Origin of the sequence: Streptomyces sp. NPDC059567 (genome assembly GCF_042735655.1) — a bacterium.
Lineage (GTDB): Bacteria > Actinomycetota > Actinomycetes > Streptomycetales > Streptomycetaceae > Streptomyces.
The window spans coordinates 1-57415 of record NZ_JBHWBS010000033.1 but is presented as its reverse complement, the minus strand read 5'-3'; the positions used below and the strand labels follow the sequence as shown (position 1 = coordinate 57415).

The window sequence follows — 57415 nt, the reverse complement described above, 5'->3', positions numbered from 1 at the left end:
GAGATCTGGCTGGACGGAGACGAGCTGATCCGCGCCGACGCCGACGAGGTACGGCGTCTGCGCGGCCGCAAGATGGCGATGGTCTTCCAGGACCCGCTGTCCGCGATGCACCCGTACTACACGGTCGGCAAGCAGATCGTGGAGGCGTACCGCACCCACAACGCCGTCGACAAGAAGACCGCCCGCAAGCGCGCGGTCGAGATGCTCGACCGGGTCGGCATCCCGGAGCCCGACAAGCGCTTCGACGCCTATCCGCACGAGTTCTCCGGCGGTATGCGTCAGCGCGCGATGATCGCGATGTCGCTGGTCAACAACCCCGAACTGCTCATCGCGGACGAGCCGACCACCGCGCTCGACGTGACCGTGCAGGCGCAGATCCTGGACCTGATCCGGGACCTGCAGAAGGAGTTCGGCTCCGCCGTCATCATGATCACGCACGACCTCGGCGTCGTCGCCGAGCTCGCCGACGACATCCTCGTGATGTACGGCGGCCGGTGCATCGAGCGCGGTCCGGCCGAATCGGTCTTCTACGAGCCGCAGCACCCCTACACCTGGGGCCTGCTCGGCTCGATGCCGCGGATCGACCGGGAGCAGACCGACCGGCTCATCCCGGTCAAGGGCTCGCCGCCCAGCCTCATCAACATCCCGAGCGGCTGCGCGTTCCACCCCCGTTGCCCGTACGCGGACGTGCCCAAGGGCGGCGTCACGCGCACGGAACGCCCCGAGCTGCGGCTCGCGCCGAGCGGTGAGGGCCCCGGCCGTCACTACTCCGCCTGCCACATGTCACCGGAGGAGCGGACCCGGATCTGGACCGAAGAGATTGCGCCGAAGCTGTGAGCGACAACAAGAGCACTGAGCCCCTGCTCAAGGTCAACGGCCTGGTGAAGCACTTCCCGATCAAGAAGGGGCTGCTGCAGCGCCAGGTCGGGGCGGTCAAGGCGGTCGACGGCATCGACTTCGAGGTGCTGCCCGGCGAGACCCTCGGCGTCGTCGGCGAGTCCGGCTGCGGCAAGTCGACGATGGGCCGGCTCATCACCCGGCTCCTCGAACCGACGGGCGGTACGGTCGAGTTCGAGGGCGTGGACGTCTCGCACCTCGGTGTGGCCAAGATGCGTCCGCTGCGCCGCGACATCCAGATGATCTTCCAGGACCCGTACGGCTCGCTCAACCCGAGGCACACGGTCGGCTCGATCGTCTCGGCGCCCTTCAAGCTGCAGGGCGTGGAGCCGGAGGGCGGGGTCAAGAAGGAGGTCCAGCGCCTCCTTGGCCTGGTCGGCCTGAACCCGGAGCACTACAACCGCTACCCGCACGAGTTCTCCGGCGGTCAGCGCCAGCGCATCGGCATCGCCCGGGCGCTCGCCCTGAAGCCGAAGCTGGTCGTGGCCGACGAGCCGGTCTCCGCGCTGGACGTGTCGATCCAGGCGCAGGTGGTGAACCTGCTGGACGACCTCCAGGAGGAGCTCGGCCTCACGTACGTGATCATCGCCCACGACCTGTCGGTCATCCGGCACGTCTCGGACCGCATCGCGGTGATGTACCTCGGCAAGATCGTGGAGCTCGCGGACCGCAAGTCCCTGTACGAGTCGCCGATGCACCCGTACACGAAGGCCCTGATGTCGGCGGTCCCGGTCCCGGACCCGAGGCGCCGGGGCGCGAAGAGCGAGCGCATCCTCCTCCAGGGCGACGTCCCGTCCCCGATCGCCCCACCGCCGGGCTGCCGCTTCCACACCCGCTGCTGGAAGGCGACGGACGTCTGCAAGACGGTGGAACCCCCGATGCTGGAACTCCGCCCGGGCCAGCGGGTGGCATGCCACCACCCGGAGAACGCGGAGGGCCTGACGGTGCCGTCGGCGAGGGAATCGGTGGAGGTGTCGGGGTCGGTGTCGGCTCCGGGGGAGACCCCGGCGAAGGACGCCCTCGCGAAGGCGGAGGCTCCGGCCGAGCCGGAGACCGCCGCAGCGCCGGCGAGCTCGGCGAAGGGCGAGGAGCCCGAGGCTGCCGAGGACGCGGACGCGTCGGACGCCGAAGGCGACGCGCCGCCGAAGGCGTAGCCGCACGAGCAAAGCCACGAGGCCCCGGACGCCCACCGTCCGGGGCCTCGCGACGTACGGCGGCACGGAGCTGTCGCGTGCGGGGGTTCGGGGGCGGAGCCTCCGGGCCCGGCCTCCGGCGCCCCGGCCCCCTGGCCCCCGGCGCCGGTTCGGCGCGTAACGGCTTGGAACGGCCGGCGACGTGGGTTCGAGGCGAAGCCCCGGCCTCCCTCGCGGTGTACCGCGGCGCGGAGCTGCCGCGCCCCAGCGCCCCGGCCCCCGGCGCCCCGCCCGCGGAGCCCGCCCCCGCACCACCTGGCCGCCGCCCCCGCGAGGACCCGGCACAATTGCTCGGTGCTCCACGACCTCTTCAGCCCCTCCGTACAACACTCCCTCGACCTCGTCGGCATCTTCGTCTTCGCCATCTCCGGCGCCCTCCTCGCCGTCCGCAAGAACTTCGACGTCTTCGGCATCGCCGTCCTCGCCGAGGTCACGGCCCTCGGCGGCGGCCTCCTGCGCGACCTGATCATCGGCGCCGTACCCCCCGCCGCCTTCGCCGACCTCGGCTACTTCCTCATGCCGCTCGTCGCCACGGTCCTCGTCTTCTTCCTCCACCCCGAGGTCGAGCGCACCCAGAACGCCGTCAACGTCTTCGACGCCGCCGGCCTCGGACTCTTCTGCGTCACCGGCACCACCAAGGCGTACGAGTACGGCCTCGGTCTCACCGCCTCCGCCGCGCTCGGACTCGCGACCGCAGTCGGCGGCGGTGTCCTGCGCGACGTCCTCGCCAACGAGGTCCCCTCGCTTCTCCGCTGGGACCGGGACCTCTACGCCGTGCCCGCCATCGTCGGCGCCACGATGGTCGTCCTCTGCATCCGCTTCGACGTCCTCAACGCGTACACCAGCGGCGTAGCCGTCGCCACCGCCTTCGTCCTCCGCCTCCTCGCGATGCGCTACCACTGGCGCGCCCCCCGCGCCTGGAACCGCCGCTCCTCCGCCCGCGAGGAGCCCGAAAAAGCTACCGCTCAGTAGTTTCCTGCTGTACCGTCGAAAGCATGAGCACGAGTATCGAGACGACCGCGGGGACCAGCGAGTTCGACCGCGACACCGCCGTCACCCTCCGCGCCCCCGGTGTCTACGACGCCGAACTCTCCGCCGGGTGGACCATCATCAGCGCCGTCAACGGCGGCTACCTCCTCGCTCTGCTCGGCCGCGCCCTCGGCGACCACCTCCCGCACCCGGACCCGTTCACGATCTCGGCGCACTACCTCACGCCGTCCGTGCCCGGCCCCGCGGTGATCCGCACCGAGACCGTCCGCACCGGTCGCACCCTCTCCACCGGCCAGGCGTCCCTCTTCCAGTACGCCGAGGACGGCACCGAGGTCGAGCGCATCCGGGTCCTCGCCTCGTACGGCGACCTCGACGCCCTCCCCGACGACGTCCGCACCGCCGCCACGCCCCCCGCGATCGCGCCCATCGAGCACTGCTTCGGCGCCTCCGACGGCCCCACGCCCCAGATCCCCGGCTCCAGCGCCATCACCGAGCGGCTCGACCTCAAGCTCGACCCGGCGACCGTCGGCTGGGCGATCGGCGCGCCCTCGGGCAAGGGCGAGATGCGCGGCTGGTTCGGCCTCTCCGACGGTCGCGAGCCCGACGCGCTCTCCCTGCTCCTCACCGTCGACGCGCTGCCGCCGACCTCCTTCGAGCTGGGCCTCAAGGGCTGGACCCCGACGGTCGAGCTCACCACGCACATCCGCTGCCGCCCGGCCCCGGGCCCGCTGCGCGTCTCCATCACCACGCGCAACCTCGCCGGCGGCTTCCTGGAGGAGGACGCGGAGGTCTGGGACAGCGCGGACCGGCTCGTCGCCCAGTCCCGCCAGCTGGCCCGAGCCCCGCGCGGCTGACGCCGCGGCCAGGCGTCGGGGCGGTGCGCCCACGCCGGGCGCCCGACGGCATGTCGGGCTCCGGGGCGGCCACCCTCCCTCCGCCGCCCCAGGGTTGGCCTCGGCCGGTGAAGTCCGACCGACTCCTCGCCCACTTACCGCTCCTCCAGACCCGGGGCCTGGTCCCGGCCTCGGAGCTCGCCGAGCGCCTCGAAGTCTCCGTGCGCACCACTACCGGGACGTCGGGGCGCTCTCGGCGTCCGGCGTGCCCGTCCACTCCGAACGAGGCCGGCATGGTGGCATCGCCCTCCTGCCCGGCTTCCGTACGGATGTCACGGGGCTGACGGCCGACGAGTCCCGTGCCCTGTTCGTGCTCGCCGCCCAGGGCGCCCTGGTTCGGGCCCGCGTCCGACACGACCGCCTGGACCGCTTCCTCCGCCTCCACGGCGACCGGCTGACGTCTCCACCGAGGGAACCCGAAGGAGAGTGGACGGAGGTCGAACTGGCCTTCCCTGAACCGGGCGACGTCCGCCCCCTCCTGGCCCTGGGCGGCGGCATCGAGGTCCTGGCCCCACCGGAGATCCGAACCCTCCTGGGGGGGGCAGCGGAGATTCTCGCCGTGCACGGCGATGCCGGGTGAGGGACTTTGGCTCGCGCGCCGAGGTGCCTCTTCGGGCGAGCCCGACGGAATCCCGCGTCCCGCCTTTTCGTCACGCCTGCGGAACGGTGTCCACTCGCGCCGCGCCCTCCACGGCGCCCAGGGCGCAAAGCCGGCGGTGTCGCCCCGTTGTCGCGCGCGGGACGCGGTGGACCACCCCGCCCGCCCCATGGGCACGTCGCGCCGCAGGGCCCGGCCACAAGCCCGCCGCTGTGCCCCGGCCGCTCCTCGCCAAGCCCCCGGCCGCTCCTCGCCAAGCCCCCGGCCGCTCCCCGCCGCACCCCCACCGCCCCCAAGGCCACCCCGCCCGCCCCGGGCCCCCGGCCAGCAGGCCTGCCGCGCCCTCGTAGAATCTAGGCACCATGGCTTACCTCGACCACGCCGCGACCACGCCCATGCTTCCCGAGGCGATCGAGGCGATGAACGCCCAGCTCGCCGTCACGGGCAACGCCTCCTCGCTCCACGCGGCCGGGCGGCGCGCCCGGCGGGTCGTCGAGGAGGCGCGCGAGACCCTCGCCGCCGCCCTGGGCGCCCGGCCCAGCGAGGTGGTCTTCACCTCCGGCGGCACCGAGGCCGACAACCTTGCCGTCAAGGGCCTGTACTGGGCCCGCCGCGACGCCGACCCCGCCCGCACCCGCGTCCTCGCGAGCCCCGTCGAGCACCACGCCGTGCTCGACGCCGTGGACTGGCTCGCCACCCACGAGGGCGCCACCGTCGAGTACCTCCCCGTCGACCGGTACGGCCGCGTCCACCCCGACGACCTGCGCGAGGCGATCGCGCGCGAGCCCGAATCCGTCGCCCTCGCCACCGTCATGTGGGCGAACAACGAGATCGGCACGATCATGCCGATCCGCGAACTCGCCGACGTGGCCCGCGAGTTCGACGTTCCGCTGCACGCCGACGCCGTCCAGGCCTTCGGCCAGATCCCCGTCGACTTCGCCGCCTCCGGCCTCGCCGCCCTGACCGTCTCGGGCCACAAGATCGGCGGACCGTACGGCATCGGCGCACTGCTCCTGGGCCGCGAGTACAGCCCCGTGCCCGTCCTGCACGGCGGTGGCCAGGAGCGCCATGTCCGCTCCGGCACCCTCGACGCACCCGCCATCGCCGCCTTCGCCGTCGCCGGACAGCTCGCCGCCGAACGGCGCGAGGAGTTCGCCCGCGAGATCGGCGCCCTGCGCGACGAACTCGTCGCCGCCGTCCTCGCCGCCGTCCCCGACGCGATCCTCGGCGGCGACCCGGACGACCGGCTCCCCGCCAACGCCCACTTCACCTTCCCTGGCTGCGAGGGCGACTCCCTGCTCCTGCTCCTCGACGCCCAGGGCATCGAATGCTCCACCGGCTCCGCCTGCACCGCCGGCGTCGCCCAGCCCAGCCACGTCCTGCTCGCCACCGGCACCGACCCGGACCTCGCCCGCGGCACCCTGCGCTTCACCCTCGGCCACACCTCCACCAAGGAGGACGTGGCGGCGGTCGCCGGCGCGATCGGGCCGGCCGTCGAGCGGGCCCGTAGCGCCGGCCTGGTCTGACGAGTCGGACGTCCCCTCAGGTGACCTTCTTCGAGGCCTCCCGTACGAGCTTCATGTAGCGGTCCCAGTCCCAGTGCGGACCGGGGTCCGTGTGATCGGTCCCGGGCACCTCGACGTGCCCGATGATGTGCTCCCGGTCGACGGGGATGCCGTACCGGGCGCATATCCCGGCCGTCAGCCGCGCCGAGGACGCGTACATCGCCGCCGTGAAGTCCTGCGGCCGGTCGACGAAGCCCTCGTGCTCGATCCCGACGCTCCGCTCGTTCATGTCCCGGTTCCCGGCGTGGAAGGCCACGTCGAGCTCGCGGATCATCTGCGCCACATGCCCGTCCTTACGGACGACGTAGTGCGTGGCGGCGCCGTGCCCCGGGTTCTTGAAGACCTTCAGCGCGCTCGCGTAGCTGCCCTGGACGACATGGATCACCACCCGGTCGATCGTGTAGTCGGCGGGCCGGTCGGCCCGCCGCCAGTTCGCCCGGGACGCGGCGGACCAGTCCGCCCCCTTGTGGTCGAGCTCGCCCTCCACCCGGTCCTTCTCCCTGCCCGGCAGCCGCCACCAGGCACGCGCCAGCTCGTCGCGGGCCAGCGCCGCCGTACCCAGCACGGCCGCGCCGCCGCCGAGCAGGACGGCTCGCCGCCCCACCCCCCGCTTCTTCTCGCTCCCCATGTGCAGGACAACGCTTACTCACGCGACCGTGGTTCCCGGAGCCCCGTACCCTGGTAGGGCTATGACTCAGACTCCGCCGCAGCGCCCCCTCCGTGTCCTCGCCGCCATGTCCGGCGGAGTGGACTCCGCCGTCGCCGCCGCCCGCGCGGCCGAAGCCGGGCACGACGTCACCGGCGTCCACCTGGCGCTCTCCGCGAACCCGCAGTCGTTCCGTACCGGCGCCCGCGGCTGCTGCACCATCGAGGACTCCCGCGACGCCCGCCGTGCGGCCGACGTCATCGGCATCCCCTTCTACGTCTGGGACCTCGCCGAGCGGTTCCGCGAGGACGTCGTCGACGACTTCGTCGCGGAGTACGAGGCGGGCCGCACCCCCAACCCGTGCCTGCGCTGCAACGAGAAGATCAAGTTCGCGGCGCTGCTCGACAAGGCGCTCGCGCTGGGCTTCGACGCGGTCTGCACCGGTCACTACGCCACGGTCGTGCTCAACGAGGACGGCTCGCGCGAGCTGCACCGGGCCTCCGACATGGCCAAGGACCAGTCGTACGTCCTCGGTGTCCTGGACGAGAAGCAGCTCGCCCACGCGATGTTCCCGCTGGGCGACACCCTCACCACGAAGGACGAGATCCGGGCGGAGGCGGAGCGGCGCGGGCTCGCGGTGGCGAAGAAGCCCGACAGCCACGACATCTGCTTCATCGCCGACGGCGACACCCAGGGCTTCCTGGCCTCCCGGCTGGGCCGGGCGGAGGGTGACATCGTCGACGAGTCGGGTACGAAGGTGGGCACCCACGAGGGTGCGTACGGCTTCACCATCGGCCAGCGCAAGGGCCTGCGGATCGGCCACCCGGCGGCGGACGGCAAGCCGCGCTACGTCCTGGACATCTCGCCGGTGAACAACACGGTCACGGTCGGCCCGGTCGAGGCGCTCGACGTCACCGGCCTCACGGCGATCAAGCCCCGCTGGTGCGGCACGGCCCCGGAGGGCTCCGGCCGCTACACAGCCCAGCTGCGCGCCCACGGCGGCGAGACGGCGGTGACGGCGGCCCTGGAGGACGGCGAGCTGACGGTCACCTTCGACGAGCCGGTCCGGGGCGTGGCCCCCGGCCAGGCGATCGTGCTGTACGACGACACGCGCGTGGTGGGCTCGGCGACGATCGCGACGACGGTACGAAGCACGGCGGCGGCGACGGTCTGACGCCGAGCGGCGATCGGACCCGAGGCGGCGGCTTCACGCCGAAGTGGCGCTCGGCGGTCGTGCGTCGTGTGGCGGCCTGCGCCCGAAGCGGCGGCTTCACCCCCTAGTCGCGCGGTCCATCGGTTCGACCCCGAAGGCCCGTTCCCTCAGTCCTCCTCGAAGAACTCCTCCAGGGCCGGCGCCAGGACGTGTGGTGCCACCTGGTGGGTCTGGCCCGTCAGGGTGCGGTGGCGGGCGCGGGGGAGGGCCGTCGAGACGAGGTGGGCCGCCCGGCGCATCCAGGCGGGGCTGGCGCCGCCGTCGACCACCAGCACGCGCGCGTGGACCCGGCGCAGGCGCTTGACCGGCACCGCACCGTCGCCCAGCACCGCGTGGTCGTACGCCAGGGTGTGCGCCACGGCCTCCAGCCGGGGCCACTCCGCCCCGCCGCGTATCCCGGCCGGCGCCCCCGTCGGCATCGCGTCGGCGAGGAACAGCTCGAGGGCCGCCGCCCGCTGCCCCCGGTCGAGGAGACCCGTCAGCCGGCGCCGGTGCGCGGCGTACGTCCGGCGCGCCCCGGCCTCGGCGGAGAACGGCGGCTCGTAGACCGACAAGCGGTCGATCGGCAGCCCCGCACCCGCCGCGGCCAACGCCAGCGCCCCGCCCGAGGACGTGCCGTGCACGATCACCCGGCCACCCACCTCGTCGATCAGCGCCGCCAGATCGTCGATCTCCCGCTCGACGGCATACGGGCCGGTGTCGCCGCTCCCGCCCCGCCCCCGCCGGTCGTAGGTCACGACCGAGAAGCGCGGCGCGAGGAGGTCGGCCAAGGGCGCCTCGGTCCCGGCGGTGCAGAGCGCACCGCCCACCAGGATCACCGGCTGCCCCTCCCCGAGCCGCTCGTACGCGATCCGCGTGCCGTCCCTCGACGTGATCCGTCCCCGGGACCTGCTCAGCGTGCTGTTCACCTCGTCCATGCCGGATAGGACCGGAGCCGCTCCCCGAACTCATCGCGACGCGGCGGGATTTCCCGGAAATTCTTGGAACGCGCAGGTCGGCGCCTACGGTGGAGACCATGAACATCTGCGTCTTCCTCTCAGCCGCCGACCTCGACGAGCGCTACACCGCCCCCGCCCGCGACTTCGCGGAACGCCTCGGAAAGGCCGGCCACACGCTGGTGTGGGGCGGCTCCGACGTCGGTCTGATGAAGGTCGTCGCGGACGGCGTGGAGAAGGCGGGCGGCCGGCTCGTCGGCGTCTCGGTGGACTTCCTCGCCGTCAAGGCCCGGCCGGGCGCCGACGAGATGATCATCGCCAAGGACCTCGCCGAGCGGAAGGCGCTGCTTCTGGCCAAGTCCGACGCGATCGTGGTCATGGTCGGCGGCACCGGCACTCTGGACGAGGCCACCGAGGTCCTGGAGCTGAGGAAGCACGGCAAGCACACCAAGCCGGTGGTGCTGCTGAACACGGCCGGCTTCTACGACGGCCTGAAGACCCAGTTCCACCGCATGGAGGACGAGGGCTTCCTGCCCCTCCCGCTGACGGACCTGGTCTTCTTCGCGGAGGACGGCGTGTCCGCTCTTGCCTACCTTGAAGAGTCCATCGCCGCACGGTGATGGGACGATGGCCCCATGGCTACACATGTGATCACCGGGGCAGGTTCCGGCATCGGCGCGGCCGTCGCCCGTCGGCTGCACGCGCGCGGGGACGAACTCGTGCTCCACGCGCGTGATGCCGGCCGGGCCAAGGAGCTCGCCGCCGAGTTCCCCGGCGCCAGGACCCTCGTCGGAGACCTCGCCGACCCCGACCGGCTCTCGTGGGCGTTCTCGCACCAGAGCCTGCCCGAGCGGGTCGACACCCTTCTGCACATCGCCGGCGTCGTCGACCTCGGGCCGGTCGGCGACCTCACCCCGAAGACCTGGCGCCATCAGCTCAACGTCAACCTCGTCGCCCCCGCCGAGCTGACCCGGCACTTCCTGCCCCAGCTGCGGGTCTCCCAGGGACACGTGGTGTTCGTCAACTCCGGCGCCGGGCTCACCGCCCACGCCGAGTGGAGCGCCTACGCCGCCTCCAAGCACGGCCTGAAGGCGCTCGCCGACTCCCTGCGCCACGAGGAGCACGGCAACGGCGTGCGCGTCACCTCGGTCTACCCGGGACGGACCGCCAGCCCGATGCAGGCCAAGGTGCACGCCCAGGAGGGCAAGGAGTACGACCCCTCGAAGTGGATCGACCCGGAGTCCGTCGCGACCACGATCATCACGGCCGTCGATCTGCCGCGCGACGCCGAGATCAACGACCTGACAGTCCGTCCGGGACGGTAGGAACAGTGAGCGAGAGCAGCGAGCAGGCAGCGTTCACCTGGGGGCCCGCCACCGGCGTCGGCTCCATGCCCGGCGGCGACGCCCGGGAGGCGGCCAAGACCGTCGCGGGCTCCTTCGAGGACTTCCCCTTCCTGGCCGAGCTTCCGGCCCGCGGGCCCGGCGCCGACATGATCGGGCGGACCATCGGGCTGCTCGTCGAGATGTACGCGCACGTGGAGCCGAGCGGGTGGCGGGTCAGCGACCGGCCGGGCCGGGACACCCGGCGCGCCCGCTCCTGGCTCGGCGAGGACCTCGACGCCCTGGAGGAGTTCACCCAGGGTTACGAAGGTCCGCTCAAGGTCCAGGCCGTGGGCCCCTGGACGCTCGCCACCGCCCTGGAGCGGCGCGGCGGCGAGGCGGCGCTCGGCGACCCCGGTGCCTGCCGGGACCTCGTGGGCTCCCTCGCCGAAGGGCTGCGCGACCACCTCGCTGAGCTCCACAAGCGGGTCCCCGGCGCCCGGCTCGTCCTCCAGCTCGACGAGCCGTCCCTGACGTCCGTCCTGCGTGGACAGGTCCGTACCGCCAGCGGCTACCGCACCTACCGCGCCGTCGACCGGCAGGTCGTCGAGAGCGCCCTGCGCGAGGTCGTCGCGGTCCACGACGGCCCGGTCGTCGTGCACTCCTGCGCACCCGACGTCCCGTTCGGACTGCTGCGCCGCGTCGGCGTCGCCGGGGTCTCGTTCGACTTCGGGCTGCTCACCGAACGTGACGAGGAGCCGATCGGCGAGGCCGTGGAGTCCGGCACGAAGCTCTTCGCGGGCGTGGTGTCCTCCACCGACGCCCCATTGTCGGACCCGGGCGGTAGCGTCATGGGTGTCAGGACGCTGTGGCGCAGGCTGGGGCTGAATCCGGGGACTCTCGCCGAGTCCGTCGTGATCACTCCGACGTGCGGGCTCGCGGGTGCTTCGCCGGCATATGCCCGGGCGGCGCTCGCCCACTGCGCCCGGGCGGCGAGATCGCTCGCGGACAACCCTGAGTGACGGGGTCCGAGTCAACGGGAGGACGAGTAACGGTGGCAGTCGAACAGGGGGCCCTGCCCGCCGAGGCACGGGAGAAGCACGCCGAGCTGGCCGAGCAGGTCGAGGAGCACCGCTTCCGGTACTACGTGAAGGACCAGCCCGTCATCAGCGACGGCGAGTTCGACAGGCTCCTGCGCTCCCTCGAGGCGCTGGAGGAGGAGTATCCCGAGCTGCGCACGCCTGACTCGCCGACGCAGAAGGTCTCGGGGGACTACGAAACGGGCCTGGCCAAGGTCGACCACCGCGAGCGCATGTACTCGCTGGACAACGCCTTCGACGACGCCGAGCTGTCCGCCTGGGCGGAGCGGGTGGCCAAGGACGTCGGCACGTCCGCGTACCACTTCCTGTGCGAGCTCAAGGTCGACGGCCTCGCGATCAACCTGACGTACGAGAAGGGGCGGCTCACCCGGGCCGCCACCCGGGGCACCGGTGTCACCGGCGAGGACATCACGCCCAACGCCCGGACCATCCACGGCATCCCGGACCGGCTGTCCGGCGACCGGATCCCGGATCTGGTGGAGATCCGGGGAGAGGTCTACTTCCCGATGGAGGCCTTCGCCGACCTCAACGCCCGCCGGGTGGCGGCCGGCGAGCAGCCGTACGCGAACCCGCGCAACTCCGCCTCCGGTTCGCTGCGGCAGAAGGACCCGAAGGTCACGGCCACGCTCCCGCTGCGCATGGTGGTCCACGGCATCGGCGCCCGCGAGGGCTTCGGCATCGACCGCCTCAGCCAGGCCTACGACCTGCTGCGCGAATGGGGCCTGCCGACGGCCCAGCACAACCGGGTCGTCGGTTCGCTCGACGCGGTACGGGAGTTCATCGCGTACTTCGGGGAGAACCGGCACTCCGTCGAGCACGAGATCGACGGGGTCGTCGTCAAGCTGGACGAGATCCCGCTCCAGGGCCGGCTCGGCTCCACCGCGCGCGCCCCGCGCTGGGCCATCGCCTGGAAGTACGCGCCGGAGGAGGTCAACACCAAGCTCGTCGACATCAAGGTCGGCGTCGGCCGGACGGGCCGGGTCACTCCGTACGCCCAGGTCGAGCCGGTCAAGGTCGCGGGCTCGGAGGTCGAGTTCGCCACCCTCCACAACCAGGAGGTGGTGAAGGCCAAGGGCGTGCTGATCGGCGACACGGTCGTGCTGCGCAAGGCCGGTGACGTCATTCCGGAGATCCTCGGCCCGGTCGCCGACCTGCGGGACGGCACCGAGCGGGAGTTCGTGATGCCGGCCGAGTGCCCCGCATGCGGGACTCCGCTGCGGGCCATGAAGGAGGGCGACATCGATCTGCGCTGCCCCAACGCGCAGAGCTGCCCGGCCCAGTTGCGTGAACGTCTCTTCTATCTGGCCGGGCGTGAGTGCCTGGACATCGAGAACTTCGGCGGGGTCGCCGCGGCCGCGCTGACCCGCCCGCTGGAGCCGGCCGAGCCCCCGCTCGTCGACGAGGGCGACCTCTTCGACCTCACCATCGAGCAGCTCCTCCCCATCAAGGCGCACGTCCTCGACCCGGACAGCGGGCTGCCCAAGCGGGACCCGAAGACCGGCGAGGAGAAGGTCGTCACGGTCTTCGCCAACCAGAAGGGCGAGCCGAAGAAGAACGCGCTCGCGATGCTGGCGAACATCGAGGCGGCCAAGGCGCGTCCGCTGGCCCGGTTCATCAACGGCCTGTCGATCCGTCATGTGGGGCCGGTCGCGGCCCAGGCGCTGGCCCGCGAGTTCCGCTCCCTGGAGCGGATCGAGCAGGCGACCGAGGAGGAGCTGGCGGCCGTCGACGGGGTCGGCGGGATCATCGCGGCCGCGGTGAAGGACTGGTTCTCCGAGGAGTGGCACCGGGAGATCGTGCGCAAGTGGCGGGCCGCCGGGGTCACGTTCGAGGACGAGGGCGCCGGCGAGGAGCAGGGACCGCGTCCGCTGGAGGGACTGACCGTCGTCGTGACCGGCACCCTGCAGAACTTCACCAGGGATGGCGCAAAAGAGTCGCTCCAGAAGCTCGGGGCGAAGGTGACCGGTTCCGTTTCGAAGAAGACCGACTTCGTGGTCGTCGGTGACAACCCTGGTTCGAAGTACGACAAGGCGATGCAGCTCAAGGTTCCGGTTCTGGACGAGGACGGCTTCGCGGTGCTGCTCGCAGAGGGTCCCGAGGCCGCTCGGGAGGCGGCGGTCCCGGTAGAGGGTTAGACGGGAGAGAGGCAAGGGGCAGCCGGGAACGTCACCCGTTCGGCGCATACCAGATCGTTACGGGTGGCCGGGTCGCATTCGGGCAAGACATGGAGAGCGCTGCCCGTCGGAGCCCTCCGCGGCCTAGTGTTGAGACCGTGCGTCTGCCGTGCACGGCCGTGTGAGGGCTCTGCCGGTCGTGGAGGCATGACAACGGCCCATCGCGTTGCGACGGCACCGCCGGCTGTGAGAGGGACGGAATGAAACCGACCGAGAGTGCCGCCCCGGTCTCACGGCCGCGTGGCCGTGAGACCTTCATGGGTATCACCTCCGGGCTGCCCGGAGCCGTCGTGGGCATCGCCGCCGTCGTGCTCGCCACCGGGTTCTACCGGGCCCTGAGCACCGGCCACGGACTCTTCCCCGGCGGCGCCGCGGGCTGGTCCCTCGCCATCCTCACCGGGCTCATCGTCGGACACCTGGTCGCCCTCGGCCGCGACCGCTGGTGGGGCGGCACCGGCTCGGGCGCCGCCCTCACCCTCGCGGTCCTGCTGCTCTACGGCTGGGTGCCCGCCGGCCTCGTCTCCATGGCCGTCGTCGTCCTCGTCGGCGCGGCCCGCCGCCACCGCTGGCGCCAGGGACTCCTGCACGGCGCCGTGGACGTCCTCGGCATCGGCGCCGCCGCCCTGGTCCTCGCCGCGTTCGGGGACGTACCGACCGTGGAGAGGCCCTGGCAGCCCCTCGACTGGGGGATCGCCGACGTACCGGAAGTCACGCTCGCAGCCGCCGCCTACCTCGCGGTGACCCGGCTGCTCCTGTGGTACGCCCTCTCGCCCCAGGGCGGAGGCCTCCCGACCGTCGCCCGCACGGCCCTGCTCCGGCAGGGACTCGTCGCGGTCGCGCTGCTCGGCATCGCCCCGCTGATCTGCGTCGTCGCGGTCTCCCAGCCGGTACTGCTGCCGCTCTTCGCCGTCCCGCTCATCGCCCTCGACTCCACCCTCTGGATAGCCCGCGCCCGCGCCGAGGAGCAGCTGCGCGACCCGCTCACCGGACTGCCGAACCGCCAGTGGCTCCTGGAGCGGGCCTGGTCCGCCCTCGAAGAGGCCGAAGGGGAGGGCGCGCGCTCCGCCCTCGTCCTGATCGACCTCGACCGTTTCCGATCGGTCAACGACACCCTGGGCCATCTCGCCGGAGACCGGCTGCTGCTCCAGATCGCCGAGCGGCTCAAGCTCGCCCTGCCGCGCGGAGCGGAGGCCGCGCGGCTCGGCGGCGACGAGTTCGCCGTCCTGCTCCCCACGGCCGACTCCACCACCAGCGCCCAGCGCGTCGCCCGCCACCTCGTCGCCGAACTCTCCTCGCCGCTCGACCTGGACGGGCTCACCCTCGTCCTGGAGGCCAGCGCCGGCGTCGCCGTCTTCCCCGACCACGCCCTCGACGCCGAGGGGCTGCTGCGCCGGGCCGACGTGGCGATGTACCAGGCCAAGCGGGACCGTACGGGCGTGGAGGTGTACGAGTCGAAGCGCGACTCCAACACCCCCGACCGGCTCGGACTCCTCGGCGACCTGCGCCGCGCCCTGGACGCCGGCGAGGTCGAGCTCCACTACCAGCCCAAGGTCCGCTTCGACGGACAGGTCGCCGGCCTGGAGGCCCTGGTGCGCTGGGTGCACCCCGAGCGCGGCCGGGTCCCCCCGGACGAGTTCATCGCGATCGCCGAGTCCTCGGGCCTGATGCCCCACCTCACCGAGTACGTCCTCGAGACCGCGCTCGCGCAGGTCGCCCGGTGGCGAGCCCAGGGGTTGAACGTTCCTGTCGCCGTCAACGTGTCCCCCCGCGACGTCCACACCCCCGGCTTCGCCGGCGCCGTCGCCGCCCGCCTGGCCCGCCACGGGGTCCCGGCCGGCGCGCTGCAGCTGGAGATAACGGAGCACGTGCTCCTGGAGGACCCGCAGCGGGCCGCGGACACCATGGCCGGTCTGACCGGCCACGGCGTGAAGATGTCCCTCGACGACTTCGGCACCGGCTACTCCTCCCTCGTCCACCTGCGGCGGCTCCCGGTGAGCGAGCTGAAGATCGACCGTTCCTTCGTCGCCCGGCTCGCGGTCGACGCCGAGGACGCCGAGATCGTCCGCTGCACCCTCGACCTCGCCCACTCGCTCGGCCTCCTCGTCGTCGCCGAGGGCGTCGAGGACGACGAGACCTGGGAGCGCCTGCGGGACCTGGGCTGCGACGCCGTCCAGGGCTGGCTGGTCGCCGCCGCGATGCCGCCCGGCGAGACCACGGCCTGGCTCCGGGCCCGCGGCGAGCACGGCTGGCGCCGCCCCTCGGAAGAGGCCGCACTCCCGGCCGTCGACCAGCCTTCCGGACACGTGGTGCAGTAGCGGTCCGACCGCCCGGGGGCGCGCCCCCGGGGCAGCCGGGGCAAACCGTTTCACGGGTAGAGGTGCGGGCCCCATAGGATTGGGCCCAACACCATCAAACTCACCCCGTGAGGATCGCATGCCTGGCATCACGCGCGAGGAGGTCGCCCACCTCGCACGGCTGGCGCGTCTGGAGCTGAAGGGCGAAGAGCTCGATCACTTCGCCGGTCAGCTCGACGACATCATCGGCGCGGTCGCCCGCGTCTCCGAGGTCGCCGACCAAGACGTTCCGCCGACCTCCCACCCGCTGCCGCTGACGAACGTCATGCGCGCGGACGAGGTCCGTCCGTCGCTCACCCCCGAGCAGGCGCTCTCCGGCGCCCCGGCCCAGGAGCAGCAGCGTTTCAAGGTGCCGCAGATCCTGGGGGAGGACTAATCACATGACGGACAGCACCATCATCAAGCTCACGGCCGCCGAGATCGCCGGGAAGATCGCCGCGGGCGAGCTCACCGCGGTCGAGGTGACCGAGGCCCACCTCGCCCGCATCGAGGCCGTCGACGAGAAGGTCCACGCCTTCCTGCACGTCGACCGCGAGGGCGCCCTCGCCCAGGCCCGCGCCGTGGACGAGAAGCGCGCCAAGGGCGAGAAGCTCGGCCCGCTGGCCGGCGTCCCGCTGGCGCTCAAGGACATCTTCACCACGTCCGGCATGCCGACGACCGTCGGTTCGAAGATCCTCGAAGGCTGGATCCCGCCGTACGACGCGACCCTGGTGAAGAACCTCAAGGCCGCCGACGTCGTCATCCTCGGCAAGACCAACATGGACGAGTTCGCCATGGGGTCCTCCACCGAGAACAGCGCCTACGGCCCCACCGGCAACCCCTGGGACCTGACCCGGATCCCCGGCGGCTCCGGCGGTGGCTCCTCCGCCGCCCTCGCCGCGTACGAGGCCCCGCTGGCCATCGGCACGGACACCGGCGGCTCGATCCGCCAGCCCGCCGCCGTCACCGGCACCGTCGGCGTCAAGCCGACCTACGGCGGCGTCTCCCGCTTCGGCATGGTGGCCTTCTCCTCCTCCCTCGACCAGGGCGGCCCCTGCGCCCGTACGGTCCTGGACGCGGCGCTGCTGCACGAGGCCATCGCCGGGCACGACCCGCTGGACTCGACCTCCATCGACGCCCCGGTCCCGCCGGTCGTCGAGGCCGCCCGCAACGGCTCCGTCGCCGGAATGCGCGTCGGTGTCGTCAAGCAGTTCCGCGGCGAGGGCTACCAGGCCGGTGTCGTCCAGCGCTTCGACGAGTCGGTCGAGCTGCTGAAGTCGCTGGGCGCCGAGATCGTCGAGCTGGACTGCCCGACCTTCGACCTCGCCCTTTCGGCGTACTACCTGATCGCGCCGTCGGAGTGCTCCTCCAACCTGGCCCGATTCGACGCCATGCGCTACGGCCTGCGGGTCGGCGACGACGGCACCCGGTCGGCCGAGGACGTCACCGCCCTCACCCGTGAGGCCGGCTTCGGCGACGAGGTCAAGCGCCGCATCATCCTCGGTACGTACGCGCTGAGCTCCGGCTACTACGACGCGTACTACGGCTCGGCGCAGAAGGTCCGCACCCTCATCACCCGCGAGTTCGAGCAGGCCTTCGAGCAGGTGGACGTGATCGTCTCCCCGACGACCCCCACCACCGCCTTCCCGATCGGCGAGCGCGCCGACGACCCGATGGCGATGTACCTCGCGGACCTGTGCACGATCCCGACCAACCTGGCCGGCAACGCCGCCATGTCGCTGCCCTGCGGCCTCGCGCCGGAGGACGGTCTGCCGGTCGGGCTGCAGATCATCGCCCCCGCCATGAAGGACGACCGGCTGTACAAGGTCGGCGCCGCCGTCGAGGCCGCCTTCGTGGAAAAGTGGGGTCACCCGCTGCTCGAGGAGGCTCCGTCGCTGTGAGTGCCATGGCAAAGAAGGCCAAGAACTTCAAGAAGTCGAAGACCGGCGTCTACGTCTCGCTGGCGACCACCGCGTTCGGTGCCATCAGCGTCGCGAAGCAGGCCAAGATGGCCCGCAACGACAACGACATGCTGCGGCTGATCGACTCCGCCGTGTCCGCCGCCGCCATCGTTACCGGCCTGGCGATCCTCTACCGGGAGCTGAAGCGCCTGGGCGACGACGACGTCCTGCTGGGCTGAGAGGGAAAGTCTCACTGTGACCGTCACTGAACTGCTGTCGTACGACGCGGCACTCGCTGCGTACGACCCCGTCATGGGCCTGGAGGTCCATGTCGAACTCGGTACGAAGACCAAGATGTTCTGCGGCTGCTCGACCGAGCTGGGCGCCGAGCCCAACTCGCAGACCTGCCCCACGTGTCTCGGTCTGCCCGGCTCGCTCCCGGTCGTCAACGCGATCGGCGTCGAGTCGGCCGTCAAGATCGGTCTCGCGCTGAACTGCGAGATCGCCGAGTGGTGCCGCTTCGCCCGGAAGAACTACTTCTATCCGGACATGCCGAAGAACTTCCAGACCTCGCAGTACGACGAGCCGATCGCCTTCAACGGCTATCTGGACGTCCAGCTGGAGGACGGGGAGATCTTCCGCGTGGAGATCGAGCGCGCCCACATGGAGGAGGACACCGGCAAGTCGCTGCACGTCGGCGGCGCCACCGGCCGAATCCACGGCGCTTCCCACTCCCTGCTCGACTACAACCGGGCCGGCATCCCGCTCATCGAGATCGTCACCAAGCCGATCGAGGGCGCGGGCGAGCGTGCTCCCGAGGTCGCCAAGGCGTACGTCGCCGAGCTGCGCGAGCTGATCCGCGCGCTGGACGTCTCCGAGGCGCGGATGGACAAGGGCCAGATGCGCTGCGACGTGAACCTGTCGCTGCGCCCGCACGGCACCAAGGTCTTCGGCACCCGCTCGGAGACGAAGAACGTCAACTCGCTCCGTTCGGTGGAGCGGGCGGCGCGCTTCGAGATCCAGCGCCACGCGGCCGTCCTCCAGTCGGGCGGCACGATCGTGCAGGAGACCCGTCACTTCCACGAGGACGACGGCTCCACCACGTCCGGCCGGATCAAGGACAACGCCGAGGACTACCGGTACTTCCCGGAGCCCGACCTCGTCCCCGTCGCCCCGGCCCGTGAGTGGGTCGAGGAGCTGCGCGCCGGGCTGCCCGAGCTGCCGCGCGTGCGCCGCAACCGGCTCCGTGAGGAGTGGGGCGTGTCGGAGCACGACATGCAGTCGATCCTCAACGCGGGCGCGGTCGACCTCATCGTCGCGACCACGGACGCCGGTGCGCCGGCGGACCAGGCCCGCAAGTGGTGGATGGGCGAACTGGCCCGCTCCGCCAACGAGTCGGGCACGGCCCTGGACGAGCTGCCGATCACTCCGGCGCAGGTCGCCCGGGTGACCGAGCTGGTGGCCTCCGGCGACCTCACCGACAAGCTGGCCCGCCAGGTCATCGAGGGCGTGCTGGCGGGCGAGGGCGGCCCGGACGAGGTCGTCGAGAAGCGCGGCCTGAAGGTCGTCTCCGACGAGGGCGCGCTCGGCACGGCGGTCGACGAGGCCATCGCGTCCAACGCGGCCATCGCCGACAAGATCCGCGGCGGCAAGGTCGCGGCGGTCGGCGCGCTGGTGGGCGCGGTCATGAAGGCCACCCGCGGTCAGGCGGACGCGGCGCGCGTGAAGGACCTGATCCTGGAGAAGCTGGGCGTCAGCGAGGGCTGATCGACCTGGCTCGCAGGTAGGCGTACGAGGGCGGCCCGCACCGGAGGATTCCGGGGCGGGCCGTTCTTGTCGTGCGGGGCTCGCGGTTGATAGGCAAGTGGTTACTTGCCTATGGTGGGGGGCATGACGGAGGATGTCTTCAAGGCACTGGCCGATCCCACCCGTCGGCGCATCCTCGATGAGCTGGTGGAACGGGACGGTCAGACCCTGTTCGAGATATGCGCGCGGCTGGTCACCAAGCATGGTCTGGGGCTGTCCCGCCAGGCGATCAGCCAGCATCTCGCCGTACTGGAATCCGCGGGTCTGGTCGTCTCACGACGGCAGGGCCGCTACAAGTTCCACGATCTGAACACCGAACCCCTTGAGCGCATCGCGAGCCGGTGGCTCAGGCCGGAAAGACCGGAGAGCACCCCATGAGGATCCACATCACCAGCGTCTTCGTCGACGACCAGGAGAAGGCCGAGCGCTTCTACACGGACGTGCTGGGCTTCGTGAAGAAGTACGACGTCCCGTTGGGCACGGACCGGTGGCTGACCATGGTGTCGCCGGAAGACCCCGAGGGGACGGAGCTGCTGCTCGAGCCCTCCCGTCATCCCGTGGTGCAGGCGTACAAGACGGGGCTGGCGAAGGACGGCATCCCGGCGGTCTCCTTCGCCGTGGACGACGTACAGGCGGAGTTCGACCGGCTGCGCGGGCTCGGGGTCCAGTTCACCCAGGACCCGCTGGAGATGGGTCCGTCCACCACGGCGGTCCTGGACGACACCTGCGGCAATCTGATCCAGATCGTGCACGTCAAGTAGGGACGGCGCCGCGCGCTCACCCCTCCATGGCCGAAACTCGCTTGGACTTCCTTGACGGCCTGATGGACGTTCACCACCCCGCCGTCGCCGGGTCTTCTCACCGTCATTCGGTCTCACTAGCGTCCCCCGCGTACCACCCAATGGCTCGAAGGCGAACCATTGGCCGTCGTCTGGAGGTCGTTCGTGTCACCCGAGATGTCTCGCAGAAGGCTCCTCGCCCTGGGCGGCGGCGCCCTCGGTGTCGCCGCAGCTGGGTCGTTGCTTCCGCCGTCGCTGCAGGAGGCCATCGCCGCGGGGCCCCCGGCCGGCGGGATGTCGGCGGTGAAGCACGTCGTGATCCTCATGCAGGAGAATCGATCCTTCGATCACTACTTCGGCACCCTCCGCGGCGTCCGCGGGTTCGGTGACCGCAACGCCGTCGAACTCCCCTCCGGCAAGCCGGTCTTCGAGCAGCCCGCCGCCCTCGGCCGGACCGTGCTGCCGTTCCCGATCCGCAGCGCTGCGGAGACCCAGAAGAAGGATCTCCAGTACATCGGCGACCTCGACCACTCCTGGAGCGGCGGCGCCAAGGCCTGGCACGACGGCTGGATGGACGGCTGGGTCTCCGCCAAGACCGCGGCGACCATGGCGTACTACGACCGCCAGGACATCCCGCTGCACTACGAGCTCGCCGACACCTTCACCATCTGCGACGCCTACCACTCCTCCATCCACACCTCGACGAGCCCCAACCGGAACCACCTGTGGTCCGGCTGGACCGGCTTCGAGGCCGACGGCAGCCGTGCCGTCACCAACGCCGCGTACGCCGAGGGCTCCCACCCCGGCTACTCCTGGCCCACCTACGCCGAGCGCCTCGAAGCGGCCGGGCGGAGCTGGAAGACGTACACGGAGTGGGAGAACTTCACTGACAACAACATCGAGTTCTTCACCAGCTTCAAGAAGATCGCCCGCAAGGCGCTCGCCACCACCGGCGGGCACACCTTCATGGAGTCCTTCTACGCCGCCGTCCGCGACACCGACGACACCGCCGAGCGGACCCGTCTCCTCGCCGCCCTCGAGGACGGCGTCGCCACGCTCACCGCCGCCGAGCGCTCGCTCTTCGAGCGCGGACTGCGCCGCGTCGAGACCGGCAAGCTGGCCGACGCCTTCCGCGCCGACGTGGCCGCCGGGACGCTGCCGGAGGTCTCGTACCTCGTCCCCTCCGCGATCGACTCCGAGCACCCCGGCTCCTCCTCGCCGATCGCCTCCGCCTCGCTCGTCTACAAGGTGCTCGACGCCCTCGGCTCGCACCCCGACGTGTGGGGCCACACCGTCGTGCTGATCAATTACGACGAGAACGACGGCTTCTTCGACCACGTGCCGCCGCCCGTCCCGCCGGCGGACAACACCGACGAGCGGTACAAGGGTCTGCCCACCGGTCTCGGCATCCGCGTCCCGCTGCTCGTCGTCTCCCCCTGGTCGGTCGGCGGCTACGTCTGCTCCGAGACCTTCGACCACACCTCCGTGGTCCGCTTCCTGGAGAAGCTCACCGGCATCCAGGAACCCAACATCACCCCGTGGCGCCGCGCCGTCACCGGCGACCTGACCTCCGCCTTCGACTTCCGCCGCGGTCACCGGCAGCCCGAGGTCGAGCAGCCCGGCCCGATCCCGCCGTTCTCCGGCCGCTGGCGGCCGCAGCCCCCGGCGGTCCAGCGGATGCCGGTCCAGGAGCCGGGCACCCGCCCCGCCCGCCCGCTGCCGTACCAGCCGGACGCCGCCGCGAAGGTGGGGGAGAAGGAGATCTCCGTCGCCCTGCGGAACAGCGGGAAGGCGAGCGTCCACTTCGCGCTCTATCCGTACGCCGGCGAGTTCACCGTCCCCCAGCACCAGGACGTAAGGGGCACGGCGCAATGGGCGGTACCCCTTACGCGTGATCATTACCGGTTCACGATCACCGGTCCGAACGGCTTCCGCCGCGAGTTCGAGGGCCCGGCGGCGGGCGGTGCCGAGGTCGCCTCGTACATCGACCATCATGACCGTGACCTGCATCTCACCGTACGGAACACGGGCTCGGCCCCGGTCTCCTTCACCGTCCGCCCGCTCGGTTACGTCGACCGGGACGACCTCCGTGACTGGACCCGTACCGTCACCGTCAAGCCCGGCAGGAGCCGTACCCTCGTGCACTCCGCGGCCGACGCGCACGGCTGGTACGACCTCGAGGTGACCGCACCCGGCGGCTTCCGCCGACGGCTCATGGGTCACATCGAGAACGGGCGGCCGAGCGTCTCCGGTTGAGAACCACCTCAATGCTCTGTTCGCGCGGAAGCTTGGGACCAAAGGCCTGAGCTTCCGCGTAGCGCTGTGAGTAACGACACGAAAGGGACAAAGGATCTCTTAAGGCTGCAACAGTGGCCTGACGTAGGTCATGCGTTCTTTGCGGGCTGTTCCCCGGTAAAGATCCACGAACCACCCACCAGGGAGCACGTCCTTTGGCAGCCATCGCACGGTGGTGCATCAAGCACCGCCTCGTCGTCGTACTGCTCTGGCTCATCGCCCTCGGCGGGGCGGTCGCCGGCGCAGCGGTAGCGGGCAACGCGTACTCCAACGACTACGAGGTGCCGGGCACCGAGTCCGGCCGTGCCACCACGCTCCTCGACGAGGGCTTCCCCGGGGCGGGCGGCGACAGCGACACCATCGTCTGGCACACCGACACGAGCAGTGTCCGCGCCACCGGCATCGAGCAGCGCATGACCGAGATGCTCGACGAGGTGGCCGAACTGCCCGGCATCGCGTCGGTGACCTCCCCGTACGGAGACACCCCGGCCGCCGAGGCGCAGATCAGCGAGGACGGGCACACCGCCTACGCCGCCGTCGTCTTCCACGAGCAGGCCGACGACATCCCGAAGGCCCAGGCCCAGGCGCTCGTCGACACGGCCCGCGCGGCCGCCGGCGACGGCGTCCAGGTCGAACTCGGCGGCAGCGCCATCGCCCTCACCGAGGCCCCCGGCGGGCATACCGCCGAGGCCGTCGGAGTGGTCGTCGCGGCCGTCGTCCTCTTCCTCGCCTTCGGCTCGCTCGCCGCCTCCGCGCTCCCCATCGCCACCGCCCTCGTCAGCGTCGGCATCGCGTACTCCGGGATCGCGCTGCTCGGCCACGTCATGACGGTCGCCGACTTCGCGCCCATGCTGGGCCTGCTCATCGGCCTCGGCGTCGGCATCGACTACGCCCTGTTCATCGTCACCCGGCACCGAAAGGGCCTCAAACGGGGGCTCTCGGTCGCCGAATCCGCGCAGATCGCCGTCGCGACCACCGGCCGCGCCGTCGTCTTCGCGGGCGCGACCGTCTGCATCGCACTGCTCGGCATGCTGATCCTCAGGCTCAGCTTCCTCAACGGCGTCGCCATCGCCGCCTCGCTGACCGTGGTCCTCACCGTCGCCGCCTCCGTCACCCTGCTGCCCGCGCTGCTCTCCCTCATCGGGATGCGCGCGCTCAGCCGCCGCGAACGGCGGCAGCTCGCCGAGCACGGCCCGCAGCCCGAGCTGCCGACCGGCTTCGCCGCCCGCTGGTCCGCCTTCGTCGAGCGCCACCCCAAGCTGCTCGGCGCGGTCGCCGCCGTCGTCATGCTGGTCCTCGCCCTGCCGACCCTCTCGCTCCACCTCGGCACCTCCGACCAGGGCAACGGTCCGGCCACGGCGACGACGCGGCAGGCATACGACCTGCTGGCCGACGGTTTCGGGCCCGGAGTCAACGGGCCGCTCACCCTCGTCGCCCAGCTCGACGGCGCCGACGACCGGGTCGCGCTCGGGGAACTGCCGGGCGAGCTGGCGAACACCCGAGGCGTCGAGTCCGTCTCGCCCATCACGTACAACAGCGCGGGGGACACGGCCGTCCTGACCGTCGTACCGGACTCCTCGCCGCAGTCGAAGGCGACGAGCGAACTCGTCGACCGGCTGCGCACGGACGTGCTGCCCTCGGCCGAGCAGGGCACCTCGCTGGACGTGCACGTCGGCGGCGTCACCGCCTCGTACGACGACTTCGCCGAGATCATCGTCGGCAAGCTGCCGCTCTTCGTGGGCGTCGTCATCGCGCTCGGCTGTCTGCTGCTCCTGCTCGCCTTCCGGTCGATCGGCATCCCGCTCAAGGCCGCGGCCATGAACGTGGCCGCCGTCGCCTCCTCCTTCGGGATCGTCGTCGCGATCTTCCAGTGGGGGTGGGGGAGTGAGCTGCTCGGTCTCGGCAGCGCCGGCCCGATCGAACCCTTCCTGCCGGTGATCATGGTCTCGGTGCTCTTCGGGCTCTCCATGGACTACCAGGTCTTCCTGGTCAGCCGGATGTACGAGGAGTGGCTGGAGACCGGCGACAACCGGCGGGCGGTCCGGGTCGGGCTCGCCGAGACCAGCCGGGTGATCAACTCCGCGGCGGTCATCATGATCTCCGTCTTCCTCGCCTTCGTCCTGAGCGGCGACAGGGTCATCGCGATGTTCGGCATCGCGCTCGCCGCCGCCGTCGCCCTCGACGCCTTCGTCCTGCGGACGCTGCTCGTCCCGGCGCTCATGCACATGCTCGGCGGCGCGAACTGGTGGCTGCCGCGCTGGCTCGACCGCCGACTGCCCCGGATCAGCATCGAACCCGCCGAGTCCCGCGCCGCCGCCGACGCCCGGGACGCCGAACGGGACGACACCCGTGCGAAGATCCCCATGCAGCGTGTGACGGTTTCGAACGCGGAGGACAACGAGGATGTTCGCGATATCGCTGGGTGACGACGGTGCCGAGCTGAGGACGCTGGAGCCCTCGCACGCCGAGGAGTTCCTCACCCACATGAACCGCGGGCGGGAGTACGTCGGGCAGCACATCGCGCTCCCCGACTTCGTGGCGGACCTCGACTCGGCCCGCTCCTTCCTCAAGGCGTACGCCGAGAAGGCCGCGAACGACGCCGGCCGGATCTACGGCATCTGGACCGGGGGCACCCTCGTGGGCGGCGTGCTCTTCCGCACCATGGACGTGACCCTCGGAACGGCCGAGGCCGGCTGCTGGCTGGAGCCGTCGGCGGTCGGCAAGGGCCTGGTCACCCGGGCCGCGCGCACCATCATCGACTGGGCGATCGTGGAGCGCTCCATCCACCGCGTCGAGTGGCTGGTCTCCTCGAAGAACGAGGCCAGCATCGCGGTGGCCCGACGGCTCGGCATGACGAAGGACGGCGTGCTCCGGGAGAGCTACCCCTACCGGGGGCAGCGCCTCGACATGGAGGTCTGGTCGGTGCTCGCGCCGGAGTGGAAGTCGCTCGGGGCCGGACGGGCTTCTTAAGGCCCTTCTCATACGCGGCACCTAGCGTGCGGTGCATGACTGCCAAGACTGACGAGAACACGGAAGCCGAGAAGACCGCGGAGGCCGTGAAGACCACGGAGGCCGTCGACACCGGCGATGCCCTCGCCGCCGTCGACGAGCCGGACGAGCAGCGAGACCTCGACGAGCTCGACGACCTCGACGAGCCGGAGACGGCCGACGAGGAACCCGCGGTCTCCTCCGGCGTCGGCGCGGGCGCCGCGGCCGTCGTCTCCGCCGCCCTCGGGCTCGCCGCGCTGAGCGGCACCTGGGTCGGGAAGGTCGGCAGCGAGCGCGAGACGCTCATCGGCCAGATCAAGGCCCAGGGCGGCACGGCCGCCCAGCAGATCTCCGAGATCTACGGCGACGCCTGGCACACCACCGCACTCGTCAACGGCCTCTTCTCGCTCCTCGCCCTGATCACCGCCGTGGTCGTCCTCACCCGCCCGCAGCGCCCCGTCTGGGTCCGGGCCGTCGCCGTCGCCGGCGCCGTACTGGGCGGAATCGGACTGTTCCTGTCCGCGGGCATGTACTTCGACCTGTTCCTGAGTCTCCCGGCGGCGCCCTAAGTACCCCCTGGGCCCCCTCCTAAGGCCCCCCGTACGCCGAACATGCGGCACTCGCCCGATGTGGCGACACCCCCTGGGAAACGAGAGTAGAGGCATCGCAAGGAGCGATACCGACACCAGGGAGCATCGAATGTTCGCGTACGAACTGCACCGCATGGACCACGACGAGCGCGTTCGTGAGGCCGCCGCAGAGCGCCTGGCCCGCCAGGCCGTCAAGGCGCGGCGGGCCGCGAAGGCGGCCGCCCGGTCCGGGGACCATGACTCCGAAGGGCGGGTGGGAGCCGAGCGAGGCCGCTTCGTCCGGGCCGCGTGACCCCCGTATGAGCACGACCCCGGACGTCTGTGCGATGCTCGGCGCCGTGGAGACCAGGTCAGTCAGCCCCGTGTTCGTCGGCCGGGCCGGCGAACTCACCGCCCTCACCGACGCGCTCGTCCGCGCCGATGAGGGAGAGCCCCAGGCCCTGCTCATCGGCGGCGAGGCCGGCGTGGGCAAGACGCGGCTCATCGAGGAGTTCGTCGACGCGGCCTGCGACCCCGGCGCCGTACTCGCCGTGCGGGGCGGTGTTGTACTCGGCCCCGGCCCGGCGCCGGGCGCGCCCGCGCGCGCCGGGTGGCGCGGGTGGCGCCGCCCCCCGGGCGCGGGCGGGGCGGGGGGGGGGGGGGGGGGGGGCGGCGGGGGGGGGGGGGCGCGCCCCCCCCCCCCCCCCTTCTCCACCGCCCTGCGCGCGCTGAGCCGCCGGCTCCCCGACGAACTGGCGGCCGCGGCCGCCGGGCAGGAGGGCGAACTCGCCCGCCTCCTCCCCGAACTCGGCGACGTCGGCAGCCACGAGCCCTCCAACGAGGACTCCACCGCCCGCCTCTTCGAACTGACCGTACGACTCCTGGAACGGCTGGCCGCCGACCGTACGATCGTGCTCGTCCTGGAGGACCTGCACTGGGCCGACGCGTCGACCCGGCACCTCCTCGCCTACCTCTTCCGCACCCTGCGCCGCGGCCGGATCGTGGTCGTCGCCACCTACCGCGCCGACGACATCCACCGCCGCCACCCGCTGCGCCCCCTCCTGGCCGAACTCGACCGGCTGCGGACCATCCGGCGCATCGAACTCGCCCGGTTCACCCGCGCCGAGGTGCGCCGCCAGCTCACCGGCATCCTCGCCGCCGAACCCGACGCCGCCCTCGTCGACGAGGTCTTCGACCGCTCCGACGGCAACGCCTTCTTCGTCGAGGAACTCGTCGTCTCCCACGAGTCCGGCTGCGCCCCCGGCGCCCTCACCGACTCCCTGCGCGATCTGCTGCTCGTGCGGGTCGAGACGCTCCCCGAGGACGCCCAGCGGGTCGCCAGGATCGTCGCCGAAGGCGGCTCCACCGTCGAATACGCGCTGCTCGCCGCCGTCGCCCGGCTCTCCGAGGACGACCTCATCGAGGCGCTGCGCGCCGCCGTCGGCGCCAACATCCTGCAGCCCGTCCCGGACGGCGACGGCTACCGGTTCCGCCACTCCCTGGTCCGCGAGGCCGTCAGCGACGACCTGCTGCCCGGCGAACGCTCCCGGCTCAACCGGCGCTACGCCGAGGCCCTGGAGACCGACCCCTCCCTCGTCCGCGCCGACGAACGCGCCACCAGGTCCGCCAGCTACTGGTACCACGCCCACGACCCCTCCCGGGCGCTGCCGGCCGTGCTCCGCGCCTCCGTCGAGGCCCGCAAGCGCTACGCGTACGCCGAACAACTGCGGCTCCTCGAACGGGCCATGGAACTCTGGGACGAGGTCCCCGCCGAGGTGCGCGGCTCCCTGCGCCCGATGGACTACGCCGAGGCGTACCCTCCGTGCGGCTGCGACCCCGAGACCACGCCGCTGCGCTATCTCGACCTGCTCGCCGAGGCCGCGTACGCCGCCCGGCTGTGCGGAGAGCGCGAACGCGCCCTGAAGATCGGCAAGATGGCCCTGCGGCTCCTCGAAGGGGAGGAGGACGAGGACCGCGACCCCCTGCGCTCCGCCTGGTTCTGGACCGAACGCTCCCGCATCGTCTCCGGACTCGGCCGCTCCGACGGCTGGGACGAGATCGCCACCGCCCAGGAACTCGTCAAGGGCATGCCCCCGTCCGGCGTGCACGCCCGCATCCTCGCCGTGGCCGCCGGCTGGGGGATGCTCCACAAGCCCGGCCCGGAGAGCCTCGCCGCCGCCGAGCGGGCCGTCGAATACGCCCGCCTCGTCAAGGACGAGTCCATCGAGCTCAGCGCCCGCCTGACCCTCGGCACCCTCCAGGTTGGCGCCGGAGACCGCGAGACCGGACTCGCCACCATGTACGAGGTGCGCGACCGCACCCGCACCCTGGGCCTCCACCACGAATCCTCCCGCGCCCACGTCAACCTCTCCCACTCCCTGGAGAACCTCGGCCGCTCCCAGGAGGCCGTCGACGTCGCCGAGGACGGCATCCGGCTCACTCGTGACCACGGCCTCCTCGACAGCCAGGGCTGGATCCGCTCCAACCAGGCCGAGTCGCAGTTCTCCCTCGGGCTCTGGTGCGAGGTCCAGCGCAACTGCGAGTGGCTGGAACAGAACGGCATCCGGTCCAAGCCACGCGGCTCCGTGGCCCTGCGCCTCGCCCAACTGGCCCTCGCCCGGGGTGAGCTGGACACCGCGGTCACCCAGCTCGCCGCCGCCCGCGAGCACTTCGGCGAGGCGGACCCCATGCCGCAGTACACCGTCCCGACGCGCATGGTCGAGCTGAGCATCGCCGCCGCCGGCGGCCGGATCCAGGACGTCCGGACCGTGCTCGCCGCCGCCGTGGAGTCCGGCTTCCCGCTCGGCACCCACCGAGAGGCCTGGCCGCTGCTGCTCGCCGCCGCCACCGCGGAGGCCGACGCGCTCGGCCTGCCCGCCGCCGAGGAGGGCCGCGCGGAGGCGATCGCCCTGATCCGCCGCTGCGTACGGGAGCTGGCGACCCCCGCACCCGTCTGGGAGGCGTACTCCCTGTACGTCTCGGCGGAGACGGACCGTGCGGAGGACCGCCGGCCCGTCGACCGCTGGGCCGAGATCGTCACCGCCTACGAGCGGCTGGAGCGCCCCTACCAGCTCGCCCAGGCTCGCCACCGCCTCGCCGACGCCCTGCTCGCCGAGGGCGGCCGCCGCGAGGAGGCGGCGGCCCTGCTGCGCGAGGCCCATGCCACCGCCGTCCGCCTCGGCGCGCACCCGCTCCGTGAGGACGTCGCACTCCTGGCCGCCCGCGCCCGTCTCTCCCTCACCACCCCGGACCACGCACCGGAACCGGAGCCGGGAGACGACGCCTTCGGCCTGACGCCCCGGGAGCAGGACGTCCTGCGCCTGGTCGCCGCCGGCCGCACCAACCGCCAGATCGCCGAGGAGCTCTTCATCTCACCGAAGACGGCGAGCGTCCACGTCTCCAACATCCTCGCCAAGCTGGGCGTCTCCGGCCGCGGCGAGGCCGCTGCCCTCGCCCACCGCCTCCGCCTCCTGGAGCCGACTCCCTAAGGCCTGCGCACCCTGGGCGCCCTGATCGTTCGTGGCGGCCGGTCCCGGGACGCGTATCGTCACTCGGCCCGAGGTCAGGTCTATCGGCCCCTTCCCGGGATCGCCGTCGCCCTGGTCCTCCCTGGTCAGGGCGAGCCGCTGACGCTCGTCCTCGGTGTGCTTACGGCCCGGTGCGAAGAGCTCTTCCGCCAGGTTGAACATCGTGCCGCCCCTATCTCACCTCCAGCCGGAGGATCTTGTCGTCGCCGGGCCCGGGCGTGCCCCGGGAGTCGGTCTCGCTCGTCGTCAGCCAGAGCCGGCCGTCACCCGCCGCCAGGACCGTGCGCAGGCGGCCGTACTCCTCCACGAGGAACGCCTCGGGGTCCCCCGCGCGTTCCGCCCCCGCGAGCGGGATCCGCCACAGCCGCTCGCCTCTGAGCCCGGCCATCCAGATCGCGCCCTCGGCGTACGCGATACCGCTCGGCGACGCCTCGTCCGTCGTCCACTGGGCCACCGGGTTCACGAAGTCGGACACGTCCGACGAGCCTTCCACCTTCGGCCACCCGTAGTTCTTGCCGGGCCGGATCAGGTTCAGCTCGTCCCAGGTGTTCTGGCCGAACTCGGCCGCCCACAGTCGTCCGTCCCCGTCCCAGGCCAGGCCCTGCACATTGCGGTGACCGTACGAATACACCAGCGAGCCGGGGAAGGGATTGCCGGGCGCCGGCTTCCCCTCCGGCGTCATCCGCAGGATCTTGCCGCCCAGCGACTCCAGGCTCTGCGCGAGGCCCTTCTCGCCCCGCTCGCCCGTCCCCGCGTACAGCATCCCGTCCGGGCCGAACGCGATCCGCCCGCCGTTGTGCACGTTCCCCTTCGGGATGCCCGAGAGGACCACCTCGGGCGCGCCCAGCCGGTCCGCGCTCCCGCTTCCGTACGGCATCCGGACGATGCGGTTGTCCGACTCGGCGGTGAAGTACGCATACACCCGGCCGTCCCGCACGGCGAGGCCCAGGAGCCCGCCCTCACCGCCGGGGACCACCCCCGGCACCTCTCCGACCTGCGTCTTCTTCCCCGTCTTCGCGTCGACGCGGGTGATCGTCCGCTCGTCGCGCGAGGCGACGAGAAGATCCCCGCCGGGCAGCGCGGCCACGCCCCACGGCGACTCCAGATCCTCGGTCAGTGTCCCGGCGACCCGCACGTCGGCCGGCGCGCCCTCCGTCCCCGTCCCCGACCGCGACGCGGACGCGGACGCGGACGTGGGCGAGGACGCGAGCCCGCTCCCGCCCCCACCTGACGAGCACCCCGTCACGAGCCCCAGCACGGCGGCGGCACACACAGCTCCCACAAAAGCTCGGCCCACGGTCCCGATCCCTTCGAACGGCGCTCACTACCCTTGATACACCGCTCGGGCCGATCAGGTTCCCGCGCTCAGTCCCACGATCCCCGCGGCGCGGGCAGCCGCGCGATCTCCGCCAGATCCGCCGCCGTCAGCGCCAGATCCGCCGCCCCCGCGTTCTCCACCGCCCAGACCTCCCGCTTCGCCCCCGGGATCGGCACGACGTGCGGCCCTTGCGCCAGCGCCCACGCCAGCGCCACCTGGGCGGGAGTGACCTCCGCGCCGTGCCGGGCCGCCACTCGCCGCAGGCCGGCCACCAGCGGCTGGTTGGCAGCCATCATCTCGGCGGTGAAGCGAGGGTGCCGGGCCCTCGGGTCGTCCGGCTCGAAGCCGCCGCCGGGCGTCAGCGTCCCGGTCAGGAAGCCGTTCCCCAGCGGCATCGCCGCCAGGAACCCCACACCCCGCGCCTCGCACCACGGGAGCAGCCGCTCCAGCGCCTCGGGAGACCACACCGACAGTTCGGCCTCCACCGCGCTGACCGGGAAGACCTGCTGGACCCGCTCCAGTTGCCGAATCGTTCCCTCGTGCAGATGTGACGCTCCGCCGCGACGGGTCGCCCGGGCCCCCACCGCGCAGAACCCGAGCGCCCGGACCTTGCCCGCGGACACCAACTCGGCCATCGCGCCCCAGGTCTCCTCGACCGGCACCTCGGGATCGGCCCGGTGCAGCTGGTAGAGGTCGATCACATCGGTCTGCAGCCGGCGCAGCGAGGCGTCGCAGGCCCGCCGTACGTATCCCGGCCTGCCGTTGGCCACCACGTGCTGATCGCCGACGAGCAGACCGCACTTGGTCGACACGAACGCCTCCGCCCGGCGTTCCTTCAGTGCCCGTCCCACCAACAGCTCGTTGGTGAACGGCCCGTACATGTCCGCGGTGTCGAGCAGGCTCACCCCGGCGTCCAGCGCCGCGTGCACCGTGCGCAGCGAGCGGTCGCCACGCTGCTGCGAGGCGCTGTAGGCCCAGTTCATCGGCATACAGCCCAGGCCGACCGCGCCCACGTCGAGCGCCGCCGCCCCGATAGTCCTGCGCTCCACCTGCCGGTACCCCTCCCTGTGCCGTCCCCCAAAGTAACCAATGGTGAGCGGGGTTCTTCGCATAGCCTCCCGGTCATGACACTCCATGACACGGCCGCTGACGTGTGGCTTCCGATTCCCGCGGACGAGATCGAAGGGCTTCCGGAGCCGGGCGCGTCGGGGCTGAACTACCGTTTCTGGGACGGCGGTCCGGACTTCCCCGCCGATCCGGCGCGCTGCGCCTTCTACGTCGTCCCGTACATGAAGGGCACGGAGGTCGCCGTCCGGCCGCTCGCCGCGATGACCTCGGTGCGCGCGGTGCAGACGCTCTCGGCGGGCACGGACCATGTGACGCCCGGACTGGGCGCGCTGCGCCCCGGGGTCGAGCTCTGCAACGCCAAGGGCGTCCACGAGGCCAGCACCGCCGAGCTGGCGCTCGCCCTGATCCTCGCCTCGCTGCGCGGCATCCCCGGCTTCGTCCGCGGCCAGGACGCGGAGGAGTGGCGGGGCGGCTTCTATCCGGCACTGGCCGACAAGTCGGTGCTGATCGTGGGGTACGGGTCGATCGGTGCCGCCATCGAGGACCGGCTCGTGCCGTTCGAGTGCGCGCGGGTGGCGCGCGTCGCGCGCTCCGCACGCACCACGGAGCGCGGTCCGGTCCAGCCGATGTCCGCTCTGGCCGACCTGCTGCCGCAGGCGGATGTCGTCGTGCTCTCCACCCCTCTCACGCCCGAGACCAGGCATCTCGCCGACGCGGGCTTTCTCGCGCGGATGCGGGACGGGGCCCTTCTGGTCAACGTCGCCCGGGGCCCCGTGGTGGACACCGTCGCGTTGCTCAAGGAGGTCGAGAGCGGCCGGATCACCGCAGCGCTCGATGTCACCGACCCCGAACCGCTGCCGCCCGGCCACCCGTTGTGGCACGCTCCCGGTGTCCTGGTGAGTCCCCATGTCGGCGGTTCCACTTCGGCGTTCATGCCCCGTGCCAAGCGGCTGATCGCCGGCCAGCTGACCCGGTTCGCGGCGGGGGAGGGGCTGGCCAACGTGGTCCTGACCACCTGAGCCGCGGGCCCGCGGCGCGCGCCCCCTCGGTGCGCCCGCCGCGAGCCCCAGGGCCGTCACTGAGAGTACAGCACCCCTGTCCCTGAGTGACGGTCCTGGTGTATCGTCCCGGAGCGGGGGGCTGCGTCGAGTACGAGCTGGCGCTGGGGAGCGAAGTGACGGGTCAACAGAATCCGAGGGGGGCGACGGGTGAAGTACGGCCGATGGACCGACGATCCGACGCGGCGAGGCCGCCGTCGACGACCCTCGCGCGCCCCATTCCGGCACAGGAGGCGCCCGAAGACGGCGGCGCATGCAGGGGAGCCCCGGTGACCGCCCCCGGAGCCCTCATCGGCCGCAGCCCGGTCGCCGCGGGCGCCGCGCAGGGCGGCACGACGACGGGCGGTGCCGCGTCCGCCGCCGCGACGGCGGGCGGCTCCCCGGCGAAGAAGGCGGGAGGCGGTGCGAGCGGCGCCCGCGGGCCGGACCCGGCGCCGTCCGACGCCGGCGGAGTCCTCACCCAGGTCGTCCTCGGACTGATCTGCGCGGGCTACGCGACAGGAGCCGCCCTCGGCTGGGGATCGGAGCAACTGGCGCTCATCATGGGCGACTTCGGCCTGAGCGCGGCCGCCCTGGCGGCCGGCGTCTCCTGCTTCCTCTACGCCCGCCTCCGCGACAGCCGCTTCCGCCCGGCCTGGCTGCTGTTCGCCTTCTCCTCCACGATGGCCGCCGCCGGGAACGGAGTCTGGGGGTGGTACGAAGTGGTGCTCGGCCGGGAGGTGCCCAGCCCCTCCATCGCTGACCTGTTCTTCCTGCTCTTCGCCCCGCCCGCCATCGTCGGCCTGCTCGTCCTCGCCAAGAAGCCCGTCACCCGGGCCGGCTGGGTCTGCCTCGGGCTCGACGCCTGGCTCATCGGCGGTTCGCTGCTCACCCTCTCGTGGAGTCTCGCCCTCGCGCACACCGCGCACTTCCAGGGCGAGAGCGTCGCCGAGGCCGCGCTCTCGCTCGCGTACCCGCTGCTCGACATCGTTCTCGTCAGCATGGTCCTGGCCCTGCACTTCCGCCGCTCCAACGTGAACCGCTCGGCGACGAACACGGCCATCGCCGCCCTCGCCCTCACCGTGCTGTGCGACGCCCTGTTCACCTCACCCCTGATGCGGGAGAACTACACCTCCGGACAGCTGCTCGACGCCGGCTGGTTCGCCGGATCGCTGCTCCTGGCGTACGCCCCCTGGGGGGTGCGCCGGAGCGCCGAAGGGCCCGCTTCCCCGCGCGGCCAGCGCCTTCCCAGCCGCCCCGTGGCCGGCTCGCTGGCCGCCCTCACCCCGTATCTCGCCGCTGCGGTCTGCACGCTCGGCATCCTGTACAACGTCGTCGAGGGACGCAGAGTGGACCGCGTGGTCGTCTTCACCGGCTGTACGGTCGTCCTCGCCCTGGTCGTCCGGCAGGGCATCATGCTCCTCGACAACATCGCCCTCACGCATGAACTGGCCCAGAAGGAGAACCACTTCAGGTCCCTGGTGCAGGGCTCCAGCGATGTCATCATGATCGCCGCGCCCACCGGCATACTCCGGTACGTGAGCCCCGCCGCCTCGGGGGTCTACGGTCGTGAGGCCGAGGATCTGATCGGCTCCGAGCTGGCCTCTCTCATCCATCCCGAGGACCTCGGCGGCGTGGTCCACGAAGTGCGGCGGTTCCTCGCCGCTCCTCCTTCGGAGGAGCCGACGACCCGGATCGAGTGCCGTTTCCGCTCCGGCCGCGGCGACTGGCTCAACGTCGAGTCCACCGTCAACCGCCACCAGGGCGGGCTCATCTTCAACAGCCGCGACGTCACCGAACGGGTCCGCCTCCAGGCGCAGTTGCAGCACAACGCCGAGCACGACCCGCTCACCGACCTGCCCAACCGGGCGCTGTTCACCCAGCGCGTCCGCAAGGCGCTCACCGGCCGGCGCTCCTCCGACCCCGGCACCGCCGTGCTCTTCATCGACCTCGACGGCTTCAAGGGCGTCAACGACCGGCTCGGCCACCAGGCGGGCGACGAGCTCCTCGTCCAGGCCGCCCGCCGCCTCCAGGACTCCGTGCGGGCCGGGGACACCGCCGCCCGTCTCGGCGGCGACGAGTTCGCCGCGCTCATCCTCGGCGACGGCTCACGGGACACGTCGGCCCGTGAGTACCAGGTCCACGAGATCGCCGACCGGCTCCGCCTCACGCTCTCCCAGCCGTACCGCCTCGACGGCGGGAACGAGGTGCGGGTCGCCGCCTCCATCGGCGTCGCCTTCGCCGAGCCCGGCATCAGCGCGGGGGACCTGCTCCGCAACGCCGACCTGGCCATGTACCGGGCCAAGGCCGCGGGCAAGGACCGCGTCGAGATGTACGCCCCGCAGATGCAGGCCGAGGTCGTCCGCAGGACGGAGCTGGCCACCCGGCTGCGCACCGCGCTCGACGACGGCGAGTTCGCCCTGCTCCACCAGCCCGTCGTGGACCTCGCCAGCGGCCGTATCACCGCCGTCGCGGCGCAGGCCCGCTGGCGCTCCGCCCAGGGCATCCTCTTCACCCCCGCCGAGTTCCTGCGCGTCGCGGACGACAGCGAGCGCGTCTCCGAGCTCGGCCGCTGGCTCCTGGAGCAGGCCGTCGAGCAGGCCGCCGAGCGGGCCGGGCTCGGCCATCGGACGCCGGTCTCCGTGCGGCTCTCCGCCCGAAGGCTCCTGGACCGCTCCCTGCCGCTCGGCACCGTCGAGGCGCTGCTGACCCGCCACGGACTCCCCTCGGGCTCCCTGGTGATCGAGCTCGCCGACAGCGACCCCCGGGTCTCCTTCGACGACCTGGAGCAGCGCCTGGTCGCCCTGCGCCGCCTCGGCGTACGGATCGCCCTGGACGGCTTCGGCAGCGGCCACGCGGCCATCAACGCGCTGCGGCGCCTCCCCGTCGACGTACTGAAACTGGACAGAGGTCTGGTCGAGGGCGTCGTCGAGTCCGCCCGGCTCCGCAAGATCACCAGTGGGCTGCTCCGGATCGCCCGCGATCTCGGTCTCCAGTCCGTCGCCGACGGCGTGGACGTTCCCGAGCAGGTGATCGCGCTGCGCGCCATGGGCTGCACGCACGGCCAGGGCATGGCCTTCGCCGGCCCGCTGGACGAGTACCGGCTGCGCCGCGCGCTCGTGCGGGACGAGTACCCCGTCCCCGGCGAGGTGGCGATTCCAGCCGGAAACCATCCCCCGTTCCGCTCAAATAATGAGACGCCCGTCCCACCCCCTTGACACTGATGGTGCGTCGGGGAGAGGGTCAGTGCCATGCGCACCCGAATTCTCGTACTTGGAAAGCGCGTCGGCTGAAGCAGGGCCATAGAAGGCCCGGCTTGAACGCTACCGACGCGCTCCCCTCGCTTGCCTCCCGGCACGAGGGGTTTTTTGTTGCACCGGCTCCCCCCAAACCCTCGCAAAAACCCTCTGCTTCGAGAAGAGAATGCTGATGACCGAGCAGGCCTCCGGGCACCATCCGCAGCCGCGGGCCCGTAGCGGCGGACAGTCCGCCACCACCGTCGAGCACGTCACGGGTGCGCAGTCCCTCATCCGTTCTCTCGAGGAAGTGGGGGCCGACACCGTCTTCGGTATTCCGGGCGGCGCCATCCTCCCCGCGTACGACCCGATGATGGACTCCACGAAGGTCCGCCACATCCTGGTCCGCCACGAGCAGGGCGCGGGCCACGCCGCCACCGGCTACGCCCAGGCGACCGGCAAGGTCGGCGTCTGCATGGCGACCTCCGGCCCAGGCGCCACGAACCTGGTGACCCCGATCGCCGACGCCCACATGGACTCCGTCCCGCTGGTCGCGATCACCGGCCAGGTCGCCTCGAAGGCCATCGGCACGGACGCCTTCCAGGAGGCGGACATCTGCGGCATCACGATGCCGATCACCAAGCACAACTTCCTGGTCACCAAGGCCGAGGACATCCCGAGGACGATCGCCGAGGCGTTCCACATCGCCTCCACCGGCCGTCCCGGCCCGGTCCTGGTCGACATCGCCAAGGACGCCCTGCAGGCGAAGACCACCTTCAGTTGGCCGCCGCAGACCGACCTGCCCGGCTACCGCCCGGTGACCAAGCCGCACGCCAAGCAGATCCGCGAGGCCGCCAAGCTGATCGCCGCGGCCAAGCGCCCGGTCCTGTACGTCGGCGGCGGCGTCCTGAAGGCCGGCGCCACCGCCGAGCTGAAGGTCCTCGCCGAGCTCACCGGCGCCCCCGTCACCACCACCCTGATGGCGCTGGGCGCGTTCCCCGACAGCCACCCGCTGCACGTGGGAATGCCGGGCATGCACGGTGCGGTCACCGCCGTCACCGCGCTGCAGAAGGCCGACCTGATCGTCGCCCTCGGAGCCCGCTTCGACGACCGCGTCACCGGCAAGCTGGACAGCTTCGCGCCCTTCGCCAAGATCGTCCACGCCGACATCGACCCGGCCGAGATCGGCAAGAACCGCGCCGCCGACGTCCCGATCGTCGGTGACGCCCGCGAGGTCATCGCCGACCTGGTCCAGGCCGTCCAGGCCGAGAACAGCGAGGGCAACAAGGGCGACTACACCGCCTGGTGGAGCGACCTGAACCGCTGGCGCGAGACCTACCCGCTCGGCTACGACCTGCCGGAGGACGGCAGCCTCTCGCCGCAGCAGGTCATCCAGCGCATCGGCCAGCTCGCCCCCGCCGACACCATCTACGCGGCCGGCGTCGGCCAGCACCAGATGTGGGCCGCGCACTTCATCGACTACGAGAAGCCGGCCACCTGGCTCAACTCCGGCGGCGCCGGAACGATGGGCTACGCGGTTCCCGCCGCCATGGGCGCCAAGGCCGGTATGCCGGACCGCCCGGTCTGGGCGATCGACGGCGACGGCTGCTTCCAGATGACCAATCAGGAGCTGGTCACCTGCGCGCTCAACAACATCCCGATCAAGGTCGCCATCATCAACAACGGCGCCCTCGGGATGGTCCGCCAGTGGCAGACCCTCTTCTACAACCAGCGCTACTCCAGCACGGTCCTGCACGCCGACGAGACCGGCCACGACGCCACCGGCTCCCAGGTCGGCGCGAGCACGGCGCCCCGCAAGGGCACCCGCATCCCGGACTTCGTCAAGCTGTCCGAGGCCATGGGCTGTGTCGCCCTGCGCTGCGAGGACCCGGCCGACCTGGACAAGGTCATCGCCGAGGCCAATGCCATCAACGACCGCCCGGTCGTGATCGACTTCATCGTCCACGAGGACGCCCAGGTCTGGCCCATGGTCGCCGCCGGCACCTCCAACGACGAGGTCATGGCCGCCCGGGGCGTCCGCCCCGACTTCGGCGACAACGAAGACGACTGAGACCGAGAGCCGTAGGAAGAGGAACGACGCACATGACTAGGCACACGCTCTCCGTCCTGGTGGAGAACACCCCCGGCATCCTGGCCCGGATCGCCGCCCTGTTCTCCCGCCGCGGCTTCAACATCGACTCGCTCGCCGTCGGTGTCACCGAACACCCCGACATCTCCCGCATCACCATCGTGGTCAATGTCGAGGACCTGCCGCTGGAGCAGGTGACCAAGCAGCTCAACAAGCTGGTCAACGTCCTGAAGATCGTCGAACTCGAGCCCTCCGCTGCGATCCAGCGCGAGCTCGTCCTGGTGAAGGTCCGCGCCGACAACGAGACCCGCTCCCAGATCGTCGAGATCGTCCAGCTGTTCCGCGCCAAGACCGTGGACGTCTCGCCCGAGGCGGTCACCATCGAGGCCACCGGTTCGAGTGACAAGCTCGACGCGATGCTCAAGATGCTGGAGCAGTTCGGCATCAAGGAGCTCGTGCAGTCCGGCACGATCGCCATAGGGCGTGGTGCCCGGTCCATCACGGACCGCTCCCTGCGGGCCCTCGACCGCAGCGCCTGACCCTTCCGGGTGTCGACGGGCACGGACCGCCGGGTCCATCCGGCGGTCCGCCTGGCGAGACCCGAAAACTTCCCTCCCGCTCCCCGCCGTACGGTGGGACGCAACACCAGCACATCAAGGAGATTCCCAGTGGCCGAGCTGTTCTACGACGACGACGCCGACCTGTCCATCATCCAGGGCCGTAAGGTCGCGGTGATCGGTTACGGCAGCCAGGGCCACGCCCACGCGCTGTCGCTCCGTGACTCGGGTGTCGACGTCCGCGTCGGTCTGCACGAGGGCTCCAAGTCCAAGGCCAAGGCCGAGGAGCAGGGCCTGCGCGTGGTGACGCCCGCCGAGGCCGCCGCCGAGGCCGACGTCATCATGATCCTGATCCCGGACCCGATCCAGGCCCAGGTCTACGAGGCGTCCATCGCCCCGAACCTGAAGGACGGCGACGCGCTGTTCTTCGCCCACGGCTTCAACGTGCGCTTCGGCTTCATCAAGCCCCCGGCCGGCGTCGACGTCGCGCTCGTCGCCCCGAAGGGCCCGGGCCACCTGGTCCGCCGCCAGTACGAGGAGGGCCGCGGCGTCCCCGCGATCGCCGCCGTCGAGCAGGACGCGACCGGCAACGCCTTCGCCCTGGCGCTCTCCTACGCCAAGGCCATCGGCGGCACCCGCGCCGGCGTCATCAAGACGACCTTCACCGAGGAGACCGAGACCGACCTGTTCGGTGAGCAGGCCGTCCTCTGCGGTGGCGCCTCCGCGCTGGTGAAGGCGGGCTTCGAGACCCTGGTCGAGGCCGGCTACCAGCCGGAGATCGCCTACTTCGAGTGCCTGCACGAGCTGAAGCTCATCGTCGACCTCATGTACGAGGGCGGCCTGGAGAAGATGCGCTGGTCGGTCTCCGAGACCGCCGAGTGGGGCGACTACATCACCGGCCCGCGGATCATCACCGACGCCACCAAGGCCGAGATGAAGAAGGTCCTCACCGACATCCAGGACGGCACCTTCGCCAAGAACTGGATGGACGAGTACCACGGTGGCCTGAAGAAGTACAACGAGTACAAGACCCAGGACGAGAAGCACCTCCTGGAGACCACCGGCAAGGAGCTGCGCAAGCTCATGAGCTGGGTGAACGACGAGGAGGCGTAAGCCTTCGGCGCGGGGGGGGGGGCCCCCCCCCCGCCCCCCCCCCCCCCCAGGGGCGGGCCCACCTCTATTGCGGGGTGTTACCCCGGTGGTGGTTAACGCTTTGGGGGGGGGGCCTCACACCCCGCCCGCCCCCGCGCCACATCGTTGGACAGGCCGTCCAACCACGGACGAGTGATCCTTCCAACGAGGCGCATGAACTGCGCCGACGCACCACTACACTGCTCAACAACATTCGCGTTCAGGCCCACAGCGTCGTGCGCTTTCACGCGGCAAGCCCCCTCCACCGCATGCGGCCGTCGGGACGGCCGTCCGCACTGGATCTGTGAGGACTCACGTGAGCTCGAAACCCGTCGTACTCATCGCTGAAGAGCTGTCGCCCGCCACCGTCGACGCACTGGGCCCGGACTTCGAGATCCGGCACTGCAACGGCGCCGACCGCGCCGAGCTGCTGCCCGCCATCGCCGATGTGGACGCGATCCTGGTCCGCTCCGCGACCAAGGTCGACGCGGAGGCCATCGCCGCCGCCAACAAGCTCCGGGTCGTGGCCCGCGCCGGTGTCGGCCTGGACAACGTCGACGTCTCCGCCGCCACCAAGGCCGGCGTCATGGTCGTGAACGCCCCGACCTCCAACATCGTCACCGCCGCCGAGCTCGCCTGCGGCCTGCTCGTCGCCACCGCGCGCAACATCCCGCAGGCCAACACCGCGCTGAAGAACGGCGAGTGGAAGCGCTCGAAGTACACGGGCGTCGAGCTGAGCGAGAAGACCCTCGGCGTCGTCGGCCTCGGCCGCATCGGCGTCCTGGTCGCCCAGCGCATGTCCGCGTTCGGCATGAAGATCGTCGCGTACGACCCCTACGTGCAGCCGGCCCGCGCCGCCCAGATGGGGGTGAAGCTGCTGGCCCTGGACGAGCTCCTGGAGGTCGCCGACTTCATCACCGTCCACCTGCCGAAGACCCCGGAGACCCTCGGTCTCATCGGCGACGAGGCGCTGCACAAGGTCAAGCCCAGCGTCCGGATCGTCAACGCCGCGCGCGGCGGGATCGTCGACGAGGCGGCGCTGTTCTCCGCCCTCAAGGAGGGCCGGGTCGCCGGCGCCGGTCTCGACGTGTACGCGAAGGAGCCCTGCACGGACTCCCCGCTCTTCGAGCTCGACCAGGTCGTCTGCACTCCGCACCTCGGCGCGTCCACGGACGAGGCCCAGGAGAAGGCCGGTATCGCGGTCGCCCGCTCGGTGCGCCTCGCGCTCGCCGGTGAGCTCGTGCCGGACGCGGTCAACGTCCAGGGCGGTGTCATCGCCGAGGACGTCAAGCCGGGTCTGCCGCTCGCCGAGAAGCTCGGCCGCATCTTCACCGCGCTGGCGGGCGAGGTCGCGGCGCGTCTCGACGTCGAGGTGTACGGCGAGATCACCCAGCACGACGTGAAGGTGCTCGAACTCTCCGCGCTCAAGGGCGTGTTCGAGGACGTGGTCGACGAGACCGTGTCGTACGTCAACGCCCCGCTGTTCGCGCAGGAGCGCGGTGTCGAGGTCCGGCTGACCACCTCCAGCGAGTCCCCGGACCACCGCAACGTGGTCACCGTGCGCGGCACGCTCTCGAGCGGCGAGGAGGTCGCGGTCTCCGGCACGCTGGCCGGCCCCAAGCACCTCCAGAAGATCGTCGCCGTCGGCGACTACGACGTGGACGTCGCGCTCGCCGACCACATGGTGGTGCTGCGCTACGAGGACCGTCCGGGTGTCGTCGGCACGGTCGGCCGGATCCTCGGCGAGGCCGGTCTGAACATCGCCGGGATGCAGGTGGCGCGCTCGGAGGAGGGCGGCGAGGCGCTCGTCGTGCTCACCGTTGACGACACGGTCCCGGCGGCCGTGCTCGCGGAGATCTCGGAGGAGATCGGCGCGGCCTCGGCCCGCTCGGTCAACCTGGTCTGATCCCGGGCAGGTCCCGGCCTGGTCCGACTCGGTACGCGTACCCGGTGCGCTAGACGATCGTCTTACACGATTGTCTAGCTGCCGGGTACAGTGCTGTCATGGGACACAAGGAAGACCTGCTCGAAGGCGCCAAGCGCTGCCTCCTGGAGAAGGGCTACGCCCGCACGACGGCCCGCGACATCGTCGCCGCCTCGGGCACCAACCTGGCCTCCATCGGCTACCACTACGGCTCCAAGGAGGCCCTGCTCCAGCAGGCCTTCCTCACGCTGACGGAGGAGTGGGGCGACCAGGTCGGCCCGGCCGGGAGCGGCGAGGAGAAGAGGGCGCTGCCGGCCGACCCGTACCAGCGCTTCCACGACCTCTGGGAGCAGGTCATCGCGGCGGCGGACGCCAGTCGGCCGGTCTGGAAGCTCCAGACGGAGATCGTCACCCGCCTCGACGACGACGAGAAGCTCCGCGAGGCCATCAAGGAGCCCCAGCGGGAGGGCCGCCTCGGCATGGCCGAGGGCTTCCTCGGCATCGACCCGGAAGCCGACCCGGAGAGGGCCCGGGTGGCGGGGCTGCTCTGTCAGGCGCTGGTGACCGGCGTGATGATCCAGTGGATGGTGGACCCCGAGACCGCGCCGACGGCCGACGACCTGACCGAAGGGCTCAAGGTGCTGATGGCGGAGCGATAGCCCCGGATTCGGGCGGAGTTGTCGCGTCCGGTGCGCACGTGGCACGAGCCGCGGCGCCGGGTCTCAGCGCCACGGAAGGTTCAGCCAGGGGCTGCCCTCGTGTTCCGTCAGGACCCGGTGGGCGTCCACGTTCTGCTCGTGGAACGGGCCGTACTCCTCCCCGTCGAAGCGCAGCACCCGCCCCAGCGCGTACCCGGTCGAGTACTCCTGCCAGGAACCGTAGGCCGACCGGGCCAGCGCGCCCGCGTGGACGATCGCCTGTTCGGCCTCCGGGGGCGCGCAGAAGCGGGCCGAGAGCCCCCAGCGGGCCAGGTTCACCGCCCGGCCGTAGTCGTACGCGACCGTCTTCCGTACCCGCCCGTCCGGGGGCAGCAGCCCGTCGGCCCGGAACCGGGCCTCGTACCGGACGATGCGGCGCACCAACTCCTCGATGCGCCGCACCGTCACCGGGCTCGCGCCCAGGTCCTGCGCGTGTCCGGCGGCCGTCTCCCGCCACTCGTCCGGCGAGGGGACCGCACCGCGGGCGACCCGCAGCTCCTCACGGATCCGGAGGGCGAAGTCCGGTTCCGGCGGGCTGTTGCGCCCGTCGAGCAGCGCGTCCAACTCCTTGCGCCAGCCGTCGTGGCCGGTGATGTCCCAGGAGTCGCGGAGCGTGTCGAGCTCGTGGGTGTACCCCATGTAGACCGAGCCGACGTCGTTCCACGGGACGCCGTTGCCGAACGCCAGATGGGCGCCGCAGGCGAGGCCGAAGGCGAGCGGACCGTGCAGGGGACCGTGGCGCAGGGCGACGAACCGGTCGCCCGCACCCCGCTCCTTCTCGGCGTACACCCGCAGCCACCCCGCGCGGTGCTCGGGCGTGGTGGGCAGCAGCAGCTGACCGGGGGTGCCGCCGTTGACCGCGAGGAGCAGTCGCGGGTCGCGCCAGCTGAACTCGGCCACCCACCGCAGGGTGACCTGGTGGAACACCCACTCCGGATGCCAGGGCGGCAGCATCCCGCGGGTGAGGACCGGCCGGACGAGGAGGCCCTTCCCCGCCTGCTGGGGCGGCCAGTAGACATTGTCCGGGCGGGCGTCCACGTCGGCCTTGGGGGCGCCGATGAAGAGCTCGGCATCGGCGAGGACACGGATCTGCTCGGCGACGTCGCCGCGCAGCCCCGCCTCGTACAGCAGCTGCTCGGTCTCGGACGGCGGGATCCAGGGGGCGCCCTGGGGAGCGGGCGGGCGGGAGGGGCTCATGACCACGCGATGTTCCGGTAGGGGCTCGACGGGTCCTGCGTGAGCGCGCGGTGGATGGTCAGGGATTCCTGGTACAGCGGTTCGGGGTCGCCCTCGTCGAAGTGGATCAGGCGGGCCAGCAGGTAGCCGAGCGAGAACTCGGCCCAGGAGCCGTACGCCCGCCGGGCGGGTTCGAGGATCTGGAGCAGGGACTGCTCCGCCTCCTGGGGATCGCAGTAACGGGCGCCGAGCGCCAGCCGTACGACGTTCACGGCGCGGCCGTGGTCGAAGGCGGCGAGGGTGTCGACCCGCCCGTCCGGCGGGAGGAGGCCGTCGACGCGGAACCGCTCCTCGTAGTGGGTGATCCGGCGCACGGACTCCAGGGCCTCGGCCAGCTCCTCGCCGGAGGCGTCGTTCCGCTCGAACGTGACGGTGACCATCGACGTCCACTGCGACTCGCTGGGCGTGTGGCGCAACCGCGCGGTGAGGCGGCGCCGCATCTCCAGGACGGACTCGGGGACCCGGCCGACGAGCCGGGTGGCGATCAGGGTCCGCAACTTGTCCCGGAAGTCCGCGCGGTGGTGGACGGCCCAGGGGCGGCGCAGCCGGGAGACGTCGGTGGGGTAGTCCTCGTACTGGGCGCCGAGCCGGTTCCACACCAGGCCGTTGAGCACGGCGAGGTGCGCGCCGAGCGCGAGGGCGTGCGCGACCGGCCCGTGCAGATGCTCTCCGGCGTGGGTGAGCAGGCGCAGCCGGGCGGGTCCGCCGCCGTGCGCGCCGGCCTCCTGCCAGGCCCGCCGATCCGAGGGCTTGGCGGGCAGGGCGACCGCGCACGGGGTGTCCGGATTGACGGTGAGCCACCACCTGTCGTGCGGCCAGGCGGCGGCGAGCCTGGCGAGGGTGGTCTGCTTGAACACCCAGTCCGGGTGCCATGGCGGCAGCATGCCCTCGGTCAGCACCGGGACGACGGTGCGCCGGGTGGCCTTGTCGCGGCGGCTGGGGAGGGGCGGGGTGTAGCCGGGCGCGTCGGCGTGCAGCCGCGCGAGGAGTACGTAGAGGCGAGTCCGCCCGAGGGCGTCCAGAACGGCCGCCCGGTCCTCGCGTGCCTCGTACAGCAGCTGCTCGGTGTACGTCGGCGCCGCCCAACTCCCCGTGTTCATGGGGAGATCCTATAAACCGGTCCGGGGTGTCCCGTGTTCAGAGCCGGGCAGCCTTGAGCGCCATGTGCAGCAGCAGGCGGTCCTCGCCCGCGTCCAGGTCGAGGCCGGTCAGCTGTTCCACGCGGGAGAGGCGGTAGTAGAGGGTCTGGCGGTGGATGCCGAGGGCCGTCGCGGTGCGCCCCGCCTGGCCCGCGTGGTCGAGGAACACCTCGGCGGTGCGGGCCAGTTCGGTGTGGGAGGGAGAGAGCAGGGCCTGGACGGCCGGGTCGGGGGCGGTCCGGGGGAGGGCGGTGAGCAGACGGTACGGGCCGATGGCCGACCACTCGGCGAGGGGGCCGAGCCCCGGCTGGGCGGTCGCCGCCCGGGCGGCCGCGGCGGCCTCGCGCCAGGCGGTGTCCAGGTCGGCGAGACCACGGCGCGGGAGCGCGATCCCCGCGACGGCCTCGGTGCCGGTCCCCGCCTTGGCCGTCGCGCTTCCTCGCGCCGTGCCGGCCGTCGCGTCCGTCCCCGCCCCGGTCCCCCTGCCCGCCGCGTCCCGCAGTCGCCCCGCCGCCGCCGCGGCCGGCGCGAGGTTGTCCGCCGCCCGCAGGCGTACGAGCACCGCGAGCGCCTGCCCGACCGCGCCCTCCCCGCTCGCCGTCACCGCGTCCGCCGCGGGGCCCTGCCACGGCACCGTGCAGAGCGCCGCCGCGGCCGGGACCGTGCGTGCCGAAGGGCTGTCCTCGCCCGGCCACGGGGTCACGGCCACCACCGCATGCAGCCCCTCGGCGTCCGGTCCCAGAGCCGTGCGCAGTGCGGCGAGCGCCATGTCGTACTGCCAGCCCCGTTCCGCGGTCAGCGCGGCCCTCAGCTCCCGGGACAGGTCCGATCCCGCCCGCTCCTCGTCCGCGAGAAGGCCGCCGATCCGCGCCGCGACCTCCATGGCCGCCGTGAGCTGGGCGGGCGTGGGATGCGGCTCGGCGTCCAGCAGCCAGACGTACCCGAGGACGACGCCCCGATGCCGCACGGGAAGGCAGATCCGGTCCCGGAACACCCCGGCGTCCGGCGCGGCCGGGATACGGACCGGGCCCGTCGCCCGGGTGATGCCGAAGCCCTCGAACCAGGCGCGGACGGCGGGCGTCGACTTTCTCGTCAGGATCGAGCGGGTGCGGACCGGGTCCATGGCGCTGTCGTCGTCGCTGTCGTGGGCCCCGAAGGCGATCAGCCCGAAATCGCGGTTCTCCAGGGTCGCCGGGGCGCCGAGCAGCGCCGAGATCTCGTCGACCAGTTCTTGGTAGTCGCCCTTCACGGCGCCATTCTCGCACCCTCTCAGACATATGTATGAGATGCCGCCCACGGATGCGTGACAGCTGTCGATGGCAGAGGATCGGAGCGATCCTTAGGTTTCACGGTGGTTCTCCGTGCTGTTCCCGATTCCTTACGAAAGATCGGGTAGGCACCCTTCGTCACCCTGCCCTTCTGGAGGTCCCCGTGCTGGGTCCCGTGATCCTCGCCGCGTCGCGCAGCGACAAGATGCGCCGTTTCGTGTCGGCCGCCCCCGGGACCAAGCAGGTCGTCGACCGGTTCATCGCCGGCGAGACCGTCGAGCACGTCATCCCGATCGTCGAGGACATCACCGGCCGCGGCCTGGAGGTCACCCTCGACGTCGTCGGTGAGGACATCACCACCGTCGAGCAGTCCTACGCCGCCCGTGACGCCTACCTGGAGCTCATCGGCCGGCTCAAGGAGCTGGGCCTCGGCGAGCGCGCCGAGATGTCCGTCAAGCTCTCGATGTTCGGCCAGGCGCTGGACGGCGGACACGAGCTCGCCCTCGCCAACGTCCGCCCCGTCGTCGAGGCCGCCGCCGAGATCGGCACCACGGTCACCCTGGACGCCGAGGACCACACCACCCTCGACTCGATGTTCGCCATCCACGAGGAGCTGCGGAAGGACTTCCCGCAGACCGGCTGCGTCATCCAGGCGTACCTCTTCCGCACCGAGGACGACGCCCGGCGCCTCGCCGCCAACGGCTCCCGCGTCCGGATCGTGAAGGGCGCCTACAAGGAGCCCGCCTCCGTCGCCGTCCAGGACAAGGCCGAGATCGACAAGGCCTACGTCCGGATCATGAAGATCCTGATGGAGGGGGAGGGCTACCCGATGATCGGCTCCCACGACCCGCGGCTGATCTCCATCGGCCAGGAGCTCGCCCGCCGTGCCGGGCGCAAGCTGGACGAGTACGAGTTCCAGATGCTGTACGGCATCCGCAGCGAGGAGCAGAACCGTCTCGCCGCCGAGGGCCACCGGATGCGCGTCTACACGGCCTACGGCACGGACTGGTACGGCTACTTCATGCGCCGCCTCGCGGAGAAGCCGGCCAACCTCCTCTTCTTCGCCCGCTCCATCCTCACCAAGGGCTGAGCCCACCCCTCAAAAGGAGTTACGAGACTCATGGACGCTGTAACCCAGGTCCCCGCTCCGGTCAACGAGCCGGTGCACAGCTACGCCCCCGGTTCCCCCGAGCGTGCCCGTCTCGAGTCCAAGCTCAAGGAGCTGGCCGAGAACCCGCGCGACCTCCCGATGACGATCAACGGTGTGAAGCGCATGGGCGGCGGCGAGCGCGTCGACGTCGTGCAGCCGCACAACCACAAGGCCGTCATCGGCACCTTCGCCGGTGCCACCCAGCAGGACGCCCAGGACGCCATCGACGCCGCCCTGGCCGCCGCCCCGGCCTGGCGCGCGATGTCCTTCGACGACCGCGCCGCGATCATCCTGCGCGCCGCCGAGCTGCTGTCCGGCCCGTGGCGCGAGACGCTGGCCGCCTCCACCATGCTGGGCCAGTCCAAGACCGCCCAGCAGGCCGAGATCGACACCCCGTGCGAGCTCGTCGACTTCTGGCGCTTCAACGTGGCCTACGCCCGCCAGATCCTGGCCGAGCAGCCGCCGGCGAACTCCCCGGGTGTGTGGAACCGACTGGACCACCGCCCGCTGGAGGGCTTCATCTACGCGATCACGCCGTTCAACTTCACGGCCATCGCGGGCAACCTGCCCACCGCCCCCGCCCTCATGGGCAACGTGGTGGTCTGGAAGCCGTCCCCGACCCAGACCCACTCCGCCGTGCTCCTCATGGAGCTCCTGGAGGAGGCCGGCCTGCCCAAGGGCGTCATCAACCTGGTGACGGGCGACGGCATCGCCGTCTCCGAGGTGGCCCTGAACCACCGCGACCTGGCCGGCATCCACTTCACCGGCTCGACCAAGACCTTCCAGCACCTGTGGAAGACGGTCGGCAACAACATCGAGTCGTACCGCTCCTACCCGCGGATCGTCGGCGAGACCGGCGGCAAGGACTTCGTCGTCGCCCACCCGAGCGCCGACCGCGCGATCCTGAAGACCGCGCTGACCCGCGGCTCCTTCGAGTTCCAGGGCCAGAAGTGCTCCGCGTCCTCGCGTGCGTACGTCCCGGCCTCCATCTGGAACTCGGGCTTCAAGGAGGAGTTCGCGGCCGAGGTCGACGGCATCAAGATGGGTGACGTCACCGATCTGACGAACTTCATCGGCGCCGTGATCGACGAGCGTTCGTTCGCCAAGAACAAGGCCGCGATCGACCGCGCGAAGGCCGACGAGACCTGCACGATCGTGGCCGGCGGCACCTACGACGACTCGGAGGGCTACTTCGTCCGTCCGACCGTCATCGAGTGCTCCGACCCGGCGAACGAGGTCTTCACGACCGAGTACTTCGGCCCGATCCTCGCGATCCACGTCTACGAGGACGACGCGTACGACGAGATGCTGACCCAGATGGAGTCGGCCTCGGACTACGCGCTGACCGGCTCGGTCATCTCCGGCGACCGCGCCGCCACGGCGTACACGATGGAGAAGCTCCGCTTCGCCGCGGGCAACTTCTACATCAACGACAAGTCGACCGGCGCCGTCGTCGGCCAGCAGCCCTTCGGCGGCGGCCGCGCCTCCGGCACGAACGACAAGGCCGGCGCGCCGCAGAACCTGATGCGCTGGACGCTGACCCGCGCGATCAAGGAGACCCTGGTCCCGCCGACCGAGTACGGCTACCCCCACATGGGCTGACGCCCCCCGGGCCATCCTGAGGCCCGCCCCCGACACCGCCCCCCTCCTGGGTCCCCCAACCCAGGACGGGGGCGGTTCTCATGCGCTGGGCTTACGCTGCTGGGAGGGGGCTCGATGAGGAGGTACGCCATGCCTGGTTCGACGACCATCGGCCCCGGGCACGGGGTCGACGCGATCGAGCACCTCGACGCGCTGCGGATGACGTCCCTGATGAAGGAGCTGCACCGGCTGCTGACCGAGGCGGGATCCGACCGGTTCACGGACGCGCAGGTCGCGGCCCTGAGCGGGGACGCCCACCATCGGGAGGGCCTCACCGACTGGGTGGAGCGCATGGCCCGCGACCTGGAGAAGGCTACGGCCTGAGAAGGACGCGCCGCGCGAGGAAGTCGCCGATCAGCGAGGCGATCGCCGGCGCGTGCGTCTCCAGGGCGAAGTGGCCCGTCGGCAGGAGGCGGATCTCCGCGTCGGGGAGGTCGCGGCCGAAGGCCTTGGCGCCCGCCGGGACGAAGACCTCGTCGCCCTCGCCCCAGACGGCGAGCAGGGGGACCTGGGTCGTGCGGAAGTAGTCGTGGAAGGCGGGGTAGAGCTCGAAGTTGGAGCCGTAGTCGCCGATGAGGTCCAGCTGGATGTCGTCCTGGCCCTCCCGGGCCATCAGGGCGGCGTCGTGGTGCCAGGCGTCCGGGCTGAGGAGATCGCGGAACTCGGCGGGGACGCCCGTCTCGTACTGCCATGTGATGCCCTCGAGGGAGCGGATGCCGCGCACCGGCTCCTCGGTCTGCGGTGTGCGGTCGGCGATCATCGCGAGGACGGGCGCCCAGGCGTCGGCCCCGAGGCCCTCCTCGTAGGCGTTGCCGTTCTGGGTGACGATCGCGGTGATCCGCTCGGGGTGGGCGAGGGCCAGGCGCAGGCCGATGGGGGCGCCGTAGTCCTGGATGTAGAGGGCGAACCGGTCCAGGCCGAGCGTCTCCGTGAACTCCGCCGTGACGGCGGCCAGTTCGGCGAAGGTGTAGTCGAACTCCTGGGCCGACGGCGCGGCGCTGCGGCCGAAGCCGATGTGGTCCGGGGCGATCAGCCGAAACCGATCGGCGAGGAGCGGCATCAGGTCGCGGAACATGTGCGAGCTGGTGGGGAAGCCGTGCAGCAGAAGCAGGACCGGGGCGTCCGCGGGGCCCGCCTCCCGGTAGTGGATCTCGTGGCCGCGGACGGTGACGGTGCGGTGGTGGACCGGCTGCACAGGAGACATCATCTCTAACCCCTCAACGCACTCTGACTGGTTGACGATGAGAGTGAATCAGCATCGGTTCTAACCTGTCAATAATCCTTTGATGGTTAGCCGTGGCGAGGGGGAGACTTGGGGGGTGAACGTGACCACCGCCGCCACCCATGAACTCGGGCCCGAGCGCCTCCGCTCGATCAAGGACATGCTCGACACCGCGTTCGACGGCGACTTCTCCGACGAGGACTGGGATCACACCCTCGGGGGCATCCACGCCTGGATCGAGGACGCGCGCGGGATCGCCGCCCACGGCAGCGTGATCATGCGGCGCGTGCTCCACGACGGGCGTTCGTACCGCGTCGGATACGTCGAGGGTGTGGCCGTGCGTCACGACCGGCGCCGGCAGGGGCTCGGCGGGCTCGTCATGGACGAACTGGAGCGGGTGATCGACGGGGCGTACGCCTTCGGGGCGCTGTCCGCCTCCGACGAGGGGGCCGCGCTCTACCGGGCGCGCGGCTGGGAGTCGTGGCAGGGGCGCATCGAGGTGATCGGCCCCGAGGGGATCGTCCGCCTTCCGGACGAGGAAGGGTCCACCTATCTGCGTCCGGCAGCCGGCGGAACGCTGCCGGACCCCGCCGCCGCGCTGCTCTTCGACTGGCGCGACGGCGACGTGCTCTGAGCATGCGGAGGGCTCAGCCCTGGCAGCCCTTGGCCGCGTCCCGCTTCAGGCCGATCAGCGCGCCCGTCGCGCCGAACAGCGCGACGAAGGGTGTCGTGTAGGCCGGCATGTCGAAGACGTCGACGAGGGTCACTCCGACCACGCCGATGACCAGCAGTATCCAGACCGTCAGCAGCACCTTGCCCTTCCGGCTGAGGAAGAGCCACCGGCCGGGCCGCTCGGGCAGCGTGTCGAGGGCCGCGGCCGGTCCTTCGCTCGCCGCCTTCGGCCGCTTGAAGTACGCGAAGACCATCCACTCCCCGCACATCTCCCAGCCCTCCGGCGTCAGCCGGTCGAGGACCTCGTCGCGCCGCTTCCCGCTGATCAGCTCACGGCGGTACTCCCAGCGCAGGGCGGCGCCGGGCACCCGGCGGCACATGAACCGGCCGAGCGTGTCGAGCCCCTCGACCTCCCAGCCCTGGTCGCCGTGGAGTGCGAGCAGCCGCCGGTCGCTGTAGATGTCGGCCGTCCACAGCCAGGTCTCGGCCTGCCCGGCGGGCTCCGCCGCCACCGGCGCCGTACCGCCCAGTCGCGCCGCGAAGTCCTCGGCCGCACCGAACTCCTCCTCCGGCGAGGAGTCCGTCTCGGCGAGGTGTCCGCGCAGTTCGGCGACGGTGGCGGCGATCTGCTCCGCCGGAACGCCGGCCTCCCGCAGCGCGGCGGTCAGCGTGTCGAAGTACGTGCTCGGCTCGGTGTTCATCGTGTTCCCCCGGTCTTCAGCATGGTCTGTACGGCGGTGTGGAAGGTCAGCCACGCCCCGCTCTCGGCTGTGAGGTGGCTCCGGCCCTGCGCGGTGAGCCGGTAGTAGCGGCGCCCCGGCCCCCGCTCGGCGGCGCGGAACTCGGCCTCCACCAACCCGGCTTCCTCCAGCCGGTTCAGTACGGGATAGAGCGTCCCGCCCTTGATCTCCCCAAGCCCCGCCTCGGCGAGGGCCTTGGAGATCTCGTACCCGTAACTCTCGTCCTCCGTGAGGCAGGAGAGGACGAGGAGGTCCAGGACGCCCTTGAGCCAACTTGATCTGCGGTCTGCGGCCATGGCTGTATTTCAGCACCAGCTAGATAGGAATGCAACCTAGCTGGCGTGGCTAGTTGGATCGGGACACCAGCATCTTGCCGATGTTCTCGCCGCGCAGCATCCCGAGGAACGCGTCCACGATGTGCTCGAAGCCCTCCACCACGGTCACGTCCAGCGGCAGCCGCCCGCTCCGCAGATGCGGCACAGCGAAGTCGTACAACTCCTCCTGCGCGTCCGTGTGGTTGCTGACCAGGAACCCTTCGAGGCGGATGCTCTTCTCCACCAGGTCGAAGAGGTTGCGCGGGGCGGGCGGGGGAGCGGAGAGCGAGTGGTACTGCGCGACCGCGCCGACCCAGGCGATCCGGCCGTGCTCCCGCAGCGCCGCGATCGACGCCTCCAGATGGTCCCCGCCCACCCCGTCGAGCACGGCGTCCAGGCCGTCCGGCGCCGCCTTCGCCAGCAGCGCGGAGACCGGCCCTTCGTGATAGTCGAAGGCCGCGTCGAAGCCGACCCGTTCGGTGAGGTGCGCGACCTTCCGCGCCGAGCCCGCGCTGCCGACGAGTCGTCCGGCGCCCAGGAGGCGGGCGAAGCGGCCGGCCGCCGTGCCGACCCCGCCGGCCGCGGCCGAGACGAACAGGTCCTCCCCCGGCTGGAGCCGCGCGATCCGGGTCAGTCCGACGTACGCCGACAGGCCCGTACCGCCGAGCACGCTCAGATGCGCGGAGAGGGGAACGCCGGCGAAGTCCGGCACGGGGCGCACCTCGTCCGGCGCGACGACGGAGTGCGTGCGCCAGCCCCTGCGGTGCTGGACCAGGTCGCCGGGGGAGAGGCCGGGGGTGCGCGAGTCCACGACCCGGCCGAGGGTGCGGCCCTCCATGGGGGAGTCGAGGGTCCACAGGAAGTCCCCGTCCATCGCCTCGCGGTGGTACGGGTCCACGGACCAGAGCAGGTTCTCGACCAGCGCGGTGCCGGGTGCCGGGTCCGGGACGGGGGTCTCGACGAAGGCGAAGTGGGCGGGGGTGGGGAAGCCGTCGGGGCGGGCGGTCTGCTGGACGGTGATCATGGTCTCGTGCGTCATGGGGGAGACCGTAGGAAGGAATCCCACGGTTGGGCAGTAGGTTGCTTCGATGGATCGCACCGATCCATCGAAGTTCCTCATACTCCGAGGTGGGAGCCCTGATGACCGACCTCGCGCCGCATGAACTGCGCGTCCTGCTCGCCGTCGGGAGCGAGGGCGGCTTCTCGGCCGCGGCCGTCGTGCTCGGCTTGACGCAGTCCGCCGTCTCGCACTCGGTGCGGACCAGCGAACGCAAGCTCGGCGCCGTCCTCTTCGGCCGCGGGCGGTCCGGGGCCACCCCCACAGCCGCCGGGCAGCGGGCCCTCGCCCATGCGCGGCAGGTGCTGAGGCTCCTGGAGGTGATGGGAGCGGAGGTGCGGGGTGCCGAGACGGGCACGGCCGCCGGGCCGCTGCGGATCGCCGCCTTCCGCAGCGCCGCACTGCACCTGCTGCCGCGCGCCCTGGAGCGACTGACGGCCCGCCACCCGGAGATCGTCCCGGAGGTGCGGATCGTACGGGAGGTGGGGCCCGGGACCGCGGGCGAAGTCCTGGAGGGGCGGGCCGACCTCGGCATCGCGACGATCGGGACGACGTCGCCCGTGCCGCCGCGGCTCGTCGGGGGCGTGCTGGTCGAGGAGGGGTACGCGCTGGTGCACCCGGCCGGTCATGCCGCGCCGCGCTCTCTGCCGCTCGTGGACTGGACGGAGAACTGCACCTCGTACACCCGGCAGTGGTGGGCGGAGCAGGACTGGCTGCCGGCGGCGACCGTCGAGGCCGAGGACGACGGAGCGGTGCTCTCGATGGTGAGCAGTGGTTTCGGCATGGCCGTGATGCCGGAACTCTCCCTGATCGGAGCACCGCCCTCGGTGCAGATCACCGATCTCGGTCCGGATCGCCCGACGCGGTCGGTGGGCTATGTCACCACCCCTGAGCTGGTGAAATCGCTCGCCGTGCGGGCGCTGATCCGTGAGCTGAGGGCGGTGCGGCAGCCGGGGTGAGTCGATCACCGTCTCAGATAGTAGGAAGTCCGAGTAATTGTGGAGACAGATGCGGCCGCCTGTCCTAGCTTTGTAGGAGCCGAACGTCTCGCTTCATCAGCGAATGGCGGTCGAGAGCGCGATGCCCCTGTGCAGGCAACCCCTGCGGCGGCGCTCCCCGCCCCTTCCGGCGCCTTCGATCACCACTGATCTCCGATCTCGGATCACCACTGATCTCAAGGAGTCGATCCCCCATGGCCGCTGAGACCGCCCGCCGTGTCCGCCACTCCGTCGCCCGCCCCAGCGCCGACGACGCCCGCAAGAACGCCGCCGCCGCGCTCCAGCGCGCCCTCGACCGCCGCGACAACGGCGGCGCCACCGGTCACTAGAGCCCGACCGGCGCTGCCCGCGCCGGGCCGTGTCCGCGTCGCGCCGCCACGGCCCAGGTGGCGAACCGGCCGTCAGGCCGTGCGCCGGATCTCGAAGTGGTCGATGCGTTCGCCGCTCTCGGCGAGCGCGGAGACCTTCAGGACCGGCGACGCGCCCGCCGTCACGTACACGATGCCGTCGCGCGTCGGGTCCGTGGTCCCGCTGATCGGCACCGGCCTGCCCACCTCGCCGAGCCGCCGGTCGAGCCAGGCCGTCTGGCGGCCCTCCGTGTAGCCCTTGTCGGCCGGGATCTCGTACGACACGTCGTTCGCGTCGAGCGTTCCGGCCCCGCACCAGACGTCGGATGAACGAAACCCAAAGAATTCACGACCGTCCGCATGGTGGACAACGAGTGTCAGACGCTGGGACGAGGAGTAGGGTGCCGACATGTCTCACAGCATCGATCTCGCAGTCATTCCCGGCGACGGCATCGGCCAGGAGGTCGTGGCACAGGGCCTCAAGGTCCTCGCCGCCGCGCTTCCGCAGGACGTGAAGCTGGAGACGAAGGAGTACGACTTCGGCGCCAAGCGCTACCACGCGACCGGTGAGACCCTCACCGACGCGGACGCCGAGGCCCTCAAGCAGCACGACGCCATCCTGCTCGGCGCGATCGGCGACCCGTCGGTCCCCTCCGGCGTGCTGGAGCGCGGCTTCCTGCTGAAGCTCCGCTTCCTCTTCGACCACCACGTCAACCTGCGTCCCTCGAAGCTGCTCCCCGGCGTGTCGACCCCGCTCAAGGGCCAGCCCGAGATCGACTTCATCGTGGTCCGCGAGGGCACCGAAGGCCCGTACACCGGCAACGGCGGCTCGATCCGTACCGGCACCCCGCACGAGGTCGCCACCGAGGTCTCCGTCAACACGGCGTTCGGTGTCGAGCGCGTCGTCCGTGACGCCTTCGCCCGCGCCCAGGCCCGCCCGCGCAAGAAGCTGACGCTGGTCCACAAGAACAACGTCCTGGCGTACGCGGGTCACCTCTGGACCAACGTCTTCAACAAGGTGGCCGAGGAGTTCCCCGAGGTCACCACGGACTACCTGCACGTGGACGCGGCGACGATCTTCCTCGTCACGCAGCCCGAGCGGTTCGACGTGATCGTCACCGACAACCTCTTCGGCGACATCATCACGGACCTCGCCGCGGCCGTCTCCGGCGGCATCGGCGTCGCCGCCTCCGGCAACATCAACCCGAGCGGCGAGTTCCCGTCCATGTTCGAGCCGGTCCACGGCTCCGCGCCGGACATCGCGGGCCAGGGCAAGGCCGACCCGACGGCCACCGTGCTCTCCGTCGCGCTCCTGCTGCGCCACCTCGGCCACGAGACCGAGGCCGCCCGCATCGAGGCCGCCGTCGCCGCCGACCTGACCGAGCGCGGCGACTCCGTCCGCACGACGGACGAGATCGGCGACGCGCTCGCGGTACGCGTGGCGAGCTGACCCGTCGACTGACGTCACACAGCCGCCGGGTCGCACAAGCACCCGGCGGCTGTACCTATGCGGCCGTGGGGTGCCACCATCAACTCATGGATCGCATGCACGCCGTTTCCGTGCACCGCCACCCACGGGCGATAATCGAACGTGGGGCCGCGGCATGCGGGAAAGCTCGGACGTCCTAGCAGAGCACTGAGAGCGGCGTGAGCGCGGTCCGTCACACACAACCGGTGAAGGACTAGCACTCATGACGACGCCCACGATCGAGCTCAAGCCCTCCTCCAGCCCGCTGTCGGACGCGGAGCGCGAGGCGATCCTGGCCAACCCGGGATTCGGCCGCCACTTCACCGACCACATGGTGACCATCCGGTGGACCGAGGGCCGGGGCTGGCACGACGGTCAGCTGGTGCCGTACGGCCCGCTCTCCCTCGACCCGGCCACGAACGTCCTGCACTACGCGCAGGAGATCTTCGAGGGCCTCAAGGCGTACCGCCGTCCCGACGGCACCGTCGCCACCTTCCGCCCCGACGCCAACGCCCGGCGCTTCCAGGCCTCCGCGCACCGTCTCGCGATGCCGGAGCTGCCCGTCGAGACGTTCATCGAGGCGTGCGACGTCCTCGTCCAGCAGGACAAGGCATGGGTCCCGGCGCACGGCGGCGAGGAGTCCCTCTACCTGCGCCCGTTCATGATCGCGACCGAGGTCGGCCTGGGCGTGCGGCCGGCGAACGAGTACCTCTTCGTCGTCATCGCCTCGCCCGCCGGTCCGTACTTCCCCGGTGGCGTGAAGCCCGTCTCCATCTGGCTCTCCGAGGACCGCGTCCGCGCCGTCCCCGGCGGCATGGGCGACGCCAAGACGGGCGGCAACTACGCGGCCTCCCTCCTCGCGCAGGCCGAGGCGGCGGAGAAGGGCTGCGACCAGGTCGCCTACCTCGACGCCGTGGAGCACAAGTGGGTCGAGGAGCTCGGCGGCATGAACCTGTACTTCGTGTACGAGGACCGCATCGTCACCCCCGAGCTGACCGGCTCCCTGCTCGCCGGTATCACCCGTGACTCGCTGCTCCGGCTCGCCGAGGACCTCGGCTACCGGTCCGAGGAGGGGCGGATCTCCATCGACCAGTGGAAGGCCGACACGGAGAACGGCTCGCTCAAGGAGGTCTTCGCCTGCGGTACGGCGGCGGTCATCACCCCCGTCGGCACGGTGAAGGCGGCGCGCGGCGAGTGGCAGCAGTCGGGCGGGCAGCCGGGTGCGGTCACCATGAAGCTCCGCGAGGCGCTTCTCGCCATCCAGACGGGCAAGGCCGAGGACGTCCACGGCTGGACGCACCAGCTGGGCTAGTCGAAACCGCGAAGCCGCCCCCCGGCCACCCCCCCCCGGGCCCGCCCCGCCGGCGGGCACCCCCCCGGG

The 57415-nt window shown here is 71.6% G+C and carries 50 protein-coding genes and 2 pseudogenes (1 of these 52 cut by a window edge); 39 read left to right on the top strand and 13 right to left on the bottom strand.

Annotated elements, in window-relative coordinates:
* The 6 genes and pseudogenes from ACFVZW_RS17315 to ACFVZW_RS17290 all read left to right on the top strand — a co-directional run.
* Positions 1-837, top strand: partial view of an ABC transporter ATP-binding protein gene (locus tag ACFVZW_RS17315; protein ID WP_384522062.1) — the 3' portion only. It extends 231 nt beyond the left edge of the window; the window shows 837 of its 1068 coding nt (coding positions 232-1068); its start codon lies beyond the left edge, outside the window; it ends in the stop codon at positions 835-837.
* Positions 834-2051, top strand: a complete 1218-nt coding sequence (locus ACFVZW_RS17310) for an ABC transporter ATP-binding protein (protein WP_384522040.1) — start codon at positions 834-836, stop codon at positions 2049-2051. The genes ACFVZW_RS17315 and ACFVZW_RS17310 overlap by 4 nt, the downstream gene beginning before the upstream one ends.
* 333 nt (positions 2052-2384) lie before the next feature.
* Positions 2385-3062, top strand: a complete 678-nt coding sequence (locus ACFVZW_RS17305) for a trimeric intracellular cation channel family protein (RefSeq protein WP_384522038.1) — start codon at positions 2385-2387, stop codon at positions 3060-3062.
* Positions 3063-3085: 23 nt separating this feature from the next.
* Positions 3086-3934: a thioesterase family protein gene (locus ACFVZW_RS17300; protein ID WP_384522036.1), complete on the top strand. Its 849-nt coding sequence runs from the start codon at positions 3086-3088 to the stop codon at positions 3932-3934.
* Between the two features lie 107 nt (positions 3935-4041).
* Positions 4042-4304 (top strand): annotated as a pseudogene (locus tag ACFVZW_RS17295) (helix-turn-helix transcriptional regulator); the annotation flags it as partial.
* Between the two features lie 629 nt (positions 4305-4933).
* Positions 4934-6097, top strand: a complete 1164-nt coding sequence (locus ACFVZW_RS17290; RefSeq protein WP_384522034.1) for a cysteine desulfurase family protein — start codon at positions 4934-4936, stop codon at positions 6095-6097.
* A 16-nt stretch (positions 6098-6113) separates the two neighbouring features.
* Here ACFVZW_RS17290 and ACFVZW_RS17285 read toward each other — a convergent pair whose 3' ends face one another.
* Positions 6114-6764, bottom strand: a complete 651-nt coding sequence (locus tag ACFVZW_RS17285; protein WP_384522032.1) for an N-acetylmuramoyl-L-alanine amidase — start codon at positions 6762-6764, stop codon at positions 6114-6116.
* Between the two features lie 61 nt (positions 6765-6825).
* Here ACFVZW_RS17285 and mnmA point away from each other — a divergent pair, with 61 nt between their 5' ends.
* Complete coding sequence (gene mnmA, locus ACFVZW_RS17280; protein ID WP_384522030.1) at positions 6826-7956, top strand: tRNA 2-thiouridine(34) synthase MnmA; 1131 nt, start codon at positions 6826-6828, stop codon at positions 7954-7956.
* A gap of 146 nt (positions 7957-8102) precedes the next feature.
* On the opposite strand, the gene ACFVZW_RS17275 is transcribed toward mnmA, so the two are convergent.
* Positions 8103-8912, bottom strand: a complete 810-nt coding sequence (locus ACFVZW_RS17275; protein WP_384522028.1) for an alpha/beta fold hydrolase — start codon at positions 8910-8912, stop codon at positions 8103-8105.
* Between the two features lie 98 nt (positions 8913-9010).
* Here ACFVZW_RS17275 and ACFVZW_RS17270 point away from each other — a divergent pair, with 98 nt between their 5' ends.
* The 17 genes from ACFVZW_RS17270 to ACFVZW_RS17190 all read left to right on the top strand — a co-directional run bounded on the left by ACFVZW_RS17270 (position 9011) and on the right by ACFVZW_RS17190 (position 29685).
* Positions 9011-9550, top strand: coding sequence for a TIGR00730 family Rossman fold protein (locus ACFVZW_RS17270; protein WP_384522026.1), 540 nt, complete (start codon positions 9011-9013; stop codon positions 9548-9550).
* A 15-nt stretch (positions 9551-9565) separates the two neighbouring features.
* Positions 9566-10255 (top strand): SDR family oxidoreductase, encoded by a 690-nt coding sequence (locus tag ACFVZW_RS17265; protein ID WP_384522024.1) that lies wholly within the window; start codon positions 9566-9568, stop codon positions 10253-10255.
* Positions 10256-10260: 5 nt separating this feature from the next.
* Positions 10261-11274: a methionine synthase gene (locus tag ACFVZW_RS17260; RefSeq protein ID WP_384522022.1), complete on the top strand. Its 1014-nt coding sequence runs from the start codon at positions 10261-10263 to the stop codon at positions 11272-11274.
* Between the two features lie 32 nt (positions 11275-11306).
* Entirely contained in the window at positions 11307-13487 is a 2181-nt protein-coding gene (gene ligA, locus ACFVZW_RS17255; protein ID WP_384522020.1) for an NAD-dependent DNA ligase LigA, read from the top strand.
* A gap of 296 nt (positions 13488-13783) precedes the next feature.
* Positions 13784-15841: a putative bifunctional diguanylate cyclase/phosphodiesterase gene (locus ACFVZW_RS17250; RefSeq protein ID WP_384522018.1), complete on the top strand. Its 2058-nt coding sequence runs from the start codon at positions 13784-13786 to the stop codon at positions 15839-15841.
* A gap of 118 nt (positions 15842-15959) precedes the next feature.
* Positions 15960-16256 carry an Asp-tRNA(Asn)/Glu-tRNA(Gln) amidotransferase subunit GatC gene (gatC, locus tag ACFVZW_RS17245; RefSeq protein WP_015036350.1) on the top strand — a complete coding sequence of 99 codons (297 nt, stop codon included), beginning with the start codon at positions 15960-15962 and terminating at the stop codon, positions 16254-16256.
* A 4-nt stretch (positions 16257-16260) separates the two neighbouring features.
* Positions 16261-17760, top strand: coding sequence for an Asp-tRNA(Asn)/Glu-tRNA(Gln) amidotransferase subunit GatA (gene gatA, locus ACFVZW_RS17240; protein ID WP_384522016.1), 1500 nt, complete (start codon positions 16261-16263; stop codon positions 17758-17760).
* Between the two features lie 5 nt (positions 17761-17765).
* Positions 17766-17999 (top strand): hypothetical protein, encoded by a 234-nt coding sequence (locus ACFVZW_RS17235; RefSeq protein ID WP_189513203.1) that lies wholly within the window; start codon positions 17766-17768, stop codon positions 17997-17999.
* A 16-nt stretch (positions 18000-18015) separates the two neighbouring features.
* Positions 18016-19527 carry an Asp-tRNA(Asn)/Glu-tRNA(Gln) amidotransferase subunit GatB gene (gene gatB / locus ACFVZW_RS17230; protein ID WP_384522014.1) on the top strand — a complete coding sequence of 504 codons (1512 nt, stop codon included), beginning with the start codon at positions 18016-18018 and terminating at the stop codon, positions 19525-19527.
* A 123-nt stretch (positions 19528-19650) separates the two neighbouring features.
* Entirely contained in the window at positions 19651-19944 is a 294-nt protein-coding gene (locus ACFVZW_RS17225; RefSeq protein ID WP_384522012.1) for an ArsR/SmtB family transcription factor, read from the top strand.
* Complete coding sequence (locus ACFVZW_RS17220; RefSeq protein WP_384522010.1) at positions 19941-20327, top strand: VOC family protein; 387 nt, start codon at positions 19941-19943, stop codon at positions 20325-20327. Before ACFVZW_RS17225 ends, ACFVZW_RS17220 begins: the two co-directional genes overlap by 4 nt.
* Positions 20328-20510: 183 nt before the next feature.
* Entirely contained in the window at positions 20511-22601 is a 2091-nt protein-coding gene (locus tag ACFVZW_RS17215) for a phosphocholine-specific phospholipase C (RefSeq protein WP_384522008.1), read from the top strand.
* Between the two features lie 194 nt (positions 22602-22795).
* A complete protein-coding gene (locus ACFVZW_RS17210) occupies positions 22796-25066 on the top strand; it encodes an MMPL family transporter (protein ID WP_384522006.1) in 2271 nt (756 codons plus the stop codon).
* Positions 25044-25610: a GNAT family N-acetyltransferase gene (locus tag ACFVZW_RS17205; RefSeq protein ID WP_384522004.1), complete on the top strand. Its 567-nt coding sequence runs from the start codon at positions 25044-25046 to the stop codon at positions 25608-25610. The genes ACFVZW_RS17210 and ACFVZW_RS17205 overlap by 23 nt, the downstream gene beginning before the upstream one ends.
* A gap of 35 nt (positions 25611-25645) precedes the next feature.
* Entirely contained in the window at positions 25646-26197 is a 552-nt protein-coding gene (locus tag ACFVZW_RS17200) for a hypothetical protein (protein ID WP_384522002.1), read from the top strand.
* Positions 26198-26327: 130 nt separating this feature from the next.
* Complete coding sequence (locus ACFVZW_RS17195; protein ID WP_383553688.1) at positions 26328-26510, top strand: hypothetical protein; 183 nt, start codon at positions 26328-26330, stop codon at positions 26508-26510.
* A 7-nt stretch (positions 26511-26517) separates the two neighbouring features.
* Complete coding sequence (locus tag ACFVZW_RS17190; protein WP_384521999.1) at positions 26518-29685, top strand: AAA family ATPase; 3168 nt, start codon at positions 26518-26520, stop codon at positions 29683-29685.
* Here ACFVZW_RS17190 and ACFVZW_RS17185 read toward each other — a convergent pair.
* The 3 genes from ACFVZW_RS17185 to ACFVZW_RS17175 form a co-directional block, all read right to left on the bottom strand.
* Positions 29569-29886: a DUF6191 domain-containing protein gene (locus tag ACFVZW_RS17185; protein ID WP_384521997.1), complete on the bottom strand. Its 318-nt coding sequence runs from the start codon at positions 29884-29886 to the stop codon at positions 29569-29571. The two genes, ACFVZW_RS17190 and ACFVZW_RS17185, sit on opposite strands and share 117 nt — an antisense overlap.
* Positions 29887-29896: 10 nt before the next feature.
* Positions 29897-31021 (bottom strand): PQQ-dependent sugar dehydrogenase, encoded by a 1125-nt coding sequence (locus tag ACFVZW_RS17180; protein ID WP_384521995.1) that lies wholly within the window; start codon positions 31019-31021, stop codon positions 29897-29899.
* Between the two features lie 68 nt (positions 31022-31089).
* Positions 31090-32091: an aldo/keto reductase gene (locus ACFVZW_RS17175; protein ID WP_384521993.1), complete on the bottom strand. Its 1002-nt coding sequence runs from the start codon at positions 32089-32091 to the stop codon at positions 31090-31092.
* 75 nt (positions 32092-32166) lie between these two features.
* Here ACFVZW_RS17175 and ACFVZW_RS17170 point away from each other — a divergent pair, with 75 nt between their 5' ends.
* The 7 genes from ACFVZW_RS17170 to ACFVZW_RS17140 all read left to right on the top strand — a co-directional run bounded on the left by ACFVZW_RS17170 (position 32167) and on the right by ACFVZW_RS17140 (position 42743).
* Positions 32167-33129 (top strand): 2-hydroxyacid dehydrogenase, encoded by a 963-nt coding sequence (locus tag ACFVZW_RS17170; RefSeq protein ID WP_384521991.1) that lies wholly within the window; start codon positions 32167-32169, stop codon positions 33127-33129.
* Positions 33130-33437: 308 nt separating this feature from the next.
* On the top strand, positions 33438-36365 hold the full coding sequence (locus ACFVZW_RS17165) for an EAL domain-containing protein (protein ID WP_384521989.1): 2928 nt from the start codon (positions 33438-33440) through the stop codon (positions 36363-36365).
* Between the two features lie 211 nt (positions 36366-36576).
* On the top strand, positions 36577-38454 hold the full coding sequence (locus tag ACFVZW_RS17160) for an acetolactate synthase large subunit (protein ID WP_384521987.1): 1878 nt from the start codon (positions 36577-36579) through the stop codon (positions 38452-38454).
* A gap of 32 nt (positions 38455-38486) precedes the next feature.
* Positions 38487-39011 carry an acetolactate synthase small subunit gene (gene ilvN, locus ACFVZW_RS17155; protein ID WP_215065241.1) on the top strand — a complete coding sequence of 175 codons (525 nt, stop codon included), beginning with the start codon at positions 38487-38489 and terminating at the stop codon, positions 39009-39011.
* A 129-nt stretch (positions 39012-39140) separates the two neighbouring features.
* Positions 39141-40142 carry a ketol-acid reductoisomerase gene (ilvC, locus tag ACFVZW_RS17150; protein WP_365338012.1) on the top strand — a complete coding sequence of 334 codons (1002 nt, stop codon included), beginning with the start codon at positions 39141-39143 and terminating at the stop codon, positions 40140-40142.
* 334 nt (positions 40143-40476) lie between these two features.
* The gene (serA, locus tag ACFVZW_RS17145; RefSeq protein WP_383553709.1) at positions 40477-42066 is read left to right on the top strand and encodes a phosphoglycerate dehydrogenase; all 1590 of its coding nucleotides are present in this window, start codon (positions 40477-40479) and stop codon (positions 42064-42066) included.
* 98 nt (positions 42067-42164) lie between these two features.
* Positions 42165-42743, top strand: a complete 579-nt coding sequence (locus tag ACFVZW_RS17140) for a TetR/AcrR family transcriptional regulator (protein WP_384521984.1) — start codon at positions 42165-42167, stop codon at positions 42741-42743.
* Positions 42744-42806: 63 nt separating this feature from the next.
* On the opposite strand, the gene ACFVZW_RS17135 is transcribed toward ACFVZW_RS17140, so the two are convergent.
* Genes ACFVZW_RS17135 through ACFVZW_RS17125 form a run of 3 tightly spaced genes read right to left on the bottom strand, consistent with a single transcriptional unit; the run spans position 42807 to position 46406 of the window.
* On the bottom strand, positions 42807-43979 hold the full coding sequence (locus tag ACFVZW_RS17135) for a DUF1266 domain-containing protein (protein ID WP_384521982.1): 1173 nt from the start codon (positions 43977-43979) through the stop codon (positions 42807-42809).
* Entirely contained in the window at positions 43976-45118 is a 1143-nt protein-coding gene (locus ACFVZW_RS17130) for a DUF1266 domain-containing protein (protein ID WP_384521980.1), read from the bottom strand. Before ACFVZW_RS17130 ends, ACFVZW_RS17135 begins: the two co-directional genes overlap by 4 nt.
* A 37-nt stretch (positions 45119-45155) precedes the next feature.
* Entirely contained in the window at positions 45156-46406 is a 1251-nt protein-coding gene (locus tag ACFVZW_RS17125) for a PucR family transcriptional regulator (protein WP_384521978.1), read from the bottom strand.
* Between the two features lie 182 nt (positions 46407-46588).
* Between ACFVZW_RS17125 and ACFVZW_RS17120 the strand changes: the two genes are divergently transcribed.
* From ACFVZW_RS17120 to ACFVZW_RS17110, 3 genes are all read left to right on the top strand, one after another.
* On the top strand, positions 46589-47515 hold the full coding sequence (locus tag ACFVZW_RS17120) for a proline dehydrogenase family protein (RefSeq protein ID WP_384521976.1): 927 nt from the start codon (positions 46589-46591) through the stop codon (positions 47513-47515).
* A 30-nt stretch (positions 47516-47545) separates the two neighbouring features.
* Positions 47546-49177, top strand: a complete 1632-nt coding sequence (pruA, locus tag ACFVZW_RS17115; protein WP_384521974.1) for an L-glutamate gamma-semialdehyde dehydrogenase — start codon at positions 47546-47548, stop codon at positions 49175-49177.
* Between the two features lie 129 nt (positions 49178-49306).
* The gene (locus ACFVZW_RS17110; protein ID WP_384521972.1) at positions 49307-49540 is read left to right on the top strand and encodes a hypothetical protein; all 234 of its coding nucleotides are present in this window, start codon (positions 49307-49309) and stop codon (positions 49538-49540) included.
* On the opposite strand, the gene ACFVZW_RS17105 is transcribed toward ACFVZW_RS17110, so the two are convergent.
* A complete protein-coding gene (locus tag ACFVZW_RS17105) occupies positions 49530-50420 on the bottom strand; it encodes an alpha/beta fold hydrolase (RefSeq protein ID WP_384522060.1) in 891 nt (296 codons plus the stop codon). The two genes, ACFVZW_RS17110 and ACFVZW_RS17105, sit on opposite strands and share 11 nt — an antisense overlap.
* Positions 50421-50502: 82 nt before the next feature.
* Between ACFVZW_RS17105 and ACFVZW_RS17100 the strand changes: the two genes are divergently transcribed.
* Complete coding sequence (locus ACFVZW_RS17100) at positions 50503-51072, top strand: GNAT family N-acetyltransferase (protein ID WP_384521970.1); 570 nt, start codon at positions 50503-50505, stop codon at positions 51070-51072.
* A gap of 13 nt (positions 51073-51085) precedes the next feature.
* Here the strand turns inward: ACFVZW_RS17100 and ACFVZW_RS17095 are convergent, their stop codons facing one another.
* Genes ACFVZW_RS17095 through ACFVZW_RS17085 form a run of 3 tightly spaced genes read right to left on the bottom strand, consistent with a single transcriptional unit; the run spans position 51086 to position 53203 of the window.
* Positions 51086-51811: a hypothetical protein gene (locus tag ACFVZW_RS17095; RefSeq protein ID WP_384521968.1), complete on the bottom strand. Its 726-nt coding sequence runs from the start codon at positions 51809-51811 to the stop codon at positions 51086-51088.
* Positions 51808-52146 (bottom strand): PadR family transcriptional regulator, encoded by a 339-nt coding sequence (locus ACFVZW_RS17090; RefSeq protein ID WP_384521966.1) that lies wholly within the window; start codon positions 52144-52146, stop codon positions 51808-51810. The genes ACFVZW_RS17095 and ACFVZW_RS17090 overlap by 4 nt, the downstream gene beginning before the upstream one ends.
* Positions 52147-52195: 49 nt before the next feature.
* Positions 52196-53203, bottom strand: a complete 1008-nt coding sequence (locus ACFVZW_RS17085; protein ID WP_384521964.1) for a zinc-binding dehydrogenase — start codon at positions 53201-53203, stop codon at positions 52196-52198.
* Positions 53204-53304: 101 nt separating this feature from the next.
* Between ACFVZW_RS17085 and ACFVZW_RS17080 the strand changes: the two genes are divergently transcribed.
* Both ACFVZW_RS17080 and ACFVZW_RS17075 read left to right on the top strand, forming a co-directional pair.
* Positions 53305-54180 carry a LysR family transcriptional regulator gene (locus ACFVZW_RS17080; protein ID WP_384521962.1) on the top strand — a complete coding sequence of 292 codons (876 nt, stop codon included), beginning with the start codon at positions 53305-53307 and terminating at the stop codon, positions 54178-54180.
* A 233-nt stretch (positions 54181-54413) separates the two neighbouring features.
* The gene (locus ACFVZW_RS17075; protein ID WP_329115549.1) at positions 54414-54548 is read left to right on the top strand and encodes a hypothetical protein; all 135 of its coding nucleotides are present in this window, start codon (positions 54414-54416) and stop codon (positions 54546-54548) included.
* Between the two features lie 72 nt (positions 54549-54620).
* Here the strand turns inward: ACFVZW_RS17075 and ACFVZW_RS17070 are convergent.
* Positions 54621-54878, bottom strand: a pseudogene (locus tag ACFVZW_RS17070) (hypothetical protein); the annotation flags it as partial.
* A 97-nt stretch (positions 54879-54975) separates the two neighbouring features.
* On the opposite strand from ACFVZW_RS17070, the gene ACFVZW_RS17065 reads away from it, so the two are divergent.
* Positions 54976-56016, top strand: coding sequence for a 3-isopropylmalate dehydrogenase (locus tag ACFVZW_RS17065; RefSeq protein ID WP_384521960.1), 1041 nt, complete (start codon positions 54976-54978; stop codon positions 56014-56016).
* 241 nt (positions 56017-56257) lie between these two features.
* Positions 56258-57346 (top strand): branched-chain amino acid aminotransferase, encoded by a 1089-nt coding sequence (locus ACFVZW_RS17060; protein WP_384521958.1) that lies wholly within the window; start codon positions 56258-56260, stop codon positions 57344-57346.
* The last annotated feature ends 69 nt before the right edge of the window (positions 57347-57415 follow it).

Coding starts and splice junctions, on each gene's coding strand:
- ACFVZW_RS17300 (WP_384522036.1), top strand. CDS start 3,086: ATGAGCACGAGTATCGAGACGACCGCGGGGACCAGCGAGTTCGACCGC.
- ACFVZW_RS17290 (WP_384522034.1), top strand. CDS start 4,934: ATGGCTTACCTCGACCACGCCGCGACCACGCCCATGCTTCCCGAGGCG.
- ACFVZW_RS17285 (WP_384522032.1), bottom strand. CDS start 6,764: ATGGGGAGCGAGAAGAAGCGGGGGGTGGGGCGGCGAGCCGTCCTGCTC.
- mnmA (WP_384522030.1), top strand. CDS start 6,826: ATGACTCAGACTCCGCCGCAGCGCCCCCTCCGTGTCCTCGCCGCCATG.
- ACFVZW_RS17275 (WP_384522028.1), bottom strand. CDS start 8,912: ATGGACGAGGTGAACAGCACGCTGAGCAGGTCCCGGGGACGGATCACG.
- ACFVZW_RS17270 (WP_384522026.1), top strand. CDS start 9,011: ATGAACATCTGCGTCTTCCTCTCAGCCGCCGACCTCGACGAGCGCTAC.
- ACFVZW_RS17265 (WP_384522024.1), top strand. CDS start 9,566: ATGGCTACACATGTGATCACCGGGGCAGGTTCCGGCATCGGCGCGGCC.
- ACFVZW_RS17250 (WP_384522018.1), top strand. CDS start 13,784: ATGGGTATCACCTCCGGGCTGCCCGGAGCCGTCGTGGGCATCGCCGCC.
- gatC (WP_015036350.1), top strand. CDS start 15,960: ATGCCTGGCATCACGCGCGAGGAGGTCGCCCACCTCGCACGGCTGGCG.
- gatA (WP_384522016.1), top strand. CDS start 16,261: ATGACGGACAGCACCATCATCAAGCTCACGGCCGCCGAGATCGCCGGG.
- ACFVZW_RS17235 (WP_189513203.1), top strand. CDS start 17,766: ATGGCAAAGAAGGCCAAGAACTTCAAGAAGTCGAAGACCGGCGTCTAC.
- ACFVZW_RS17225 (WP_384522012.1), top strand. CDS start 19,651: ATGACGGAGGATGTCTTCAAGGCACTGGCCGATCCCACCCGTCGGCGC.
- ACFVZW_RS17220 (WP_384522010.1), top strand. CDS start 19,941: ATGAGGATCCACATCACCAGCGTCTTCGTCGACGACCAGGAGAAGGCC.
- ACFVZW_RS17205 (WP_384522004.1), top strand. CDS start 25,044: ATGTTCGCGATATCGCTGGGTGACGACGGTGCCGAGCTGAGGACGCTG.
- ACFVZW_RS17200 (WP_384522002.1), top strand. CDS start 25,646: ATGACTGCCAAGACTGACGAGAACACGGAAGCCGAGAAGACCGCGGAG.
- ACFVZW_RS17195 (WP_383553688.1), top strand. CDS start 26,328: ATGTTCGCGTACGAACTGCACCGCATGGACCACGACGAGCGCGTTCGT.
- ACFVZW_RS17190 (WP_384521999.1), top strand. CDS start 26,518: ATGAGCACGACCCCGGACGTCTGTGCGATGCTCGGCGCCGTGGAGACC.
- ACFVZW_RS17185 (WP_384521997.1), bottom strand. CDS start 29,886: ATGTTCAACCTGGCGGAAGAGCTCTTCGCACCGGGCCGTAAGCACACC.
- ACFVZW_RS17170 (WP_384521991.1), top strand. CDS start 32,167: ATGACACTCCATGACACGGCCGCTGACGTGTGGCTTCCGATTCCCGCG.
- ACFVZW_RS17160 (WP_384521987.1), top strand. CDS start 36,577: ATGACCGAGCAGGCCTCCGGGCACCATCCGCAGCCGCGGGCCCGTAGC.
- ilvN (WP_215065241.1), top strand. CDS start 38,487: ATGACTAGGCACACGCTCTCCGTCCTGGTGGAGAACACCCCCGGCATC.
- ACFVZW_RS17140 (WP_384521984.1), top strand. CDS start 42,165: ATGGGACACAAGGAAGACCTGCTCGAAGGCGCCAAGCGCTGCCTCCTG.
- ACFVZW_RS17135 (WP_384521982.1), bottom strand. CDS start 43,979: ATGAGCCCCTCCCGCCCGCCCGCTCCCCAGGGCGCCCCCTGGATCCCG.
- ACFVZW_RS17130 (WP_384521980.1), bottom strand. CDS start 45,118: ATGAACACGGGGAGTTGGGCGGCGCCGACGTACACCGAGCAGCTGCTG.
- pruA (WP_384521974.1), top strand. CDS start 47,546: ATGGACGCTGTAACCCAGGTCCCCGCTCCGGTCAACGAGCCGGTGCAC.
- ACFVZW_RS17110 (WP_384521972.1), top strand. CDS start 49,307: ATGCCTGGTTCGACGACCATCGGCCCCGGGCACGGGGTCGACGCGATC.
- ACFVZW_RS17105 (WP_384522060.1), bottom strand. CDS start 50,420: ATGTCTCCTGTGCAGCCGGTCCACCACCGCACCGTCACCGTCCGCGGC.
- ACFVZW_RS17100 (WP_384521970.1), top strand. CDS start 50,503: ATGGTTAGCCGTGGCGAGGGGGAGACTTGGGGGGTGAACGTGACCACC.
- ACFVZW_RS17095 (WP_384521968.1), bottom strand. CDS start 51,811: ATGAACACCGAGCCGAGCACGTACTTCGACACGCTGACCGCCGCGCTG.
- ACFVZW_RS17090 (WP_384521966.1), bottom strand. CDS start 52,146: ATGGCCGCAGACCGCAGATCAAGTTGGCTCAAGGGCGTCCTGGACCTC.
- ACFVZW_RS17085 (WP_384521964.1), bottom strand. CDS start 53,203: ATGACGCACGAGACCATGATCACCGTCCAGCAGACCGCCCGCCCCGAC.
- ACFVZW_RS17080 (WP_384521962.1), top strand. CDS start 53,305: ATGACCGACCTCGCGCCGCATGAACTGCGCGTCCTGCTCGCCGTCGGG.
- ACFVZW_RS17075 (WP_329115549.1), top strand. CDS start 54,414: ATGGCCGCTGAGACCGCCCGCCGTGTCCGCCACTCCGTCGCCCGCCCC.
- ACFVZW_RS17065 (WP_384521960.1), top strand. CDS start 54,976: ATGTCTCACAGCATCGATCTCGCAGTCATTCCCGGCGACGGCATCGGC.
- ACFVZW_RS17060 (WP_384521958.1), top strand. CDS start 56,258: ATGACGACGCCCACGATCGAGCTCAAGCCCTCCTCCAGCCCGCTGTCG.